This is a genomic window from Aeromonas sp. R2-3, assembly GCF_040908375.1.
GTDB classification, from domain to species: Bacteria; Pseudomonadota; Gammaproteobacteria; order Enterobacterales; family Aeromonadaceae; genus Aeromonas; species Aeromonas veronii.
This window is the reverse complement of record NZ_JBFODP010000016.1, coordinates 1-55763: the sequence shown is the minus strand read 5'-3', so window position 1 is coordinate 55763 and position 55763 is coordinate 1. Positions and strand designations below refer to the sequence as shown.

At 58.7% G+C, this 55763-nt stretch carries 53 protein-coding genes and 3 tRNA genes; 35 read left to right on the top strand and 21 right to left on the bottom strand.

All coding sequences use genetic code 11. The features are described 5' to 3' along the window. The first annotated feature begins 91 nt into the window (after positions 1 to 91). Positions 92 to 1129 (top strand): SGNH/GDSL hydrolase family protein, encoded by a 1038-nt coding sequence (locus AB5Z02_RS05180; RefSeq protein ID WP_368215455.1) that lies wholly within the window; start codon positions 92 to 94, stop codon positions 1127 to 1129. 264 nt (positions 1130 to 1393) lie between these two features. Continuing rightward, the gene (gene ompA, locus AB5Z02_RS05175; RefSeq protein ID WP_005363030.1) at positions 1394 to 2431 is read left to right on the top strand and encodes a porin OmpA; all 1038 of its coding nucleotides are present in this window, start codon (positions 1394 to 1396) and stop codon (positions 2429 to 2431) included. A gap of 131 nt (positions 2432 to 2562) precedes the next feature. Here the strand turns inward: ompA and AB5Z02_RS05170 are convergent, their stop codons facing one another. Beyond that, positions 2563 to 3585: a GGDEF domain-containing protein gene (locus tag AB5Z02_RS05170; protein ID WP_019445736.1), complete on the bottom strand. Its 1023-nt coding sequence runs from the start codon at positions 3583 to 3585 to the stop codon at positions 2563 to 2565. A 134-nt stretch (positions 3586 to 3719) separates the two neighbouring features. Between AB5Z02_RS05170 and rnr the strand changes: the two genes are divergently transcribed. Genes rnr through AB5Z02_RS05150 form a run of 4 tightly spaced genes read left to right on the top strand, consistent with a single transcriptional unit; the run spans position 3720 to position 7947 of the window. Further along, positions 3720 to 6113 (top strand): ribonuclease R, encoded by a 2394-nt coding sequence (rnr, locus tag AB5Z02_RS05165; protein ID WP_005354835.1) that lies wholly within the window; start codon positions 3720 to 3722, stop codon positions 6111 to 6113. After that, the gene (gene rlmB / locus AB5Z02_RS05160) at positions 6110 to 6859 is read left to right on the top strand and encodes a 23S rRNA (guanosine(2251)-2'-O)-methyltransferase RlmB (protein ID WP_019445734.1); all 750 of its coding nucleotides are present in this window, start codon (positions 6110 to 6112) and stop codon (positions 6857 to 6859) included. Before rnr ends, rlmB begins: the two co-directional genes overlap by 4 nt. A 2-nt stretch (positions 6860 to 6861) precedes the next feature. Continuing rightward, positions 6862 to 7434, top strand: a complete 573-nt coding sequence (locus AB5Z02_RS05155) for a Crp/Fnr family transcriptional regulator (RefSeq protein ID WP_103250883.1) — start codon at positions 6862 to 6864, stop codon at positions 7432 to 7434. A gap of 57 nt (positions 7435 to 7491) precedes the next feature. Continuing rightward, positions 7492 to 7947: a GNAT family N-acetyltransferase gene (locus AB5Z02_RS05150; RefSeq protein ID WP_103250884.1), complete on the top strand. Its 456-nt coding sequence runs from the start codon at positions 7492 to 7494 to the stop codon at positions 7945 to 7947. Between the two features lie 72 nt (positions 7948 to 8019). On the opposite strand, the gene srmB is transcribed toward AB5Z02_RS05150, so the two are convergent. Next, entirely contained in the window at positions 8020 to 9243 is a 1224-nt protein-coding gene (gene srmB, locus AB5Z02_RS05145) for an ATP-dependent RNA helicase SrmB (RefSeq protein ID WP_005343175.1), read from the bottom strand. 119 nt (positions 9244 to 9362) lie between these two features. Here srmB and AB5Z02_RS05140 point away from each other — a divergent pair, with 119 nt between their 5' ends. From AB5Z02_RS05140 to brnQ (AB5Z02_RS05130), 3 genes are all read left to right on the top strand, one after another. Beyond that, positions 9363 to 10073 (top strand): tRNA1(Val) (adenine(37)-N6)-methyltransferase, encoded by a 711-nt coding sequence (locus AB5Z02_RS05140; protein ID WP_213387725.1) that lies wholly within the window; start codon positions 9363 to 9365, stop codon positions 10071 to 10073. A 191-nt stretch (positions 10074 to 10264) separates the two neighbouring features. Then, positions 10265 to 11569 (top strand): branched-chain amino acid transport system II carrier protein, encoded by a 1305-nt coding sequence (brnQ, locus tag AB5Z02_RS05135; protein ID WP_005335813.1) that lies wholly within the window; start codon positions 10265 to 10267, stop codon positions 11567 to 11569. 451 nt (positions 11570 to 12020) lie between these two features. Continuing rightward, positions 12021 to 13298: a branched-chain amino acid transport system II carrier protein gene (gene brnQ / locus AB5Z02_RS05130; protein WP_368215539.1), complete on the top strand. Its 1278-nt coding sequence runs from the start codon at positions 12021 to 12023 to the stop codon at positions 13296 to 13298. Positions 13299 to 13376: 78 nt separating this feature from the next. Here the strand turns inward: brnQ (AB5Z02_RS05130) and AB5Z02_RS05125 are convergent, their stop codons facing one another. From AB5Z02_RS05125 to zur, 3 genes are read right to left on the bottom strand one after another with little or no spacing between them, the layout of a single operon-like run. Next, entirely contained in the window at positions 13377 to 13607 is a 231-nt protein-coding gene (locus tag AB5Z02_RS05125) for a hypothetical protein (RefSeq protein WP_041209212.1), read from the bottom strand. A gap of 5 nt (positions 13608 to 13612) precedes the next feature. Next, complete coding sequence (locus tag AB5Z02_RS05120) at positions 13613 to 14074, bottom strand: chemotaxis protein CheX (RefSeq protein WP_033115052.1); 462 nt, start codon at positions 14072 to 14074, stop codon at positions 13613 to 13615. Next, positions 14064 to 14522 (bottom strand): zinc uptake transcriptional repressor Zur, encoded by a 459-nt coding sequence (zur, locus tag AB5Z02_RS05115; protein ID WP_041209211.1) that lies wholly within the window; start codon positions 14520 to 14522, stop codon positions 14064 to 14066. The genes AB5Z02_RS05120 and zur overlap by 11 nt, the downstream gene beginning before the upstream one ends. 137 nt (positions 14523 to 14659) lie before the next feature. Here zur and dusA point away from each other — a divergent pair, with 137 nt between their 5' ends. Then, positions 14660 to 15646, top strand: coding sequence for a tRNA dihydrouridine(20/20a) synthase DusA (gene dusA / locus AB5Z02_RS05110; protein WP_064335427.1), 987 nt, complete (start codon positions 14660 to 14662; stop codon positions 15644 to 15646). 69 nt (positions 15647 to 15715) lie between these two features. On the opposite strand, the gene AB5Z02_RS05105 is transcribed toward dusA, so the two are convergent. The 3 genes from AB5Z02_RS05105 to AB5Z02_RS05095 all read right to left on the bottom strand — a co-directional run bounded on the left by AB5Z02_RS05105 (position 15716) and on the right by AB5Z02_RS05095 (position 19435). Beyond that, positions 15716 to 17275 carry a methyl-accepting chemotaxis protein gene (locus AB5Z02_RS05105; protein ID WP_368215451.1) on the bottom strand — a complete coding sequence of 520 codons (1560 nt, stop codon included), beginning with the start codon at positions 17273 to 17275 and terminating at the stop codon, positions 15716 to 15718. A gap of 137 nt (positions 17276 to 17412) precedes the next feature. Beyond that, complete coding sequence (locus AB5Z02_RS05100) at positions 17413 to 17712, bottom strand: hypothetical protein (RefSeq protein ID WP_110303577.1); 300 nt, start codon at positions 17710 to 17712, stop codon at positions 17413 to 17415. A 118-nt stretch (positions 17713 to 17830) separates the two neighbouring features. Beyond that, on the bottom strand, positions 17831 to 19435 hold the full coding sequence (locus tag AB5Z02_RS05095) for an ABC transporter substrate-binding protein (RefSeq protein WP_368215449.1): 1605 nt from the start codon (positions 19433 to 19435) through the stop codon (positions 17831 to 17833). Positions 19436 to 19619: 184 nt separating this feature from the next. On the opposite strand from AB5Z02_RS05095, the gene AB5Z02_RS05090 reads away from it, so the two are divergent. Next, entirely contained in the window at positions 19620 to 20327 is a 708-nt protein-coding gene (locus AB5Z02_RS05090; protein WP_368215447.1) for a ParB-like protein, read from the top strand. A 94-nt stretch (positions 20328 to 20421) separates the two neighbouring features. On the opposite strand, the gene AB5Z02_RS05085 is transcribed toward AB5Z02_RS05090, so the two are convergent. Further along, entirely contained in the window at positions 20422 to 21081 is a 660-nt protein-coding gene (locus tag AB5Z02_RS05085) for a CatB-related O-acetyltransferase (protein ID WP_201911808.1), read from the bottom strand. A gap of 285 nt (positions 21082 to 21366) precedes the next feature. On the opposite strand from AB5Z02_RS05085, the gene AB5Z02_RS05080 reads away from it, so the two are divergent. Beyond that, positions 21367 to 21795, top strand: coding sequence for a DUF2753 family protein (locus tag AB5Z02_RS05080; protein ID WP_005335785.1), 429 nt, complete (start codon positions 21367 to 21369; stop codon positions 21793 to 21795). An 18-nt stretch (positions 21796 to 21813) separates the two neighbouring features. On the opposite strand, the gene AB5Z02_RS05075 is transcribed toward AB5Z02_RS05080, so the two are convergent. Beyond that, complete coding sequence (locus AB5Z02_RS05075) at positions 21814 to 22563, bottom strand: enoyl-CoA hydratase-related protein (protein ID WP_368215445.1); 750 nt, start codon at positions 22561 to 22563, stop codon at positions 21814 to 21816. A 90-nt stretch (positions 22564 to 22653) separates the two neighbouring features. On the opposite strand from AB5Z02_RS05075, the gene AB5Z02_RS05070 reads away from it, so the two are divergent. The 3 genes from AB5Z02_RS05070 to AB5Z02_RS05060 all read left to right on the top strand — a co-directional run bounded on the left by AB5Z02_RS05070 (position 22654) and on the right by AB5Z02_RS05060 (position 24640). Beyond that, on the top strand, positions 22654 to 23103 hold the full coding sequence (locus AB5Z02_RS05070; RefSeq protein ID WP_005335782.1) for a copper chaperone PCu(A)C: 450 nt from the start codon (positions 22654 to 22656) through the stop codon (positions 23101 to 23103). 95 nt (positions 23104 to 23198) lie between these two features. Further along, positions 23199 to 23831 (top strand): TIGR04219 family outer membrane beta-barrel protein, encoded by a 633-nt coding sequence (locus AB5Z02_RS05065; protein WP_005354809.1) that lies wholly within the window; start codon positions 23199 to 23201, stop codon positions 23829 to 23831. Positions 23832 to 23959: 128 nt separating this feature from the next. Beyond that, the gene (locus AB5Z02_RS05060; RefSeq protein ID WP_368215443.1) at positions 23960 to 24640 is read left to right on the top strand and encodes an SDR family oxidoreductase; all 681 of its coding nucleotides are present in this window, start codon (positions 23960 to 23962) and stop codon (positions 24638 to 24640) included. Between the two features lie 92 nt (positions 24641 to 24732). Here the strand turns inward: AB5Z02_RS05060 and AB5Z02_RS05055 are convergent, their stop codons facing one another. After that, positions 24733 to 26457, bottom strand: a complete 1725-nt coding sequence (locus AB5Z02_RS05055; RefSeq protein ID WP_323951375.1) for a proline--tRNA ligase — start codon at positions 26455 to 26457, stop codon at positions 24733 to 24735. Between the two features lie 274 nt (positions 26458 to 26731). On the opposite strand from AB5Z02_RS05055, the gene rlmD reads away from it, so the two are divergent. Then, entirely contained in the window at positions 26732 to 28084 is a 1353-nt protein-coding gene (rlmD, locus tag AB5Z02_RS05050; RefSeq protein WP_005335776.1) for a 23S rRNA (uracil(1939)-C(5))-methyltransferase RlmD, read from the top strand. A gap of 78 nt (positions 28085 to 28162) precedes the next feature. Here the strand turns inward: rlmD and AB5Z02_RS05045 are convergent, their stop codons facing one another. The 3 genes from AB5Z02_RS05045 to AB5Z02_RS05035 are packed head-to-tail and all read right to left on the bottom strand — an operon-like array spanning position 28163 to position 31642. Then, complete coding sequence (locus AB5Z02_RS05045; RefSeq protein WP_103250897.1) at positions 28163 to 28732, bottom strand: membrane integrity-associated transporter subunit PqiC; 570 nt, start codon at positions 28730 to 28732, stop codon at positions 28163 to 28165. Further along, positions 28729 to 30378 carry an intermembrane transport protein PqiB gene (pqiB, locus tag AB5Z02_RS05040; protein WP_368215441.1) on the bottom strand — a complete coding sequence of 550 codons (1650 nt, stop codon included), beginning with the start codon at positions 30376 to 30378 and terminating at the stop codon, positions 28729 to 28731. Before pqiB ends, AB5Z02_RS05045 begins: the two co-directional genes overlap by 4 nt. Continuing rightward, the gene (locus tag AB5Z02_RS05035) at positions 30371 to 31642 is read right to left on the bottom strand and encodes a PqiA/YebS family transporter subunit (protein ID WP_368215439.1); all 1272 of its coding nucleotides are present in this window, start codon (positions 31640 to 31642) and stop codon (positions 30371 to 30373) included. The genes pqiB and AB5Z02_RS05035 overlap by 8 nt, the downstream gene beginning before the upstream one ends. A 176-nt stretch (positions 31643 to 31818) precedes the next feature. Between AB5Z02_RS05035 and hfq the strand changes: the two genes are divergently transcribed. Continuing rightward, positions 31819 to 32178 carry an RNA chaperone Hfq gene (gene hfq, locus AB5Z02_RS05030; RefSeq protein WP_005335772.1) on the top strand — a complete coding sequence of 120 codons (360 nt, stop codon included), beginning with the start codon at positions 31819 to 31821 and terminating at the stop codon, positions 32176 to 32178. Between the two features lie 132 nt (positions 32179 to 32310). Here the strand turns inward: hfq and AB5Z02_RS05025 are convergent, their stop codons facing one another. The 6 genes from AB5Z02_RS05025 to AB5Z02_RS05000 form a co-directional block, all read right to left on the bottom strand. After that, positions 32311 to 32901 carry an HAD family phosphatase gene (locus tag AB5Z02_RS05025; protein WP_042081546.1) on the bottom strand — a complete coding sequence of 197 codons (591 nt, stop codon included), beginning with the start codon at positions 32899 to 32901 and terminating at the stop codon, positions 32311 to 32313. A gap of 66 nt (positions 32902 to 32967) precedes the next feature. Continuing rightward, positions 32968 to 34071 (bottom strand): EAL and HDOD domain-containing protein, encoded by a 1104-nt coding sequence (locus tag AB5Z02_RS05020; protein WP_159157654.1) that lies wholly within the window; start codon positions 34069 to 34071, stop codon positions 32968 to 32970. Positions 34072 to 34075: 4 nt separating this feature from the next. Continuing rightward, positions 34076 to 35716, bottom strand: coding sequence for a sensor domain-containing diguanylate cyclase (locus AB5Z02_RS05015; protein WP_139733554.1), 1641 nt, complete (start codon positions 35714 to 35716; stop codon positions 34076 to 34078). 254 nt (positions 35717 to 35970) lie between these two features. Then, positions 35971 to 38007, bottom strand: coding sequence for an exoribonuclease II (locus tag AB5Z02_RS05010; RefSeq protein WP_201938687.1), 2037 nt, complete (start codon positions 38005 to 38007; stop codon positions 35971 to 35973). Between the two features lie 99 nt (positions 38008 to 38106). Then, on the bottom strand, positions 38107 to 39006 hold the full coding sequence (locus AB5Z02_RS05005; RefSeq protein ID WP_005354775.1) for a LysR family transcriptional regulator ArgP: 900 nt from the start codon (positions 39004 to 39006) through the stop codon (positions 38107 to 38109). Between the two features lie 201 nt (positions 39007 to 39207). Next, positions 39208 to 39858, bottom strand: coding sequence for an acyl-homoserine-lactone synthase (locus AB5Z02_RS05000; RefSeq protein ID WP_042081537.1), 651 nt, complete (start codon positions 39856 to 39858; stop codon positions 39208 to 39210). A 62-nt stretch (positions 39859 to 39920) separates the two neighbouring features. On the opposite strand from AB5Z02_RS05000, the gene AB5Z02_RS04995 reads away from it, so the two are divergent. Together AB5Z02_RS04995 and lysE are read left to right on the top strand one after the other, a co-directional pair. After that, on the top strand, positions 39921 to 40703 hold the full coding sequence (locus AB5Z02_RS04995; RefSeq protein ID WP_005335753.1) for a LuxR family transcriptional regulator: 783 nt from the start codon (positions 39921 to 39923) through the stop codon (positions 40701 to 40703). Positions 40704 to 40910: 207 nt separating this feature from the next. Beyond that, the gene (gene lysE, locus AB5Z02_RS04990; RefSeq protein ID WP_368215537.1) at positions 40911 to 41519 is read left to right on the top strand and encodes an L-lysine exporter; all 609 of its coding nucleotides are present in this window, start codon (positions 40911 to 40913) and stop codon (positions 41517 to 41519) included. An 81-nt stretch (positions 41520 to 41600) separates the two neighbouring features. Here lysE and AB5Z02_RS04985 read toward each other — a convergent pair whose 3' ends face one another. After that, positions 41601 to 43610 (bottom strand): methyl-accepting chemotaxis protein, encoded by a 2010-nt coding sequence (locus AB5Z02_RS04985; protein ID WP_201958279.1) that lies wholly within the window; start codon positions 43608 to 43610, stop codon positions 41601 to 41603. Positions 43611 to 43870: 260 nt separating this feature from the next. Between AB5Z02_RS04985 and ruvA the strand changes: the two genes are divergently transcribed. From ruvA to AB5Z02_RS04905, 16 genes are all read left to right on the top strand, one after another. Next, on the top strand, positions 43871 to 44485 hold the full coding sequence (gene ruvA / locus AB5Z02_RS04980; protein WP_005335746.1) for a Holliday junction branch migration protein RuvA: 615 nt from the start codon (positions 43871 to 43873) through the stop codon (positions 44483 to 44485). A gap of 8 nt (positions 44486 to 44493) precedes the next feature. Next, positions 44494 to 45504 carry a Holliday junction branch migration DNA helicase RuvB gene (gene ruvB / locus AB5Z02_RS04975; RefSeq protein ID WP_005335744.1) on the top strand — a complete coding sequence of 337 codons (1011 nt, stop codon included), beginning with the start codon at positions 44494 to 44496 and terminating at the stop codon, positions 45502 to 45504. Positions 45505 to 46438: 934 nt separating this feature from the next. After that, positions 46439 to 47995, top strand: a complete 1557-nt coding sequence (locus AB5Z02_RS04970) for a cytochrome ubiquinol oxidase subunit I (RefSeq protein ID WP_005335743.1) — start codon at positions 46439 to 46441, stop codon at positions 47993 to 47995. An 11-nt stretch (positions 47996 to 48006) separates the two neighbouring features. Next, a complete protein-coding gene (gene cydB / locus AB5Z02_RS04965) occupies positions 48007 to 49143 on the top strand; it encodes a cytochrome d ubiquinol oxidase subunit II (protein ID WP_139408789.1) in 1137 nt (378 codons plus the stop codon). Between the two features lie 14 nt (positions 49144 to 49157). Next, positions 49158 to 49274: a cytochrome bd-I oxidase subunit CydX gene (gene cydX / locus AB5Z02_RS04960; protein WP_005304933.1), complete on the top strand. Its 117-nt coding sequence runs from the start codon at positions 49158 to 49160 to the stop codon at positions 49272 to 49274. Next, on the top strand, positions 49261 to 49572 hold the full coding sequence (locus AB5Z02_RS04955; RefSeq protein ID WP_041202810.1) for a cyd operon YbgE family protein: 312 nt from the start codon (positions 49261 to 49263) through the stop codon (positions 49570 to 49572). Before cydX ends, AB5Z02_RS04955 begins: the two co-directional genes overlap by 14 nt. A gap of 105 nt (positions 49573 to 49677) precedes the next feature. After that, the gene (gene ybgC, locus AB5Z02_RS04950; RefSeq protein ID WP_005335737.1) at positions 49678 to 50085 is read left to right on the top strand and encodes a tol-pal system-associated acyl-CoA thioesterase; all 408 of its coding nucleotides are present in this window, start codon (positions 49678 to 49680) and stop codon (positions 50083 to 50085) included. Further along, entirely contained in the window at positions 50075 to 50764 is a 690-nt protein-coding gene (tolQ, locus tag AB5Z02_RS04945; protein WP_005335735.1) for a protein TolQ, read from the top strand. The genes ybgC and tolQ overlap by 11 nt, the downstream gene beginning before the upstream one ends. After that, complete coding sequence (gene tolR, locus AB5Z02_RS04940; RefSeq protein ID WP_005354757.1) at positions 50764 to 51210, top strand: protein TolR; 447 nt, start codon at positions 50764 to 50766, stop codon at positions 51208 to 51210. Before tolQ ends, tolR begins: the two co-directional genes overlap by 1 nt. A 5-nt stretch (positions 51211 to 51215) precedes the next feature. Then, positions 51216 to 52349, top strand: coding sequence for a cell envelope integrity protein TolA (tolA, locus tag AB5Z02_RS04935; protein WP_013723471.1), 1134 nt, complete (start codon positions 51216 to 51218; stop codon positions 52347 to 52349). Between the two features lie 95 nt (positions 52350 to 52444). Then, the gene (tolB, locus tag AB5Z02_RS04930; RefSeq protein ID WP_005335728.1) at positions 52445 to 53770 is read left to right on the top strand and encodes a Tol-Pal system beta propeller repeat protein TolB; all 1326 of its coding nucleotides are present in this window, start codon (positions 52445 to 52447) and stop codon (positions 53768 to 53770) included. Positions 53771 to 53819: 49 nt separating this feature from the next. After that, on the top strand, positions 53820 to 54344 hold the full coding sequence (pal, locus tag AB5Z02_RS04925; RefSeq protein WP_005304908.1) for a peptidoglycan-associated lipoprotein Pal: 525 nt from the start codon (positions 53820 to 53822) through the stop codon (positions 54342 to 54344). 158 nt (positions 54345 to 54502) lie between these two features. Beyond that, entirely contained in the window at positions 54503 to 55303 is an 801-nt protein-coding gene (gene ybgF, locus AB5Z02_RS04920; protein WP_064341673.1) for a tol-pal system protein YbgF, read from the top strand. 174 nt (positions 55304 to 55477) lie between these two features. Beyond that, positions 55478 to 55553 (top strand) — tRNA-Lys (locus tag AB5Z02_RS04915). 31 nt (positions 55554 to 55584) lie between these two features. Next, positions 55585 to 55660: transfer RNA gene (locus AB5Z02_RS04910), tRNA-Val, on the top strand. 24 nt (positions 55661 to 55684) lie between these two features. Further along, positions 55685 to 55760, top strand: a tRNA-Lys gene (locus tag AB5Z02_RS04905). Positions 55761 to 55763 lie beyond the last annotated feature (3 nt).

Below are 55763 nucleotides of genomic sequence, written 5' to 3'. Positions count from 1 at the left end.
AGAAGTCAGTGGCAGCAGACTCTTCCCATGCCTGTCGCCACTCGAGGAGAAGTCCGCAGGTCTCACCTGCTTAATCGAAGAGCATAACAATATGAAGAAATGGCTTGTTTGTTTATTGGGGTTAATGGCATTGACCGCGCAAGCGGCAGAGGGACGCCAACCTTTTTCCCGGGTCGTGATGTTTGGTGACAGCCTCTCCGATACCGGCAAGATGTACAAGAAGATGCGGGGGTATCTCCCCTCCAGCCCACCCTACTTCAACGGGCGTTTCAGCAACGGCCCGGTGTGGCTGGAGCAGTTGGGTGACGAGCGTTTCCCCGGTCTGGTCGTGGCCAACGAGGCGGAAGGCGGTGCAACGGCGGTGGCCTATAACCATCTGGGCGCCCTGAACGGCTGGCTCGGTTTCTGGTCCTGGGATCCCAAATATCAGGTGATCAACAACCTCGATTACGAGATCGATCAGTTCCTGAAAAAGGACAAGTTCCGCCCCGATGATCTGGTGGTGATCTGGGTCGGTGCCAATGACTATCTGGCTTATGGCTGGAACACCGAGCGGGATGCGGATCGGGTGATCGATACCATCCGGCTGGCATCCAACCGGTTGGTGCTCAACGGCGCGCAGCAGATCCTGCTGTTCAACATTCCTGATCTGGGGCAGACCCCGTCAGCCGGCAGCATGAAGGTGGTGGAGAAGGTGCGCCATGTGGCCAGCTACCACAACCAGAAGTTGCAGAACCTCACTCGCGAGCTGGCTCCCCTTGGCATCGTGAAGCTGTTCGAAGTGGACAAGCAGTTTGACGAGATGATGCGCGATCCTCAGCAGTTCGGGCTGAGTGACACAGAACACGCCTGCTACGGTGGTGGCTATACGTGGAAGCCGTTCTCCGGCAACGCCGCCGAGGTGGCTGCGACCCCGGCTTTGAGTGTCGCCGAAAGAGTGGCTATTGCCGGTAACCCGATCCTGGCGCAGGCGGTGGTGAGCGGGCAGGCAAAAGGGCGAGCTGCGACTCTTAACTGCGATGAGCATATGTTCTGGGATCAGGTGCATCCGACCAGGACGGTGCACAAGGTACTGAGCCAGCGTGTTGCTGACTTTATCGATCAGCACTACGAGTTTGTTCGTCACTGATATCGCTTCGGGCCAGCATGTTGCTGGCCTTTTTTCCTATCTGCCCTCATCTGTGCGTCTTTTGGCGTCACATTCAGTTCAAATAACAAACGTTTGTTGCTGTTTTTGTAACGTGGTTGCGTTAGAGTGTTTTTTGTTAATTGATATCAGTGACTTGAAAATAGGCTAACGTTGATATGCTGCGATCGCTTTTGGGTGGTTGCACCTATAAGACGAGGTGATATCAATCAACCTCCTCCTACATAAAGTTGCAGAGGCTCAAACATGAAAAAATCATTGATTACCTTGCTGGTTACCGGCTTGCTGGCGGCCAATGCCCAGGCTGCCGGTCAGGACAACACCTGGTATGGCGGTGCCAAACTGGGTTGGTCCAACTTCTACGGCATTGATGAAAGCAATGCCCTGACCCTTGGCAATGAGACCAACGATGCCTTGGGTGCAGGCGTGTTTGGCGGTTATCAGATCAACCAGAATCTGGGACTGGAGCTGGGTTACGACTATCTGGGCAATTACAAATACGATGCCACTACGGCGGCAGGCGCTTTCAGTGATGAAGTAAAAGCACAGCTGGCTCAACTGACCCTGAAACTGGGTTTCCCGGTTACCGATAATCTTGATCTGTATGGTCGTGTCGGTGGCGGTTATGGCTGGGCTGATACCAAGAGCGATGTCTACAAAGATGACAGCCGCTTTGTCATGGTCGGTGCACTGGGTGCCGAGTATGCGTTCAATCTCGACTGGGCCGCTCGCCTGGAGTACCAGTACACCACCCCGTATGGCAGCCGCGATGATACCGGTCTGAGAATGGATAACGGCCTGCTCTCACTGGCAGCGGTTTATCGCTTTGGTCAGGTTGCCCCTGTGGCGCCCGCCCCGGCTCCGGAACCTGCTCCTGCACCTGTGATGGTTGAGAAGCAGTTCACCCTGAGCTCCGATGTGCTGTTTGACTTCAACAAGGCGACCCTCAAGCCAGAGGCCAGTCAGGCACTGGATAGCCTCTATAGCCAGATTGAAGAAGCACGACCCAAAGATGGCGTGGCAACCGTAATTGGTCACACCGACCGTATTGGTTCCGATGCCTACAACCAGAAGCTCTCCGAACAGCGTGCCCAGACCGTTGCCAACTATCTGGTTGGTAAAGGGATCCCGGCCGCCAAGATCAATGTGGAAGGGCGTGGTAAATCCTCACCCGTTACCGGCGACAGCTGCGTCAGCAAGTCCAAGCGTGAGCTGATCGTCTGTCTGGCTCCGGATCGTCGTGTTGATGTGAAAGTCGAAGGTGTCAGCGAGGTGCAGGAGTAATCCTTCACACTGAGCAGAGTTCCACTGGGGCTGGAATGAACAGCCCCTGTCGGAGCAAGAGAGACCAAAAAGCCAGTCAGTTGATCTGACTGGCTTTTTACATTGGCATTGCGGTCGGGCAGGGGACTAAATCAGGAAGGGAGCGGCATCACCCGGTTGCGCCCCAGCTCCTTGGCCTTGTAGAGCAGCTTGTCGGTACGTTCGACCAGACAGTCTGCGCTCTCCTGACCGTTGAACTCACCCACGCCAAACGAGGCTGTGATGTGGTCGATGCGGCGGCCCGATTTGCGATCCAGAATCGACATCCGCTCGATGGCGCGGCGCATGCTCTCCGCCATCTGTCTGGCCAGCGCCAGCGAGCGATGGGGGACCAGCATGGCGAACTCCTCCCCACCCAGCCGATAGGCGGTGACCCCCTCCTTGCAGGCATCGCGCAGCCGTTTACTGAAGGCGCGCAGTACCTGATCGCCGAGCAGGTGCCCATATTCGTCGTTGAAGTTCTTGAAGCGATCGATATCGGCGAGGATCAGCGAGAAGGGGTGCTGGCTGCGGATCAACCCCTCCAGCTCCAGATCGAAGGCGCGGCGGTTGAGCAGGTTGGTGAGGGCATCCTCGTTGGCCAGTTTGCGTGTCTCGTTGAGCGCCGCCCGCAGCTCCTTGATCTCTTTCTCCGCATTGCTGAGCTGGTTGCGAAAGTGCATGGTGGACATGCGCACATCCCGCGATTCGCGCACCAGCTCCCGCAGGATCCCCATGGTGTCTTCCAGGCTGAAGCCCTCGTCATCAATGCGGCTGAGCTTGTCAAAACTCTTGTCGAGCATCTCCTGAAACATGCCGGTATCGGAGATGGCGTCCTGCATGGAGTGGCCGAGCTCGTTGGCCATGGCGGCGAGGCTCAGTTTCATTGCCTCCATCTGCTTCTCGTCCTGAGCGGCCAGATACTGGTGATAGAGCCGCTCGCAGGTGGTGAGCGAGCAGGTTCCCTGCATTTTGACTGCCTGATCAATCGCCTGGTTGAGCTCGGGCATGCTGGCCGAGACATAGTTGTACCACAGGTGGTAATTGTCCGGCGTCGTGGGGATCTGGTACTTGATCATCAAGGGAACCGCCTGTTTGAGATAGGCGGCGGATTGGGCAAATGTGTCCTTACTCATGAGTTCTGTGTCTCATCATGCCAGCGAACTGAAGATAGTATGACAGAGAGATTGGCCAAAAGGCAGCCGATGGATGCCATTCGCCCCCCCCTCCGATATAATGGCACCGTTACCACCTACCCTAAGGCCTGCTTATGTCTCAAAAAGATCCTTTCCTCGAACGCGAGGCCGAAAAATACGATAACCCCATCGCCAGTCGCGAGTTGATCCTGGAACTCATCAAGGGCCATGAAAAGCCCATGTCCCGTGAAGAGTTGGCCAAGGTCCTCAAGCTGAAAGATGAAGAGCCGTTGGAAGCCTTGCGTCGTCGTCTGCGCGCCATGGAGCGTGATGGACAACTGGTATTCACTCGCAACCAATGTTATGCCCTGCCGGATCGCCTGAATCTGGTCAAAGGTTATGTAATCGGCCACAAGGATGGCTTCGGTTTTCTGCGTCCGGAAGGTGGTGGTCCGGATCTGTATCTGAACAACCGAGAGATGCAACGCCTGATGCATGGCGATTACGTGCTGGTGCAGCCGACCGAGATTGACCGCAAGGGTCGTCAGGAAGCGCGTCTGGTGCGCCTGCTCAAGTCCCGTGAGGCAGACATTGTCGGCCGTTACTTCGTCGAGAATGGCGTTGGTTTCGTGGTGCCGGATGACAGCCGTATCGGCCAGGACATCATCATCCCGGAAGGGGAAAACAAAGGGGCTCGCCAGAGCCAGGTCGTGGTTGTGCGCATTAACCAGCGCGCCACCTCCCGCATCAATGCCGTCGGCACCGTACTGGAAGTGCTGGGCGAGAACATGGCGCCGGGCATGGAGATCGAAATTGCCCTGCGTACCCACGGTATCCCGCACACCTGGCCGGAAGAGGTGACCAAAGAGGTTGCCGGTCTTGGCGAACAGGTGCCGGAGAAAGCCAAAGAGGGCCGCATCGACCTGCGTGCCCTGCCGCTGGTGACCATCGACGGGGAAGATGCCCGTGACTTCGATGACGCCGTCTTCTGTGAAGCCAAGCGTGGTGGTGGCTGGCGCCTGTGGGTCGCCATTGCGGATGTCTCCGCTTACGTGAAGCCCGGCACGGCGCTGGATGCCGAAGCCTATCAGCGCGGCAACTCCGTCTACTTCCCCGAGTTCGTGGTGCCCATGCTGCCGGAGGTGCTCTCCAACGGCTTGTGTTCCCTGAACCCGCAAGTAGACCGCCTCTGCATGGTGTGCGAGATGACCATCTCCGCCGCTGGTCGCATGTCCGGCTACAAGTTCTACGAAGCGGTAATGAACTCTCACGCCCGTCTGACCTACACCAAGGTGGCGGCGATCCTCGACGGGGATCCCAAGCTGCGTCAGCAGTATGATCCGCTGGTGGGCCACATCGAAGAGCTGAACAACCTCTACAAGGCGCTCAAGCATGCCCGTCACCAGCGCGGCGCGGTGGAGTTCGAGAGCGAGGAGACCCGCTTCATCTTCAACGCCCAGCGCAAGATCGACCGCATCGTGCCACTGGTGCGCAACGATGCCCACAAGATCATCGAAGAGTGCATGATCCAGGCGAACGTCGCCGCGGCCCGTTATATCGAGAAGAACGAAGCCTTTGCCCTGTTCCGGGTCCACGACCGTCCGGGCGAAGAGCGTCTGACCGGTTTCCGCGATTTCCTGGCCGAACTGGGTCTGGAGCTCAAAGGCGGCCTCGAGCCCGAGCCGAAAGACTTTGCCGAGCTGGCTGCCAAGTTTGAAGGGCGCCCGGATGCGGAGCTGCTCTCCACCATGCTGCTGCGCTCCATGCGTCAGGCCATCTATCAGGCTGACAACATCGGTCACTTCGGTCTGGCGTTGAAGTCCTACGCGCACTTCACCTCGCCAATCCGTCGCTACCCAGACCTGATCCTGCACCGGGCGATCAAGTACCAGACTGCCAAGGAGCAGCAGGGCAACCTGCGCCACAAGTGGACCCCGAGCGGTGGTTATCACTACCAGCTGGAAGAAGTGGACCCGATGGGCGAGCACTGCTCCATGACCGAGCGCCGTGCCGACGATGCGACCCGCGATGTGGCCGACTGGCTCAAGTGCGAGTACATGCTGGATCACGTGGGTGACGAGTTTGACGGCGTTATCGCCAGCGTCACCGGCTTTGGCTTCTTCGTGCGTCTGGCCGAGATCCACATCGATGGTCTGGTGCACGTCAGCACCCTCACCAACGACTACTACCAGTTTGATCCCCTGCACATGCAGCTGATCGGCGAGAACTTCCGCCGTCGCTACCGTCTGGGTGACAAGGTGCGGGTCAAGGTGATGGGCGTGAACCTGGACGATCGCAAGATCGACTTCGTGATGGTCGAAGAGCCGCTCAAGGCCACCGGCAAGAACGCCAAAGAGATGGCGCGCAAGCAGGCCGAGATCAAGAAAGAGAAGGCCAAGAGCGCCCAGCGCCACGAAAAACGTAAAGAGGGCAAGGATCACGGCAAATCCGACAAGGGTGGCCGTGCCAAACCGAGCAACAGACGACCGAGCAAAAAGGCTCGCGATAAGGCCAAGAGCACTAAATGAGTACTGAACTGATCTACGGCATTCACGCTGTATCCGCGCTGCTGGAGCGCACCCCGGAGCGTTTCATCGAGGTATGGGCGCTGAAGGGGCGGGATGATGACCGGCTGCAACCCCTGCTGACCGAGCTGGAATCCCTCGGCCTCAAGGTGCAGAGCGTGAACCGCAAGACCCTTGATGACAAAGCGGAAGGCAACAATCACCAGGGCATCATGGCCCGGGTGAAAGAGGCGCCGAAGCTCGCCGAGCACGATCTGGCCAGCTTGCTGGACGAGTTAGCGGCACAACAGAGCCAGCCCTTCCTGCTGGTGCTGGATGGCGTGACCGACCCGCACAACCTCGGCGCCTGCCTGCGCAGCGCCGATGCTGCCGGGGCTCATGCGGTGATCGTGCCGCGGGACAAGGCCACGGGTCTCACCCCGATCGTGCGCAAGGTTGCCTGTGGCGCGGCCGAAGTGGTGCCGCTCATTCAGGTCACCAACCTGGCCCGTACCCTGCGCGAATTGCAGGAGCGCGGCGTCTGGATTGTCGGCACCGCTGGCGAGGCCGATCACGACCTCTATCAGGCCAAACTGACCGGCCCGATGGCGCTGGTGATGGGGGCTGAAGGCAAGGGGATGCGCCGTCTGACCCGCGAGCACTGCGATGAGCTGGTGAGCATCCCGATGGCGGGGGCGGTATCCAGCCTCAACGTCTCGGTGGCAACCGGTGTCTGCCTGTTTGAAGCTGTGCGTCAGCGCCGCGCTTGATCATGCTGACTGACAGACCCCCCTTCGATTGGGCGCAGGTCGCAGATAAAGAGGAGGCCGCGCGCCTCCTCTCTTTTGCCCGCCCGCTGACCCTCAGCCCGAAAAGCTGCCTCTGGCACGCCGGTGACAGCCCGGATCTGCTGGTCAGGGTGGAGCAGGGGCTGCTGCGGGCCAAGCTGGTGCTGGAGGATGGCCGCGAGTACATCAAGGAGTTCTACTGGGAGGGGGACGAGTTTCTCGACTTCCACCACCTGCTTAGTGGCGAGCCAGCCCGCTACAGCGTGGAGGCGCTGGAGCCCTGCCATCTGCAACTGTTCAGTCTGGTCGACTTGCGCCAGCTGCCCGGCTGGCTGCGCTGGTACCAGCACCTGTTGGAGGTGCAGCTGCGCATCAAGGAGGAGAAGGAGCAGTTGCTGCTGACCGGCAGCCCGCAGGCGCGCTATCAGCACTTTCTCGACAGTTTTCCTGCTCTCGATGCCAGAGTGCCAGACCACCAGATTGCCGCCTATCTCGGTATCACTCCCATTAGTCTGAGCCGCATTCGCAAACGGCTGAAAGAACTTAACAAAGGTTAATGCAGGGCGCTGGCGCCACGATTTATGCTGGCAGGCCGAACTAATAAGGAGTTGCCGATGAACTGGATCCTGAAACCCTGGTCTGAACTGACCACTGACGAGTTGTATGAGTTGCTGGCGCTGCGGGCCGAGGTGTTCGTGGTGGAGCAGACCTGCCCCTTTCAGGATCTGGACGGGCTCGATCGCCGCGAGGGGGTCTGGCACCTGCTCGGCTATCAGGGCGACCAGCTTGCTGCTTACGCGCGGATTATGGCGCCCGGCATCGGCGACGAGAGCGGTTCCGCCATCGGCCGGGTGGTGACCTCACCCAAGGCGCGCGGCGGCGGTCTCGGTCACCAGCTGATCAGCGAGGCGGTCAAGGCGTGCGAGGCGCGCTGGCCGACCCACAGCATTTGGCTGGGGGCGCAGGCCCATCTGCAGGGCTTCTATGGCCAACACGGTTTTGTGGCGGAAGGGGAAGGCTATCTCGAAGATGATATCCCCCATATGGGAATGCGCAGAGTGGTGGCATAACCACTCGTCAGAGTGATTCAGAATGCAGAAGGGCCATCCCGCGGGATGGCCCTTCTCTTTATCGCCAGACGATCACTTCTTCTTTTTCTTCTTGGCGGACTTCTTCTTGTCGACCGGCTTTTTCTTCTTCACCGGTACCCGCGCTTCTTTGTGTTTCGGGCGCAGCTCGTCGATCACCCGGCGCTTGAGGCGCTCCTCGGTGTAGCGTTCGATTTTGGCGACCATCGCCATGTCGTGGGCTTCTACCAGACTAATGGCACAGCCACGGTTGCCGGCGCGGCCGGTACGGCCAATCCGGTGGACGTAGACATCGGCGCCGTAGGGCATGTCGTAGTTGATGACATGGCTGACGTTCGGCAGGTCGATGCCGCGTGCGGCGACGTCGGTGGCGATGAGGAAGGGCACTTCCCCTTCGTGGAACTTGCGGATCGACTCGATACGCTTGCTCTGCTCCATCTCGCCACGGATCCAGGCGCAGGAGATACCTGCAGCCTGCAGCTGGCCGGAGAGCTCCGCCAGACGCTCGCGAGTCTTGACGAAGATGATGGCTTTCTGGGTTTCCGGATCTTTCAGGATATGGGTCAGCAGCGCCAGCTTGTGGGCGGCGTCATCAGCCAGATGGATCCACTGGGTGATGGGGCGACGTTCGCTGCGGGGCGGCTCGGCGTGCAGCTCCACCGGATCCTTGAGGATCTCGTTGGCGAACTTCTCAAGGCCGGCCCCTTCCAGGGTGGCGGAGAAGAGCATGGTGTGCTTGCGGTAGCGCGCTTCGGCCACGATGCGGTTCACATCCTTGATAAAGCCCATGTCCAGCATGCGGTCCGCTTCATCCAGCACCAGCACTTCGATGTCGTGGCTCTCGAACTCCTCTTTCTCGATGTATTCGAGCAGACGGCCCGGGGTGGCCACCACTATGTCGGTGGTCTTGGTCAGGGCAGGCAGCTGCTCTTCATGGCTGACGCCGCCGATGATGGTTTCGATGCTGAGGTTGGTATGGGCCGCCAGCGCCTTGGCGTGGGCGGTCACCTGCAGCGCCAGCTCGCGGGTCGGGGTCAGGATCAGCATGCGGCACGGGCCCGGCTTGCGGCGCGGGAAGTCCAGCAGGTGCTGGAGTGCCGGCAGCAGGAAGGAGGCAGTCTTGCCGGTACCGGTCGGAGCGGATGCCAGAATATCGCGGCCGTCCAGGGCTGGCTCCAGCACCATCTGCTGGATGGTGGTGGGGCGGGTGAATCCCATCTCGGCCAAGGCCCGGTTGAGGGCTGGGTGCAGGTCGAAATCATCAAAGGACTGGCTCATGGCAATACTCGGTCATTAAGGAAACGGCAGATTATAGGCGATTATCTCGTCGGCTCCTATTGGTGAGTGTGTCTTAGCCGCTATAATCGCCCACCATTTTTGCAGATGACGGGGGCCAGATGGGACGTAGTCGCGGATTTACCTTCAAACAGTTCCATATCAATCACGATCGCTGCGCCATGAAGGTGGGCACCGATGGCATTTTGCTCGGTGCCTGGGCGCCGGTCGAACAGGCGCGTCGAGTGCTCGATATCGGCACCGGCAGCGGCCTGATCGCCCTGATGCTGGCCCAACGCAGCAGATCTGACTGCCGTCTTGATGCGGTCGAACTGGATATTAATGCGGCCAGTCAGGCGCGGGAGAATGCGGCTGCCTCTCCCTGGGCCGATCGGGTGACCGTCATAGAGAGTGCCATTCAGGATTATCAGGCCGACCCTTACGATCTTGTCGTCTCCAACCCTCCCTATTTCGTGGCAGGCCAGTCATTTAGCGATCCGGCGCGGGCGTTGGCCCGCCATACCGGCGCCCTCGACAGCCACGCATTACTGGCGGCCTGCGATCGTTTGCTGAGCCCGAATGGGCAGGTAGCGCTGGTGCTGCCGACGGCGATGGCCGATGAAATTTTATGCATTTCGGCGAATTATGATCTGCATGGCATTTGTTATACAGCTGTTATCACCAGAGAGGGTAAAGAGGCAAATCGTGTTTTATTGCTACTTGGCAGAGGATTAAACAGGTGTGAGAGGGGTGAAATTGTGATCCATTCTGCTGATGGGGCCTATTCCGACAGATATATCCAACTGACCAACCCCTTCTATTTGAAGATGTAAATTTCGTCTTGAACTATTTTTTCACGCCATTATGCTGGTTCCAGATCGAGCGCCCGCTCCAGACCAGCTAAAACCACTGGTTGCGATGAAAAAACATGCGGGGCTCTTTTTTTATACCCCCTGAACACACCCGGTCAGCGACCGATAAAAACTATAACAAGCAATAATTTACAAGACAGACGAGGTTGAACTTGACGAAATCACTCACATTGTCCGATGTACTCGGATTAGGGTTTATGACCTTCGCCTTCTACTTGGGCGCCGGTAACATCATTTTCCCGCCGTTGGCCGGTTACATGGCTGGTGAGCACCTCTCCCTGGCGATGTTTGGCTTCTTGGTCACTGCCGTGGGCCTGCCTCTGGTGACCATTCTGGCCGTGGCGAAAGCCGGTAACGGTTGGGCTGGCATGACCAAGCTGCTGCCTGCCGGTGTCGCGACTGCGCTGGCCGTTGCCATCTATATCATCATCGGCCCGGCCTTTGCCGCGCCCCGTACCGGTCTGGTTGCCTACGAGATGGGCCTCAAGCCGTTTATCGGTGACATGGGGCAAGCGGGTCTGGCTGCCTATACCGTGATCTTCTTTGGTGTGGCCATTCTGGTCTCCATGAACCAGGGCAAGCTGATGGACGCCATCGGCAAATACCTGACTCCGGTACTGATGCTGCTGCTGCTGACTCTGGCGATCGGGGTATTTGTTGCGCCGCAAGGCTCCATGCCTGATGCGTCCGGTGACTATCAGAACAGCCCCTTCGTCAAAGGGATCCTGGAAGGCTACAACACCATGGACACCCTGGCGTCCCTGATGTTTGGCGCCCTGATCGTCGATCTGCTGCGCCAGAAAGGCATCAACGATTACAAGAGCCAGTTCAAGTATCTGGCCATTGCCGGCCTTATCTCTGCCGTTGGTCTGAGCGTGGTGTACGTCTCCCTGTTCCAGCTGGGTAACACTGCAGCCGGTGTGGCGACCGATGTCAGCAATGGTGGCGCTATCGTCAACGCCTACGTACTGAGCCTGTTTGGTCAGCCGGGTCAGTTCATTCTGGCGGCCATCATCACTCTGGCTTGCTTCACCACTGCCGTGGGCCTGATCTCTGCCTGTTCCGATTTCTTCCACAATCTGACCGGCATGGCTTACAAGAAGCTGGTGGTGTTGCTGGGCGTTATCTGTGCTGTGGTGGCCAACGTGGGTCTGAGCCAGTTGATCAGCCTCTCCATTCCGGTGCTGGTTGCCATCTATCCCGTTGCCGTGGCGCTGGTACTGGTCACCTTCCTGAAGGGTTACTTCGGCCGTCCCCGTCTGGTGTTCCGTGGCGTCTTGATGGTTGCCTTCCTGTTCGGTTGCCTGGATGGTCTGGGTGCTGCCGGTATGAAGATGGATGCGTTTGCCTTCCTGCCGCTGTTCGACAAGGGCCTCGCCTGGCTGATGCCGACCCTGCTGGCCTGCGTAGTTGGCGTGATGGTGCGTCCAACCGAGATGGCTGCCGAAGCTGCCTGATCACACCCGATCTGATATTGCCAAGAGCCTGCCCCGTGCAGGCTCTTTTGTTTTCTGTGAGCCTCGCTTCTCGCCTCGCTTTACACTGCCGTAGTTGTCACCGTTCCCAGATAGCATCTGAGCAGCCGTATCTTGCCGCTATAACCCGTTCCCCTCTTCTCACCTCCCATACGCCACGTGCGACATCTGTTTATGGAGCGCCGAGTTGTTCGGCGATTAATTCCACAGCGGTAAATTGTTTCAAGATATTAATTGGTGATTGAGATCGAACTCCTCTTCTTTATGCTAAAGGTGGTGCGCCTCATCCGGTCTGCGGGCCGTGTGGGGGCGAGAGGTATTGTTACCGGTTATCTGCCAGGCAGTGGGTGCAATCAATAACAAGCTGAGAAGGCAGATGAGGTTGGGTTTGACGAAATCATTGAAGTTGTCCGACGTATTCGGATTGGGGTTTATGACGTTCGCCTTCTATCTGGGGGCAGGCAATATCATTTTTCCGCCGCTGGCCGGCTTTATGGCCGGTGAGCATCTGGTTGCCGCCATGTGCGGTTTTCTGCTGACGGCGGTGGGGCTGCCGCTGATCACCCTGATTGCGGTGGCCAAGGGTAGCTCCGGGCGTGGTGCCGGCGGCTGGACCGAGCTGACCCGCTATCTGCCGGCAGGCGTTGCCACTGCGCTGGCCATCGCCATCTACATCATCATGGGGCCCGCGTTTGCCATTCCCCGCACCGGTCTGGTTGCCTACGAGATGGGGCTCAAGCCCTGGCTGGGCGATGCCGGTCATGGGGGGCTGCTGCTCTATACCCTGAGCTTCTTTGCGCTGGTGATCCTGGTAGCGCTCGATCGCGGCAAGCTGCTCGATGCGGTCGGCAAGTACCTGACGCCGGCCCTGATGGTGATGCTGCTCATTCTGGCAGTCGGGGTCTTTGTGGCGCCGCAGGGCACCATGCCCGATGCCAGCGGTGAGTACATAGACGCGGCTCTGACCAAGGGGATGCTGGAGGGGTACAACACCATGGATACCCTGGCCTCCCTGATGTTCGGTGCCCTGATCATAGGTTTGCTGCGCCAGAAGGGGGTTGAGGATTATCGCAGCCAGTTCAAATATCTGACCATCGCGGGGTTGATCTCGGCGGTCGGATTGTCGGCTGTCTATATCTCGCTCTTTCATCTGGGCAACAGCGCTGAAGGGGTCGCGAGCGATATCAGCAATGGTGGCACCATCGTCAATGCCTATGTGTTGAGCCTGTTTGGTCAGCCGGGTCAGTTCATTCTGGCGGCCATTATTACGTTGGCCTGCTTTACCAGCGCGGTTGGCTTGCTCTGTGCCGGTGCCGACTACTTCCACGGTCTGACTGGCTGGGCATATCGCAACTGGGTCATGCTGCTGGGGGCACTCTGTGCGCTGGTGGCCAATGTGGGGCTGAGCGAGTTGATCGGCCTCTCCATTCCGGTGCTGGTGGCCATCTATCCGGTCGCCATCGCGCTGGTGCTGGTCACCTTCCTCAAGGGCTACTTTGGTCGCCCGCGTCTGGCGTTCCGCTGCGTGCTGGCGGTGGCCTTCCTGTTTGGTTGCCTCGATGGACTGGGGGCTGCCGGCATGAAGATGGAGGCGTTTGCCTTCCTGCCGCTGTTTGACAAGGGGCTCGCCTGGCTGATGCCAACCCTGCTGGCTTGTGTGCTTGGCATGCTGGTGCGGCCGGTCGGCGATCTGGCTGCGGAGGCAGCGTAAACAGGTGACTCACTCGTTCGTATAACAAAAGAGGCCAGCAGATGCTGGCCTCTTGGTATGGGTCTTCAAGCAGGCGAACTAGATGCGCGGGCCTTCCGGTTTGGGCTTGCCATCCAGACCATACCAGTGGGTTTGTACGCGCCCGGCATGCCATTCGAAGGTGCCCCACGGCGCTTTGGCCTGCCAGCGGGGGAAGTTGATGACTACCCGATTGTCTTCGTATTTGTAGAGGGAGGTGCTGATCTGGATATCAGAGAGGATCAGCAACAACGCCCAGCAGATAAAGAACCATTTCAAGGCAGTCCACATCGTGACTACTCGAAGCAGATTTCGATGGTGGCACGACCAAAATCAGATTCGAAAGGCATCATGATCTTGGTGCCATCGGCACGGTGAGTGATGGTGTGGTTGGGGCCGGAGACGATAACCGGAGTGGCCATGTCAAACTCGTAGCCCTTCTCGCCCAGCATCCGCTTGGCACCACCGGTCACCATGTTGGTGATTTCACCGACCATGTCGGTCACCTCTTCATTGATGGTGGCAGGAGCTTCCCCCAGCATGCGGCGCATGATCTCCAGCGCCAGCCCCTTTTCGAAGCTGATGGAGAGGGAACCACGGGTCTGCGGGCCGACCATGCCGATCAGGCCTGAGACATCGCCGCGAGCCAGCTCGTCCATCTTGCGTTTTGGTTTGCCCGGTTTGAGTTCCAGCTGTGCCATGGTGGAGAGCACATTGAGCAGAGAGAGCAGGAACGGATTTACAAAATCAGCCTTCATGATGACTTCCTACAGTGGGCGTACAGCGAGCACATTGGCCATGTGCCTCTATCGTCTTATTGGTAATAGTAAAACCATGCAGATGGGCCTGCTCGGAAAACGCGCTATCGATCGCCGTGTCGTGCAGCTCGACCACCTCGCCGCAGTCATCGCAGATGAGCAGCTGCATCGGGTGAGCATGATCGAAGTGGCAGCAGAAGATAAATGCGTTCAGCGATTCCACCTTGTGGGCAAAGCCCTGTTCGAGCAGAAAATCGAGTGCACGGTATACGGTTGGCGGTTTGGCGTTGGCTTCCGTTTGCTGCAGTTGAGCCAACAAATCATAGGCGCTGATGGCATTGCCATGTGCCGCCAGCAGGCGAAATACCTGACGTCGGGTCGGGGTGAAGCGGATCCCTCGCTGTACACAGAGTCGCTCGGCTCGTTGTAAAAGTTGGTCTTGATTCATGATCGCGCAATTGCCCTTTCTATTAGCTGGATACTATCACAGGGCCTCGCATGGCGCGGCGACAAAATTCATTTTCTGGGGCTGCTTCACGTTGTGATAAAATCCGCCCCTTTCTTTAGCCAACCCGGATGATTTTTATGCAGGCGCAGCGTTTTTCCATCGCCCCCATGCTGGACTGGACCGATCGGCATTGCCGTTATTTTCATCGACTGATGAGCCGCCAGACCTTGCTCTATACCGAAATGGTGACCACCGGCGCCATCATCCACGGCAAGGGTGATTATCTGGGTTACAGCGAGCAGGAGCACCCCATCTCCCTGCAGCTGGGTGGCAGCAATCCGGCCGATCTGGCGCGCTGTGCCAAGCTGGCCGAGGAGCGCGGCTATGACGAGGTGAACATCAACGTCGGTTGCCCCTCCGATCGGGTGCAGAATGGCCGCTTTGGTGCCTGCCTGATGGGTGAACCGGCACTGGTGGCGGACTGTGTCAAGGCGATGCGCGATGTGGTCGATATTCCGGTAACGGTGAAGACCCGCATCGGCATCGACGATCAGGACTCCTACGAATTTTTGCAGGCCTTTATCGAACAGGTGCGCGATGCCGGTTGCGACACCTTCATCGTCCATGCCCGCAAGGCCTGGCTGAGCGGCCTGAGTCCCAAGGAGAACCGCGAGATCCCGCCCCTCGATTATCCTCGGGTCTATCGGGTCAAGCAGGATTACCCGGATCTCACCATCGCCCTCAACGGCGGTGTCACCTCCATGGAGCAGACCCTTGAGCACCTGCAACACGTGGACGGCGTCATGATGGGGCGCGAAGCCTATCAGAACCCCTACATTCTGGCGCAGGTAGACAACCTGGTATTCGGCCAGAATAACGCCGTGCCGAGCCGCCACGAGGTGGTGCGGATGATGCTGCCCTATATCGAGCAGGAGCTGGCCAAGGGCAACTACCTCTCGCACATGACCCGCCACATGCTGGGGCTGTTCCAGAACATGCAGGGGGCGCGCGCCTGGCGTCGCCACCTGAGCGAAAACGCCTGCAAACCGGGGGCGGATATTCAGGTGGTGCTGGATGCCATGGCCAAGGTGCCGGAGTTTGCCGCCAGCGAGACGGCCGAATAAGCCAGTTGTGCCAAGGCAAGAGCAGCCAAAAAGCGCGTCAGTTGACGCGCTTTTTTTATTACTGTCGCTTCAATATCTGAACTGGTTGATCAGCCGCGAGAGGTCCTGCAGCCGCTCTACCAGCAGGGTGATGCCATCGAGGGCCTGCCTGCTGTTGTCGGCGGTGTGGCTGGCCAGTTGGTGGATCTGGTGTACCCCTTCATCGAGGGTCGCCGTGACGTCGGCCTGCTGGCTTACCGCCTGGGCGATCTCGTCGCTGGTGCGGGTTACCTGCCCCAGCATCCTGTTGATCTGGGTGAGCACGTCGGCGGTGGTGCCCGCGTGCTGCTGGCAGCGTACCGAGGTCTGTGCCCCTTGTGTCATTCCGTCCGACAGCTGTCGTGTGGTCTGTTGCAGCGCCTGGATCATCTCGTGGATCTCGCTGGTCGAGGCACGGGTCTTCTGGGCCAGCGCCCTCACTTCATCCGCCACCACGGCAAAACCGCGCCCCTGTTCGCCCGCCCGGGCGGCCTCGATGGCCGCATTGAGGGCGAGCAGGTTGGTCTGGTCGGCGATTTGACTGATCACCTCCAGAATACCGCTGATCTTCTGGCTGTCGCTGGTGAGCTGGGCCAGCACGGCGTGGTTGGCATCCAGCTCCTGATGGAGTTGGTTGACGGCAGATCGGGTGGTCGCCAATGCTTGCAGCCCCTCGTCGGAGACCTGCTGTACCTCTATGACCAGATTGCTAGCCTCATGGGCACTGTGGGCCACATCCCGAATGGAGTGGCTCAGCTCGGTGATGGCGGTCGCCAGCTGCTCGCTATGGGCGCGCTGCTGCTGCAGATGAGTATCAATGGTCTGGATATTGCCCCTGTCATCCTCGGCTGCCTGCAGGATCTGCTGGTTGGTGTCGGTGCTGCGCCCGACCACGGCCTTGAGCTCGGCCTGCTTCATCCGCAGGGCCAGTTCGACGGCCGCCAGGGTGTCGCGTCGTCGGGTGTAGAGCACCTGACAGAGGCGGGTTCCCTTGTCTTGATCGGCAAGGGTAAGCAGATGAGCCAGCCGCTGCTGCAATCGCCAGCCGTGGATTGCCTGTGCCAACAGCAACAAGGCGGTGGGCAGCAGCCATAACAGGTTGCCGGTGACAAAAGTAGCAAGGGTAGTGAGCAACGCAGAAACGGAGAGCCAGAGGGTCAGCTGACCCGGTTCAAAGTGAAAACGGCTCAGCCAGGGAAGCGCCTTGCCGCTGCGCAACAGGCCATAGAGCTGCTCGGCCCAGGCCACATCGCTGGCGGCGGGTTTGGTGCGCACCGACTGGAACTCGACGATCTCCTTCTGGGCGTTGAGGATCGGGGTGACGTAAGCGTTTACCCAATAGAACTGACCGCTTTTGGCGCGGTTCTTGACCAGCCCCATCCAACTTTTGCCCTGTCGCAGCCGCTGCCACATGTCGGCGAAGGCCACCTTGGGCATGTCGGGGTGTCGCACCAGATTGTGGGGTACCCCTTCCATTTCGGCAGCACCGTACCCGGCCACATCACAGAAGTGCTGGTTGGCATAGGTAATATGACTGGCGGGATCAGTGGTCGAGATGAGTGCGATGTTGTCGGGGAAGTGTATCTCCCCCTCCTGATGGAGTTTGGTCATGTGTCGTTCCTGAAAAAGCCAAATAACTGATAAATATATTTTTTATTGTCGTTCTCAGTTAATCATTCTAAGGCTCTTCAGTGACCCGAACTTGGCTTGGGTCAATTAATCAACACAATGAATTGATGAAGTGAGGGTCAGCTGGCCGGTGTGAAATCGTGAACTTCACCCTTTCTTGGGGCGAGGCGAGGATCATCATCTTTGTACTCATGTACAAGCTGCATGGTTTTGCAGAAGCTGGTCTGCTTGTCGTACTCCTGACGAGCCAACTCGATAGCCCGTTCGGCCCGGCGCCGCTCCATCTTGTCAGACTTGCGATCGCTGAACTGTTGCTGCTGGTGCAGCATCCAGCCGACAAACTCTTGCTGGCATTGGGATTCGCTGTTGGCCTGTGCAGGCAGGGTCCACAACAACGAGAGCAGTATCAAATAACGCATGTCTGACTGGGTATTGAAGATTAATTGAACAGAAGGGGCGGCATTTTAGGCTGGAAATCGTGGTGTGAACAGTATCAATAGCGAGGCCCAGCGGGGCCTCGCATCGTTGTGGCCGGTCTCAGTGTTTGACGAGGTAGAGTTGGCGGCTGTAGGCCACATCTTCCGGGTTGTTGATGGGGTAGCCCTTGAGCCATGGCTTGATGAGGCGGGCATTGGTGTACTGGTAAATGGGGGCGATGGGGGCCTGATCCAGCAGGATCGTCTCAGCCTCGCCAAACAGCTTGCTGCGGCTGGCGGCATCCTGAGTGCTGGCCGCCTCTGCCAGCAGCTGGTCATAACGGGCATTGGCAAAACCTGCCATATTGCCACTGTGACGGGAGCCCCACAGGCCGAGGAACGCTGAAGGGTCGTTGTAATCGGCGACCCAGGATGAGCGGATCACCTCGAACTGACCGCTCTGGCGGCTGTCGAGATAGGTTTTCCACTCCTGATTGGTCAGCTCGACCTCAGCGCCCAGCTTTTGCTTCCACATGCTGGCGATGGCCAACGCCATTTTCTTGTGAATTTCCGCGGTGTTGTAGAGCAGGGTCAGCTTGAGCGGCTTGTCCGGGCCGTAACCGGCCTCCTTGAGCAGGGCCTTGGCCTTGCTGTCCAGTTCCGGCTGGCTGCTGGTGGAGAGCAAGTTGGCGGCCGGGGTAAAGCTGGCGACCACATCCGGAGTGAAGTGATAAGCCGGTTTCTCGCCAGTGCCGAGCACTTTGTCGGCGATCAGGGCGCGGTCGATGGTGTAGGAGAGCGCCTTGCGTACCCGCACATCGTTCAGTGGTGCCTGACGGGTATTGAAGGCGTAGTAGTAGGTGCCGAGCTGATCCGGGGTGTAGACCTCATTCGGGATCTGCTGCTTCAGCTTGTCGTACTGCTCCTTGGGGAAGGATTCGGTGATATGCAGATCGCCCGCCAGATAGCGGTTGGTCGCCGCGCTCTCCTGATTGATAGGCATGAAGATCACCTTGGTCAATACGGTATGGGCCCGATCCCAGTAATAAGGGTTGGGGGTCAGCTCCAGCTTCTCGTTGACCACCCGGTTGTTCAGCACAAAGGCACCGTTGCCCACCAGTTTGCCGGGTTGGGTCCACAGGTTGCCGTACTGCTCGATGCTGGCTTGATGGAGCGGCGACAGGCTGGGGTGGCTCAGCAGGTTCAGGAAGTAGGGCACCGGCTGGGAGAGGGTCACCTGCAGGGTGCGGTCATCGAGGGCCTTGACCCCCAGCTCGCTGGCAGGCAATTTGCCAGCGACTATTTCGTCCACCTTGTCGAAACGGGCCAGTTGGGCAAACCAGGCGAAGGTGGCCGCCTCTTTCGGGTCGACCAGCTTGCGCCAGCCGTAGACGAAGTCGCCGGCCTTGACCGGTTCGCCGTTGGACCAGCGCGCATCCGGGCGCAGATGGAAGGTAAAGAACTGGTTGCCCTTGTTCTCCCAGCTGGCCGCCACCCCGGCAACCGGTTTGCCATCCGGCCCCTGGGTCAACAGCCCCTCGAACAGATCCCGCAGTACCTGCAACTCCGGCAGGCCGACCAGCTTGAGCGGGCTCAGGCTCGCAGGTTCATCCTTGAGGTGGCGAACGACAATCTGCTCGGCGGCGAGTTGTGTTCCGGCGGGAATATCGGCAGCCTGGACAGCAGCACAGCCCAGCAGGGCCAGCAAGGGGGTCCATCCTTTCATGGGTCGGATCCTTCAAATAGTGTGAAGCGGGGAGAAAACTCGGCGAGAAAATATCGCCGACAGATGGGAAATCATGATATCCCGTTTGCTGGTCTGACCGCCAGCATTCGACTCTCACTCCCAATCGGGGTAGAAGAGCGTTCCCGGCGTCTGTGCAGTTCAATGTGGTGAGGAGTGTCAAACGATGAAAGCATGGTTAGTGCTGGCCTGTGTGTTGAGCCAGGGTGCCTGGGCGTTGGCCCCGTGCCAGAGTGACACGGCGGTGGGCAACTGGTGCGAGATCGGCATCGATGCCTTGCACCCGACTCAGGGGGGCGTCGGCCAGATCCAGGTCGATGAGACCCAGGCCACATTGGCGGGCATGAGCGCAAAGCAGCTCGACAAGTTGATGAAAAAGAAAGAGATCCCCGTGGTGATTGCGCCGGATGGCAGCTACTGGCTGGTGGACAGGCACCATCTCACCAAGGCGCTGTGGCAGCAGGGCGTCAAGGATGCGCGGGTCAAGGTGATTGGCCGCCTGCAGGACAAAGCCAACTTCTGGAGCCAGATGCAGAACAACCACTGGGCCTGGCTCAAGGATGAGAAGGGACAGCCGCTGACCCCGGAGCAGTTGCCGACCAGTATCGACAAGCTGCCTGATTATCCCTATCGCACCCTCGCCGGACTGCTGCAGAATGCGGGCTACTTTCGCAAGGACAAACAGGTCTATTTCGTCGAGTTTGCCTGGGCCAGCTGGCTCGGCAAGCAGATGCAGTGGATGCCGGTGGACAGCGCCAATCTGGCGGCCCGCCTGCAACAGGCCAAACGGCTCGCCTGCGGCAGCGATGCCAGTGGCTTGCCCGGTTATCCCGGCAAGCAGTGCAGCCTCAACCAGTCCAAAAGCGCGCAATGAGTGGATGTGCGATGCCGGCACCCTGAGCATGCCGGAGATAAAAGAGGGCGACCCCGGGGTCGCCCTTATGCTGTCAGCTACTGGTTAGCGGTGGTCACTCATGGCGCTCCGCCCAGCGGGCAGCCGCCTGCTCAAGCAGGGCGACGTCACCTTGCTGGATCAGCGGTAGCAGATCGTTGACCTGTTGATCCGGCCAATCCCACCAGGCGAGGGCCTGTAGCCGGGCAATCTCCTCCTCGCCAAAGCGCATCCGCACCACCCTGGCCGGGGTGCCCGCCACCATGGCATAGGGCGGCACATCCTGATTGACCAGCGAACGGGCGGCGATGATGGCGCCGTCGCCGATGGTGACGCCGGGCATGATCATCGCCTCCATGCCGATCCAGACATCGTTGCCGATGCGGGTATCGCCTGCGGGGCGGTAGCTGCGCTGGAGCGCCGCCAGATCGGCGAACGGATAGGTGCTGATGAAGGCCGTGTTGTGGGTGTGGTTGCCGCCCATGATGATCTTTACCCCGGCTGCAATCTGCACATAGTCGCCGATATGGAGCCGGTCGATATGCCAGAGCGGCTCCCAGCCGGTTTCCGGGCTGCAGCTGAAGGGATCGCCATGGAGGTAGCGCACTGCCACCTCTTCGAAGGGGCCATCCCAGGCACCCGAGTAGTAGCTGTGCTGCCCCTTTAGGCAGATATTGGGGTTGGTCACCGTCAGGTGCTGGTATTCGACCTGCGACCAGTGTTGGCAGGGGTTCATGTTGGTACTCCTTTGCTGAATGGATCGGATGGGTTGCGTTCGCTTGAGCGCAGCTAATAGATCCAGACCAGCATGCGGGGCACGCAGAGCAGGGAGCAGCCCAGCATCTGCGGGAGGCGAGGTCGCATTGTGGTGTGCTCCAAAGAAGGGGGGAAGGGCACGATCATAAGGTCGGGCGCCGGGTTTGCCAAGGTTGCGCAGAGATCCTGCACTAACCCTCTGGTTGATATTTATTCTCAATTAGCCATGATAACACTCCCACCATGACGGACTCGGGAGAGCGAGATGACACCGCAAAGTTGGCAACGATACATGCTGGAGGCGGAGCGTGCCTGGCAGGCCGGTTCGCTAGGGGCGGCGATCTGCTTTTATCAGCAGGCGCTGGGGGATGTTTACGAGATGACCCAGGTGGAGTTGACCGAGCTGGCCACCATGCGAGTCGCCACCTGTCACCGGTTGGCCGACTTCTGGCGGGCGATGGATGAGCCGACTTATGAGCTGCGCTACCTGAAACTCGCCTCCGAGCTGGTCACTGCGCTGGTGCCGCAGTGCCCCAATCGGGAGTGCGAGGCGCTGATCAGCGAGCTGGGTTGCTGTCGTGGTGCCCTGCTCGCCTTTCTCAAGCGCCACCCCAATCCGGAAATTGCCCGACTGATCCAGTTGCAGGACAAGGTGCAGGGTTGCGAGCTGATCGGCCGTTTTCGTCTCAACTGACAGGCGTTGAGCGGCAGCTCAGCCCCGCCGTTTGAGTTTCCGGGCGATGCGCTGTTGCGCCTCTTCCCCTTGGAGTGCCTGGGCGAAGGCGCGCGCCTCCAGATCGATGACAAAGTGCACCGCCTGTTTGAGCTCCTGTTTCAGCAGCGCCTTGCTCTTTTGCAGCGCTCTGGGCGGTTTGGCCGCCAGCTTCAGCCCCTGCTCGCGGGCAAGGGAGAGCACTCCATCGGCCGCCACCACCTTGTTGGCGAGCCCGAGTCGCAGCGCCTCCTCGGCATCAATCGCCTCGGCCAGCAGCAACAGCTCCGCCGCCTTGAGGTGTCCCACCAGACGCGGCAGCAGCAGGCTGGAGGCGAACTCCGGCACCAGTCCCAACTCGACGAAAGGAAGCTGCAAGCGGGCGTTATCCCCTAGATAGACCAGATCGCAGTGCAGCAGAATGGTGGTGCCTATCCCTACTGCAGGACCTGCAACAGCGGCGATCACGGGTTTGGGGAAGTCGGCAAGGGTGTGGAGGAACTGCAGGATGGGGTCGTCGGGCTCCAGCGAGTTCTTGCCCATAAAGTCGGCCAGATCATTGCCCGCGGTAAAGCAATCTTGCTGCCCCTGCAACAACAGGACATGCACCTCCTCATCGGCTGCCGCCTCTCGCAGCGCTGCCACCAGTTGCTTATAGAGCTCGGTATTGAGAGCGTTGCGTTTGTCGGGGCGGTTGAGGGTCAGGGTGAGCAAGCCATCCTGCTGCTCGGCAATGAGAATGGGGGCCATGTCTAAATCCTTGTTATTGAAAGGTGCAAAAAAGGTTGCTGCTGGGGTAACCTTGGCGCCGTTTAACAACATCATAAAAGGATTTCAACCATGTTTAAACGTGCGTTTTATTCTCTGCTGGTTCTGGGTATGACGGCGCCTGCACTGGCCAAGGTCGAGGCTGTCGACGGCTATGTGCGCCTGTTGCCGCCGGGCTCTCCCAACACTGCCGCCTTTATGGTGCTGAAGAATGACGCCGATCAGCCGGTCAAGCTGGTGGCGGCGGCTTCTGCTGCGGCCGGGCGTGCCGAGCTGCACACTCATCTGCACGAAAATGGCGTGATGAAGATGCGTCAGGTCGAGAATATCGAGATCCCGGCCAAGGGCGAAGCTGTGCTGAAACCGGGCAGCCTGCACATCATGCTGTTCGAGGTGGGCACGCTCTCCGAGCAGACCCCTTTCCCGCTCACCCTCACCATGGATGATGGTCAGAAGCTGGATCTGTCACTGCCGGTGAAGCCGATTGAGCCGATGGCCGAGATGAAGCATATGAAGCACTGACATTTGTCGTCGTTTGTTCAGGATTGACGCTGGGTATTTTGGCTGCACCGAGTAAAATAGTGCTCTTTTCCATGTATGCAAGAGGAAGTGACGTAATGAAAAAGACGCTGATTGCCGGTTTTGTGCTGGCTCTGTGCAGCCAGAGTGCCATGGCCGCTGACGACTGGCGTTTTGCCGCCGGTGCCGACGTATGGGCCGCCAAGGGCAGTGGTCAGGCTTATGGCACCAGTGCTGATGGCAGCTATGACGACAGCTACAACTGGAACGGCTATCTGCAACTGGAACACGGCATCATCTTCCTGCCGAACGCCAAGTTTGAAGTCTCCGATTTCAGCACCTCCGGCGGCAACTTCAAGAACGATCTGACTGCCTACGATCTGAGCCTTTATTACCGTCTGTTCAACAACGATCTGTTCAAGATCGATCTGGGTATGACCGGTCGTCACTACGATGGCGAGCAGGTCTACTTCGGTCGCAAGGGTTATGACGAAGATACCCTGATGGCCTATGCCGGCAGTGAAGTGAAGATCCCGGGCACCGGCATCGCCTTCTTCGGCGATCTGCGCACTCACGATGCGGACAACTATGACTACCGTCTGGGCGGTTCCTACAAGTTCTCCTCCATGCCGATCAAGCTGCGTGCCGGCTGGCGTGAAGCCAAGGTCGACTTCGCCAATATCGACCAGTCTGTCGATGGTTGGTTCATGGGTGGCGAATTCACTTTCTAATCTGACGTTGTCTGACAACGGGGGTGATATTCTTCGCCAACATCTATCAGAGCATTCTGTCGATGGATGGTTCATGGGCGGCGAATTCACTTTCTAATCTGACCGTCAACTGACGACGAGGAGCGATAATGGGCCACATCATAGTGACAGGTGCTGGTTCTGGTCTCGGCCGAGCCCTGACCATCGGACTGGTTGAGCGGGGCCATCAGGTCTCCATGATGGGGCGCCGTTATCAGCGACTGCAGGAGCAGGAACAACTGCTCGGCAGCGCGGTGATCGGCATCGCGGCCGATCTGGCGCACCATGAAGAGGTTGACGTCGCCTTCGCCGCTGCGGTGGAGTGGGGCGGGCAGCCCGACATGGTGATCCACTGCGCCGGGGTCGGCGAGTTTGGCCCGGTCGGTGTCTACACCGCCGAGCAGATCCGCCGGGTGGTGGAGAGCAATCTCATCTCCACCATTCTGGTGGCCCAGCAGACGGTGCGGCTTATCGGGGAGAACGGCGGAGTGCTGGCCAATGTGCTCTCCTCCGCCGCTCAGGTGGGCAAGGCTAACGAGAGCCTCTACTGCGCCTCCAAATGGGGGATGCGCGGCTTTCTCGAATCCTTGCGCGCCGAGCTGAAAGGCTCGCCACTGCGGCTGGTCAACCTCTACCCGAGCGGGATCCGCAGCGAATTCTGGGACAACTCGGATCACGTGGACCCGAGTGGCTTCATGACTCCGGAAGATGCGGCGGCCTATATGCTCGACGCACTGGAAGCCAGAAGCAGCTGCCACGTGACCGACCTCTTTATCGGTCGCAATTCCTGAGGCGAAGCCCGCCATCCGGTTGCCGTCGTCAGCACACAGAAACAAAAAGCGCGCCAAACGGCGCGCTTTTCTATTCAGGTAAGGGGGCGGAATTAACGGCCCAGCTTGGCCTTGAGCATGGCGATGATGTCGCTGATGGCCACTTCCTGCTTCTCGCCGGTGCGGCGGCACTTGTACTCCACCACGCCGTTGTCCAGACCGCGATCGCCGATGACGATGGCGTGCGGGATGCCCAGCAGCTCCATGTCGGCGAACATCACGCCCGGGCGCTCTTTACGGTCGTCGAACAGCACGTCCACACCTGCGGCTTTCAGCTCGGCGTAGAACTGCTGTGCCTGCTCGGCCACGCGCTCGGACTTGTGCATGTTCATCGGCACGATGGCCACTTCGAACGGGGCGATGGCGTCCGGCCAGATGATGCCGTACTGGTCGTTGTTCTGCTCGATGGCGGCAGCCACCAGACGGGAAACCCCGATACCGTAGCAACCCATCTCCATGGTGACGGATTTGCCAGCTTCGTTCAGCACGCTCGCCTTCATCGCTTCGGAGTACTTGGTACCCAGCTGGAAGATGTGGCCCACTTCGATACCGCGCTTGAGCAGCAGCTTGCCCTGGCCGCACGGGCTCGGGTCGCCTTCCACCACGTTGCGCAGGTCGGCAACTTCGTAAGAAGCGATGTCGCGATCCCAGTTGGCACCTGTCAGGTGGAAGCTGGTCTCGTTGGCGCCACAGACGAAGTCCGCCAGATGGGCAGCGCTGCGATCGACGATGATGCGACCGGCAAAGCCGACCGGGCCGATGGAACCTGCATCGCAACCGGCGGCAGCTTTGATTTGCTCGTCGTTGGCGAAGGTCAGCGGGTTGGCCACGCCAGCCAGTTTCTCGGCCTTGATCTCGTTCAGCTCGTGGTCGCCACGCAGTACCAGCGCGATAACAGCCTGCTTGCCGTGCTCATCTTCCTCTGCCAGTACCAGCAGGGTCTTGGCGATGGCGGTCGGTGCCACGTTCAGGAAAGCGGCCACTTCGTCGATGGTGTGTACGTTCGGGGTGGCAACCTTGGTCAGGGCTGCGGTGGCGGCAGCGCGCTCACCAGCCGGTGCCAGCGCTTCGGCCATCTCGATGTTGGCGGCGTAATCGGAGCTGTCGGAGAAGGCGATCAAGTCTTCACCGCTCTCGGCCAGCACCTGGAATTCGTGGGAACCGGTACCACCGATGGAGCCGGTATCGGCCTGTACCGGACGGAAGTTCAGACCCATGCGGGTGAACGCCTTGCAGTAGGCGGCGTGCATCTTCTCGTAGGTATCGACCAGAGACTCTTTGTCGATGTGGAAGGAGTAGGCATCCTTCATCAGGAATTCGCGGCCACGCATCACGCCGAAACGGGGGCGTACTTCGTCGCGGAACTTGGTCTGGATCTGGTAGAGGTTGAGCGGCAGCTGCTTGTAGCTGTTCACTTCGTAACGCACCAGCGCAGTGATAACCTCTTCGTGGGTCGGGCCCAGCACGAAGGGACGGTTGTGGCGGTCGGTCAGACGGCACAGCTCGGGACCGTAGTCATCCCAGCGGCCGGACTCCTGCCACAGCTCGGCGGGTTGTACCACCGGCATGGAGACTTCGACGGCACCAGCATTGTTCATCTCTTCGCGAACAATGTTCTCGATTTTCTTCAGTACCCGCAGACCGGTTGGCAACCAGGCATACATGCCGGAGGCCAGTTTACGGATCATCCCGGCGCGCAGCATCAGCTGGTGGCTGACAACTTCAGCGTCGGAGGGGGTTTCCTTGAGAGTGGAAAGCAGATATTGGCTGGTACGCATCGCGGTAGACCTTAGCTAGAACGGGCGCGGGGCCCAGGATAATTTCAAGGGCGGAATTTTAACAGGCTGGGCGTTATGGCCCAAGGGCTAAATTTGCCGCAACCCGAAAGGTGGCAACGCCCGGCAGATAGCCTGGGGCAATGACCATTACAACAAGCAGGCTTTTTATGCCTGCAATTTGGCCGGATCTCCGCTAAACTCTGCCACCTTTTCTCGATGGGCATGGCTTTTCCGCGTCCATCACCCCCCATTTTTAGTACTTTTGGAGCCGCTCATGCCGTTAGTGGGACATCAACACCAGATCGAGATCCTGGAACTGACCGACAAAGGAGATGGCAAAGGACGCCTGTTCGATCGCCCCCTGTTTGTCGAAGGTCTGCTGCCCGGTGAGCAGGCGCTGGTGGAGCTGACCGAGGTCAAGCCGAACTATCTGCACGGCAAGGTTGCCGAGCTGCTCCAGCCCTCTGCAGATCGGGTTGCCGATTTCTGCCCCAACACCGAGTGTGGTGGCTGTCAGGTACGTCCGCTGGCCTATCCGGCCCAGCTCAAGCTCAAGCAGGCACTGGTGCAGAGCGCACTGGAGCAGGCCGGGCTGGGTGACACCCCGGTCAAGGATATCCTTGGCATGGAAAGCCCGTTCGCCTATCGCAACAAGGCGCAATATGCGGTGCGTGGCTGCGACGCCGGTGCCGAGATCGGTTTTTATCGCAAGCACTCCCACGATCTCATCACCGCCGATGACTGTGCGGTGCAGGATCCGCTGCACGTCGAGCTCAACGCCCGGGTGCGCAACTGGATGCGCGCGCACGACATCGCCGCCTATGACGAAGTAAACCACAGCGGCTGCGTGCGTAACCTGATGACCCGCAAGGGCTTCAAGAGCGGCGAGCTGATGGTGGTGCTGGTCACTTTGGGTGAGGAGCTGCCGTTCGAAGCCGAGCTGTTGGCAGCTCTGAGCGATCTGCCGGTTACTACTCTGGTGCAGAACATCAATGATGAGCGCACCAACCGCATTCTGGGTGCCACCAACCGGGTGCTGCTCGGCGAAGGGGTGATCCGCGACAAGATCCACGAACTCGAGTTCGAGATCTCGCCGCTCTCCTTCTTCCAGAACAACCCGACCCAGACCGATGTGCTCTACTCCAGCGCCCTCGAGTATGCCGAGCTGACCGGTAACGAGACGGTGTTCGACATCTATTGCGGTATCGGCACCATCTCCCTGTTCCTGGCTGGTAAGGCCGCCAAGGTGGTGGGGATCGAGTCGGTGGAGAGTGCCATCAGCGATGCCCGTCGCAACGCCGCCCTCAACGGCATCGAGCACACCGAATTCCACGTCGGCAAGGCCGAGCAGCTGATGCCCGAGCTGCACGCCCAAGGTGTGACCGCTGACGTGGTAGTGATGGACCCGCCGCGCAAAGGCTGTGACAAGGCGGTGCTGCAGACCCTGGTCGCCATGGCGCCCCGTCGTCTGGTCTATGTCTCCTGCAACCCGCAGACCCTGGCCCGCGATCTTGCTTGGCTGGTCAAGCAAGGCTTCGTGCTGGACGAGGTGCAGCCGGTCGATATGTTCCCGCACTCCATGCATGTGGAAGCGGTAGCTCGCCTGAGCCTGCCCGCCAAGGCATAAGTCGCCCCCGACTCTTGCCCATAAAAAAACGACGCCAGCTGGCGTCGTTTTTTATCTCTGCAATCGGCGGATGGGCGATTAGCTGGCGCTCTGGCGCACCTCGGCGGCGATCTGGTCGAGCAGCTGTTGCCAGCCCTGACCCAGTTCGTTCACCAGTGCGTTGTAGCCATCGGCCGGCAGTACCCGCTCCTGACGGAAGGGGGCATCGCGCAACACGGTGCCATCTTCCGCCAGCAGGCGCCAGCGGCCGCTCAGCACGGCGCTGCCGTCATGACGGCCCTGAAAGCGCTCCACCAGAATGGTCAGCACCGGCCCCTTGCGGGCGCCATCCTGCCGTACCACCCAGCCCGGCAAGCGGGTGGAGAGGCCATTGAGGGTGAGTTGGTTGAGCTGATCGTCCAGCGCACCGGCCCAGCGATGGTACTCGGTGAAGTGCAGCTCTTGCCCTTCCAGCTGATAGACCAGACTGATCCGGTCGAGCTGGCTGGCCAGCGTCACCGGGCGCAGCACCAGCTGGTGCTGCGGTTGGGCCGGTGCCGTCACGGGTTGCTGGCTGTCGGCATCGAGCGAATAGTAGTGCAGGCTCGGCTGGCTGCTGCAACCCGCCAGCAGGCCCAGCAGGGCCAGCGTCAGGATCTCTTTTTTCATTGTTTGCCTCGCTTGGGCTCAGGGTCCGATGGATGCGCACGATCGAAGATCAGTGAGCTGGGCTGCTCGTTGAGGGAGTGCACCAGCGGCTGCAGTTCGCGCATCAACTGATTGAGGGTCTGCACCGACTGACGCAGGTCCTGATTGGTCTGCGACTGGGCATCATAGGCCTGCAAGGTCTCCTGCAACTGCTTGAGGCTCTCGTTGAGCGAGGCGGGCAGCTGCTGGGTGGAATCCTTGGCGGTGAGCTTGTTCAGGTTGGCGCTGACTGCACTGATGTTCTTCAGGGTGCCATCCAGGGTGGTGAGTGACCCGTTGACCTTGGTCAGGGTGGTTGCCATGTCCATGTCGACAAACTTGTCGAGGATGAGGTTCACCTTGCGCTCGATCTGATCCAGCCCGCCCTGCACGGTGGGGAAGACCTGATAACCGGCCAGCTTGGCCTGCTCGAAACGTGCCGCGTCCGGATAGAAGTTGAGGTCGATGATCTTGCCGCCGGTCAGCAGGCTCGAGGTCTTGAGGCTGGCACGCAACCCCTCCTTGAACTGCTTGCCGAACAGGGCGCGCCATTGATCCTTCTCCGCCTTGGCATAGCGGTGGGAGAGGCGCTGTACCTCGATGCGGGCCAGCACCGGGATCTGGCGGCTCTTGAAGATCTGCACGCCCTTGTCCTCGATGAGGTAGGGGGCTGAGATGACGGTACCGACCCGAATGCCGCGATACTGCACCGCCGCGCCCGGGTGCAGGCCACCCACGTTGTCATCGAACAGGAAGACGTAGTCGATGAACTGATCCAGACTACCGGCCAGCACGCTCGCCTCATCCTGGAACAGGGTGAACCCTTCCATCTGTTTGACCGGTTCGCCAGGCGCCCAGCCGGGTGGCAGACCCATGGTAATGCCGCCATCGATCAGGCTCTCCAGCGAATCCATCTTCACCTTCATCCCCTCGCTGCTCATGGAGACCTCGAAGCCCGGGGTCATCCAGAAGCGGGAGTTGCTGCTCACCAGAATGTCATAGGGGGCGTGGATGAAGATTTGATACTGCATCTCGCTCTTTTCCGGCAGGAACTTCGCCTCTTCCACCTGACCTATGGTGAAGCCCTGATAGTTGATGGGGGAGCCTTCTCCCAGCGCGCGGGTGTCGCGACTGCTGAGGGTGAGACGCAGCCCCTTGGCATCGAGGGAGGCGAGCGGCGGTTTGTCGAGCATGGCGTATTCGTCCCGCGCCCGACCTTTCTTGCCGGGGGCGAGTTCGATATAGGCGCCGGAGAGCAGGGTGCTCAGGCCCGACACCCCTTCACGGCCCACTCTGGGTTTGACCACCCAAAACTGGCTGTCACCGCGCAGCATGCCGGAGGCGGCATTGGTCAGCCGCCCTTTCAGCACGGCATGGCTATAGTCATCGCTCAGCTCGACGGCCTCGATACGGCCGACGTCCACTTCGCGGGAGCGGATCACCGTCTTGCCAGCGACTATGCCCTCGGCAGTGGCGACTGTCAGGGTGAAACTGGGGCCCTGAGAGTACCAGTGCTGGAACAGCATCCAGAGACCGATGAACAGCGCCAGCAGGGGCACCATCCAGATTGCGGCGGCAGAACTCAGAAAGTCAGAGCCCGGTTTCCACCTTTTTTTACGCTCACTCACGTTCGCGTTCTCCTTGTTGTAAATCCCAGATCAGGCGGGAGTCGAAACTCATGGCGGCGACCATGGTGATCAGCACCACACCTGCAAATGCGACGGCCGCAGGGCCGGGGTAGATGGTCATCAGATTGTCGAGCCGGATCAGGCCCGCCAGAATGGCCACCACGAAGACGTCGATCATCGACCAGCGTCCGACAAATTCGGTCATGCGATAGAGTTTGAGCTTGCCGAGGGGGGAGGTGACATTGCCGCGCTGCACCATATAGCAAAGCCAGAATAGCGCCAGTATTTTCACCAGTGGCACCACCACGCTGGCGAAAAAGATCACCGCCGCTATGGGGTAGGAGCCCATGGCCCAGAGCAGCACCACACCGCCGAGGATGGTGGAGGGGCTGTCATCACCGAGAAACACCGTATCCATGATGGGATAGACGTTGGCCGGAATGTAGAGAATGGCGGAGGTAAACAGCAGCGCCCAGGTACGGTTCAGGCCGCCCGGCTTGCGGGCATGCAGCTTGCCGCCGCAGCGGGAGCAGCTGTGGCTGCCCACCTCGCTCAGGGCGCCACAGATATGGCAACCCACCAGACCGGATTCCAGCGCGCCCGCTTCCGGGTCGATATCCCGCGCCTCGGTCGGGCCGAACAGCCGCTGCCACAGCCACATCTGGTCAAGCGAGGAGATCATCTTGATGAGCAGCACCGTGTAGCCGACGAAAGCCCAGAATGACAGCCCCATCTTGATGTCGGCCATCCCCATCAGCTTGACCAGCGAGATGAGCACCCCCACCAGAAAGACATCCACCATCAGCCAGGGTTTGATCCGGCAGAGCAGACGGCCGAGGGAGCGCAGGGCATTGCTGTGCAGATCTTTATCGACCCGCCACAGCACCAGCATGATGGAGCCCATATAGACCAGCGGCAGGCCGATCAGGGTCAGGCTCAGTACCGCGCCGAGAAACAGATAGCCCTCATCCACCAGGGTGGTGATGCTCTGCAGAAAAGTCATCTCCTGGCCCACCCCTTTGGCCGAGAAGGACATAAAGGTAAAGGCATTGGCGAGCACGAACATGATGAGTGCCGCGAACCCGTAGGAGATCGGCCGCAACTCCTGCTGTGGCAGGTGGCGACTCAAGGTGTGTCCGCAACGGGGGCAGCAGCTGGCCTGTCCCACCTCGAGCGGTGTGGCCGGTATCAGCAGGTCACACTCTTCGCAGGCAGTGGCATCATGGACATAGATGGTGTGGTGTTGGTGTGAAACCGGATGCAAGATAAAACCCCAGATAAGGCCCGTGGTAGAGCCAGAGCTGGCGATTATCGCAGTTGTGCTGGTCAGCGACCAGCCCCCGGAGGGCGCTATTGCTGGCGGGAGTGAGAATGACTTTGACAAGCCAGTGCCCATTTAGCACAATCAAACGCCACTTTTTTTCCGCGGGACAATAATTTATGACAACTGAATCCCCCAGCTACTCCACGATTGAGCAAGCCTTCTCCCTCGGGAACGGGCAAGATTCTGCCCTCAACTGGTTGCGCAAGAACCGCAGTCAGGTCGCTATTTTTCTGGTGAGCGGCATCAAGCTGGAAGGCACCATCAGCGGGTTCGACCAGTACAGCGTGCTGCTGACCGATGCTCATGGTAACCAGCAGCTGGTCTACAAGGCCAAGATCTCCACCATCGCCATGCACACCGGCCGTCCGCAGGTGAACATCCAGCGTGCTCGCAAGCCGCGTGTCTCCATGGCGCCGCGCCCCCACGGTGCGCCGGGTCGTTATGACGACAATCAGGGTGGCGGCAACAACGAGTAATCGTCTGCCTCACACTCCTCGTTGACGCGCCCTGCGTCAGCGGCTGACGGAACCTGCTCTCATTTTCATTCATGTCCCGTATGAGAGCCGGTTCCGGTTATCGCCCCTTGCAGGGCGATATTTTTTTCCGCACTACGCCGTTATGCCGACTGGTTGACCCTCTTTGACCATGCAGGTCTGCATACCCGCCGCTTCTCCTGCCTGTACCCCGATACCGGTATCTTCAAACACCAGACAGCCTGATGGATCGACCCCCAGCTTGCTGGCGACCAGCAGGAAGGTGTCCGGATTGGGTTTGTGCAGCTCCACATCGTCTGCGGTGACCACCACGGAGAAGTAGCGATCCAGCCCGGTGTTGCGCAGCACCGCCTCGGCGTTGACGCGGGGCGAGCCGGTGCCGATCCCCATCGGGATGACGCCATGATAGCGCTCGACCAGCGCCTGCATGGCCGGAAAGACGGTCGCCTTGTGCAGGTTGGCCACATAGTGGGTGGTCTTGCAGCGGGTGACTTCGAGCGGATCGAGAGGGATCTGCTGCTCCTGTGCGACCAGCAGGGCTATCTTGCGGCTCGGCATGCCCCCCAGCTCATAGAACCAGTCGGCATCGAAGTGAAAGCCAAACTCGCGGGCAGTATGTTCCCAGGCGGCCAGGTGCAGCGGCATGGAGTCGACCAGGGTGCCATCAAGGTCAAAGACCAGGCCTTGGAATCCGGAAAGGGTCATGGTGCGGGGTCTGTCTCTGAAAAAGGGGAGCCCATTCTAGCCAGTGGTTCTCTGCCTCGCCATCACCTAGCTGGTGAGAAACGCTTGCCCCCACATTTGTGACTGAAAATAGACGGGGGTGAGTTGGGCCGGATCGAGTTGATATTTGGGGGCAAGCTGTTCCAGCAGGGCCCAGTTGCCCTGTTCATAGGTGCTGACCAGCTGAAACAGATGAAAGAGTGGCCCTTCGTGCAGTTCGATGGCGCGCTGCACGCTCTTGGGCAGGTGGGCCATCAGCGGCTCCGACAGCAGGGATCCATCAAGCACCAGCCCTACCAGAAAGGCCCAGCTGGCCTCCGCTTTACCGAGGGCGGTGAGGGCAATCAACTCGCAGAAGCGGCCGCGGGCGATGGCCATGCGGGTACAGGCCTCCGGCATGTGCTGGCTCACCCGGGCCAGGCCGTTGATCAGCACGAACTTGCGGATCTCCTGCTCCCCCAGATAGGAGAGGGCGCGGGGCACCGAGGTGATGGGGGCGGCATGATCGAAGCCGGGGGCGTTGACGTAGGTGAGCAGCAGGCCGGGCAGCCAGGCATCCTGCTCCAGCAGGCGGGCTACCTGTGCGAAGGAGAACTCTTCGTGGCAGATGAGCTGTAGGATCTGCTGTACCAGCGCCATATCGGGCTGGTTCGCCCGCTGATTGACCAGCTCCGGACGGGCGAGAAAGCCGCCGGCAAAGAAGTCGACCCCGGCCTCCCGCAGCGGGAGAAAATCCGCCCAGGTTTCGATGTTCAGCGCCATCCGCTTGTGCTCGGTGGGCTGACAGATCCCCTCTTCCCCCATCCAGTACACCAGCAGGCGGCTGGCGCCGAGCCAGCGCGGATCCCGGTTAGCGCCGTGCACCGCCAGTCTGCGCCGACTGTCGCGCCACTGCTCCAGCACCGGGAACGAGTTGGGCTGGCGTTCACTGGAGGCTTCAACCAGCGGGATCGCGTCCTGATCCAGCAGCATGGGACGCTGTTCATCGAGCTGTTCGTGGGTGAAGGGCACCAGATATTGACGCCCCTGCGCCAGCAGGCGGCAATGTTGCGCCAGTGAAGGCCATTCGGTCGGTGAGCTGAGCTGATAGTCGATGCCGTAGGCCACCAGAGCCAGGCGACGATTGAAGATAGGGTAGCGACGCAACAGCATGGGATCACCGATAGGCCAGAGTGCGGGCCCTCCCTTGTGACTTGGCGTGGTAGAGCGCCTGGTCAGCCTGTTCAGTCAGGGTCTGCCATGCTCCGTCCAGGGAGGGAACCAGATAGCTAAAGCCTATGCTAACCGTAATGAAATCAGCAACCCGCGAGGCGGGATGGGGCATTTTCAAGCGGGCAAGACCATCGTGGATCCGTCCGGCCAGCTGTTCGGCCTCACCGGGTTGGGGGGCGCAGAGCAGAATGACGAACTCCTCGCCACCGTAACGGGCTACCAGATTGGTGCAGCGCCGCTCTGCATCCCGCAGCACATGGGCCACCTGTTGCAGGCAGAGATCCCCCTTGGCATGGCCGAAGTGGTCGTTGTAGGCCTTGAACTCGTCGACGTCGATCATCAATACCGCCAGCAGGTTCTGGGTGCGTCGTGCCCACTCCCACTCCCGCTGCATGGTGATGTCCCACTGGCGCCGGTTGGCGATGCCGGTGAGGGGATCTTCCAGCGACAGGAGGGAGAGGCGGTGATTGGCCTCCTCCAGCGCACGGTTGGTCTCGGCCAGCTGCATGGTGCGCTCGGCAACTCGGGCCTCCAGCTGGCGGTTGAGGGTTTCCAGCTGCTCCTGGGTGCGCTGGCGGATCAGCAGTTGTGACAGGATGGCGGCGTACTGTTTGAAGATCTCGCTCTGATAGGCCTTGAGCGGCCGGTGCCAGAGCAGGTTGTCAGCGGCAATCCAGCCGATGGGAGTGGTGCCATCCCATAGCGATACCATGGCGTTCCAGCCACGGCCCACCTGCTGCTTCTCGTAGTAGAGGGGGGTATCTTCCATCACCAGTACGTAGTCCTTGCGCCTGAGCGCCTCTTGCACCGTGGGGTGATCCGGAATGGGGCTGATGAAGTTGTGTTCATCCATCAGCTCGCCCTCTTCGCTGGTGCCCCAGGTGCCGCGCATGGTCTTGCCATCGGGTTCGATCAGGAAGATGGCGACCCGATCGAACTGCAGCTCCTTGCGGGCCAGCAGCACGGCATCCCGCAGCAGATCGTTCTCGCTGCGACTGCGGGAGAGGGTAACGCTGACCATGTGCAGCGCCTGCAACATGGTGAGGAAGGATCCTTGCAGTGCCTGACTCTGTACCAGATCGGTCTGGGTATGGAGCCGCTGGTCCCGCTCCTGATTGACCTGGCTGGAGAGCAGATGATTGCTGAGCTCGGCCGTCAGATAGTGGATAAGGAGCTGGATGCCCTGACGCTGGTGGGAGGAGAGGCGATCGATGCGGCGGCGGGTCTCCAGATAGATGACCCCTTCCAGTTTCATGTGACGCTTGAGAGGGAAACAGGCGCGTAACTGCGGCTGGGCGGGCTCCACATTTTCGCCGGGATCAGGCGGTGGTGGGAGTTGCTCGATCACCAGTTGTCCCTTCTCCATCGCCTTGTCGATCAGGTGGTGGGGCAGGGTCAGTTGGCCGAGATGGGCGAGATCAAGCGTGGTCAGCCCGTGATCGAGCTGAAAACTGTAGAGCTGCGGTTCGGGGGCTTTCAGCCAGAGGTAGAGGCGTTCGGCATCGGTCTTTTCACGGATGGTGGCGAGGCTCACTTCGCATAACTGAGCAAAGTTGGTGAAGTGTTCCGGGTCCCATTCCTGCATACCAATATCCCTTGGATTGTACCCAAGCGAGTATAGACATATTTCTCCTTGATTAATATGTCAGAAAGGAGAGGCAGCGCACATAACGGTTGCTTTCAGCCCTGCTGGTGGAGGCATTCACTGCGTTCTCTGCCAATCGTGGATAGAACTGTGTGCCATAACGGTATATATGGCAGCTTGTAGGGCGGGATGCCGGGCAAAAAAGAGCCCGCACGATGGCGGGCTCTCGGGCAGATTAGATGATTCTGCGCGGCTTATTCTGCCTTGGGGGCAGCCTCAGCGGGCGTTTCACTGCTATCGGCTGGCGCACTCTCGGTCGCCGGGGCTTCCGGTGCCGGACCCGGCACCAACTCCACCGCCGGCTTGGCGATAAGGGAACGGGTCTCTTCCACCGCTTCGGTCAGTTTGACCTCGATGATCTGGCCGAGCTCATAAACCACTTCGGTCTTGTCCAGATAGACGCGACCGTTGTCCCAGTTGCACTCCAGTCGATCCTTGTTGTCGAGAATATGGCGGGCAGGCAGGAAGACCACAGCGCCGTTCTCCTGCAGACGCAGCTTGAGACCGGCACGCATCACGTCGATGATCTCGGCGTTGAATACCTGATCGGTGCCAGCCGCGGCTTTCAGGTAGCGAACATAGAGCCAGTCGCCGATGTCACGCTCCACCATGCGGTGCAGGCGGCGGCAGGCGGTCAGATGCTCTGTGAGCTCCTGACTCGGGCGCTCACCTGGGGTCTTGCCGGCGATAACGGCTTTCAGCAGACGATGGTTGACCATATCGCCGTATTTACGGATCGGGGAGGTCCAGGTGGCGTAGGCATCCAGACCCAGACCGTAGTGGGCGCCCGGTTCGGAGGACATCAGTGCATAGCTCTGGAAGCGGCGGATCTTGCCATCCAGCCAGCGGGTGTCGAGGTTGTCGATCCAGCGGCGCAGGGCACAGAAGCCGGAGAGGCTGGCGATCTCGTCGCGCTCGAACGGGGCTTCGGCACTCTTCAGCAGGTCGATGGCGCCGTCGAGGGACTCTTCGTCAAAGCCGGTGTGAACGTTGAAGATGCCGTAACCGACGCTCTTGCCCAGCACGCGACCGGCGCAGATATTGGCGGCGATCATCGACTCTTCCACCATGCGGTTGGCGATGCGGCGTGGCTCGACGTGGATGGCCAGCACTTCGCCATTCTCGCCCAGCTCGAAGTCGTAGTCGGGACGATCCGGGAATACCAGCGCATGCTCGGTGCGCCACGCGATGCGTGCTTCGGTCATCGCCTTCATCAGCGGCAACTGGGCCAGTACGCCTGCGTCGATAGACAGCTCTTTGCCATGCTCGGCCCAGTCGGAGACGTCGTCATAGTTGAGACGGGCGTGGGAGCAGATGCGGGCGGCGAAGAACTCGGTCTCCTCCAGTAGCAGACCATCTTCGGCGATCAGCAGACGGGCGCACAGGGTATTGCGCTCCTCGCCCTCTTTCAGGGAGCAAAGCTCGTCGGAGAGGGTGCGCGGGATCATCGGCACGTTGCGGCCTGGCATGTAGACGGTAAAGGCGCGCTGGGCGGCCTCTTTGTCCAGCTCGCTCCCTTCGGCCACATAGGCGGTCGGGTCAGCGATGGCGACCAGCAGCTCCCAGCCGTTGTCCAGCTTGGTGATGGCCAGCGCATCGTCCATATCCTTGGTCTTGGCACCGTCGATGGTGAAGAAGGGGACTGCGGTCAGATCGCGACGGGGCAGCTCTTCCTCTTCGATCACCTTCCACTCCGGCAAATCAGCCGGCTCGACCTGGGCCAGATTGTGGCGCGCCAGCACCACCCACCAGGGCACATTGTGATCTTCCTGGGCGGCGATCTTCTGGATAATCTCGGCAGAGAAGTTGCCGTCGACCAGCGCATGGCGCTTGAGGGTCGCCACCACCCAGTCACCTTCCTTGAACTCTTTCTCATCCAGACCCTTCTTGACGCGGGCCTTGATGGCATCCTTGATCAGCGGGTGGTCGGCCACCACGTTGAGGCGGTCGCGGAACATCTTGACCCGGGCCACGAAGCGGGTGACGGACTGCTCCAGCAGGGTATCCGGCTCGGCCACTTCCTTCTCTTTTTCGGTGCGGATCAGGGCGGTCACCCGGTCACCGTGCATCACCTTCTTCATGTAGGGAGGCGGCACGAAATAGCTGGTCTTCTCATCGACTTCCAGAAAGCCGAAGCCCCGGTCCGAGGCGCGGATCACACCCTCTTTCTTCGGGATGTTTTCGCGGATTTGTTGCTTGAGCTGGGCCAGCAGCGGATTGTCTTGGAACATAAGTGAGGAACCTGAAGTGAAAACCTGGGTGGAGACCTGATGAAGGATCGCCCAGCACTATACGTTTTTAGCCCTGCAAAGCCAAGGTGAATGGCCTGCTCAGCGTGGTTTCAACTGCGAGCTGGCATGGTCGATAAGGCGTTGGGATAGCTGCTTGTGAACCCCTTTTTCCAGTACCCAGCGGTGCCAGTAGAGGCGTTCCGTCAGGACGTGGTCGGGACTGAGGTTGAGTAGTGACCCGCCAGCCAGCTGGCCTCTTATTTGCAATTCGGGAATGAGGCAGTAGGCCAACCCCTGCTCGGCCATGGCGACGAAGGCCTCTGACGAGTGGACCGTATGGCAGGGATAACCGCCCGGTTCCAGCCCGAAGTGTTCTCTCATAAAACTCACATGCATGTCATCGCGCTGATCGAACGCCACCGCCGGTGCCTTGGCCAGCGCCTCACGGGTCAGGCCCGCGGGAAAGTGGCGCGCCACGAAGGTGGGGCTGGCGGTAAGCAGATAGTTCATCTCACCTAGCTCGTCGACGCAGCAACCCGCCAGCGGCTGGGGATGCAGGCTGACCGCACCGAACGCCTGACCCTCGCGTACCTTGTCGAGGGTACGGCTCTCGTCATCGACCAGCAGGTTGAGTTCGATGGGGTGCAGCTTCAACAAGGGGGCAATGGCGGGCAGGAACCAAGTGGCCAGGCTGTCAGCGTTCACTGCGATACTGATCCGGATTGGCCCCTGCGGTTGGTCGGGGGTCAGCTCCCCCGCCAGTTCGAGCTCGAGCTGATGTACCTGCCGATAGTGGGCAAGCAGCTTCTGGCCGAGTGACGTGGCCTGCAGCGGTTGGCTGCGAATGAGCAGCGGCTCGGCAAACTGTTGCTCCAGCTGCTTGATCCGCTGGGAGATGGCCGACTGGGTGATATGGAGCGACTTGGCCGCCCGATCGAAGTTCTGCTCCTGCAGTACCGCATCCAGCGCCCGCAGCAGTTTGTAGTCCAGCTCTTTCATCTTCTCCCCCTTCCGTTGCCCAAGGGCTGACTCTACGTCACTCGGCAGGGGACAACAATGGGCGGTGGAAGGGGCGTTGCGCTGTGATTTTTGACAGTAGTGGTCAGGCCATTGAGGGAGGATACTCTCTGGTGCCGCATGGGGTAGCCCTGCGCAGATCGTAGCGACATCTTTATCCCGGGTCTGTTTTCCCGGGATTTTTTATGAGTGAACTGCCAGCACCGGTGACGGTTGCTGCAGTGGATAATGGCTGGTTTGATAATGGCCCAGCAGAGGTTGGGAGACCGCCTGCGCGAAGCGCTCATCCAGATGGAAGCGGATGCCAACGCCCCTTACCGCCCCCAGATCGACCGCCTGCCGATGACCGAGCCGCTCGATGGGCAGGCCAAGTCGGCGGAAGATGCGCTCCACTGGCAGGCTGACGACGGCGACCAGCTCCCGGATCCCGTGGGCATGGGCGAAGGCATAGACCTCGCGGAAGATGACGCAAGTGAGTTCGCTGACGCCATTGCTCATGCGCGGTGCGCGCTGGGCATCGATAGCCAGACGGGTGAGTTCCCAGACATCGGGGGTGCGTGGCGCGCTTTCACCGGCAAGGGCGGTGGGGAAGATGGTGGGTAGCATATAGGCATCGGCACAGTTGAGCAGACGAATACAGCCACACAGCCCTTGTTCGTCCTCGATCAGAACCCAATGGGTGTCTGGCGTGTCGAAGCTGTCACGCTCCAGGCCCCGATGAGACTCGACATCCCAGCCTAGCCGGTCGGAAAAGACGCGATTTCGAAAGCGATAGAGTTCATTCTCCACCTCGTTTCGTGGATGTTCTCTCAATTTTCCTTTAAAAACCAACATTATGGACCCTCTATCTTGCTATTCGCCGTTATAATCACATGTCTGGCCAAGGGGGCTTTCATATGAACAGAGACCAACTGCTTGAGTACCTCGAACATTTCACTTCGGTGACGGACGGCAATCGTCTGGCCGAACTGATCGGTCGCTTTACGCTCGGGATGGGCTATGACTACTATCGCTTCGCCCTGATCCTGCCGATGTCGATGCAAAGGCCCAAGGTGGTGCTGTTCAACCAGTGCCCCGATTCCTGGGTGCAGGCCTATACCGAAAACAACATGCTGGCGTGCGATCCGGTGATCCGGCTGGCACGCAAGCAGACGCTGCCCATTTACTGGAACCGCCTTGATGAGCGGGCCAGTTTTCTGCAGGAGGGAACCATGGACGTGATGGGGTTGGCAGCCGAGTTCGGGTTGCGTAACGGCATCTCCTTCCCTCTGCACGGTGCTGCCGGGGAGAACGGTATTCTCTCCTTCATCACCTCCGAGCGGGCCTCGAGCGACCTGCTGCTGGAGTCCTCGCCGATCCTCTCCTGGATGTCCAATTACATCTTCGAGGCGGCCATTCGGGTGGTGCGTTTCAGCATGATGGACAGTGCGGGTAAAGACCCCTTGACCGAGCGCGAGACCGAGTGCCTGTTCTGGGCCAGCGAAGGGAAGACCTCTAGCGAGATCGCCTGCATCCTCGGGATCACGGAGCGCACGGTCAATTACCATCTCAATCAGGTCACCCGCAAAACCGGCTCAATGAACCGCTATCAGGCCATTGCCAAAGGGGTTAGTACGGGGCTGTTGCTGCCCAATCTGGAGCAAGTTGTGGTGACCAACTTCCCCAGATTGCTGCAGTAGGCTGAGCCCACAGGCGCAACAGATTCTCCTGCCGCACTCTGAGGGTCACAATTGTCAGATCCGGTAATTGACAAGGGCTGGAACAGCGGCTGGGTATGCCGGTTTTTATTAGCAAAATGAATCAATCAGTAAATCAATGAATTTCTAAGAGGGAACTACCATCGCTATAGTGCCGCTCATTCATCATTTCGAACGGTACTCTCCATGATGCTCGCAACGACACTGCAAGGCTTCACCATCGGTCTGGCCATGATTATCCCCATCGGCGCCCAGAATGCCTTTGTGCTGAGCCGGGGCATCCATCGCAATCACCATCTGTTGACGGCCACGCTCTGCAGCCTCTGCGATCTCACCCTGATTGCTATCGGCGTATTTGGCGGAGCCAATGTGCTGGCCGCCAGCCCTCTCGGCATGGCGCTGCTCACCTGGGGGGGCGTGCTGTTTCTCGGCTGGTTTGGTGGCCGTTCCCTGCTCAGTGCCTGGCGTGGTAAAGGGGAGGGGCTTGCCGAGTCTGCTCAGCAGATGGGTGCCAAAAGCGTGCTGGCGATGACGCTGGGTGTTACGCTGCTCAATCCTCACGTCTATCTCGATACTTTGATGCTGCTCGGCTCCCTTGGCAGTCAGGTGAGCGAGTCCCTTCGTCCGGCCTTTGCTGCGGGGGCCATGCTGGCCTCGCTGGTGTGGTTCTACTCGCTGGCGCTGGGTGCTGCGGCACTGGCGCCCTGGTTGGCCCGAGGCCGGGTGCAGCAGGGGATCGATCTGCTGGTTGGCATCATCATGCTGAGCCTGGCTGTTCAACTGGCCATAGGACGTTGAGGAAGTTAAGGCGGCAGGAATGAACGACCGGTAATAAAAAGATGCCACTCACATGAGTGGCATCTTTGCTATTGAAAGGGGTCAGACCCTGAACTGGGAGAGCAGGCGCTGTTGCAGCAGGCTGGCTTGATGGAGCGAGGAGGCGAGCTGCAGGCACTCCTGCGCCTCCTGTTCGCCGGTTCTGGCTTGCAGACTAATGCCGGAGACCTTGTCAGAGGAGTGGCTCAGAGTGTGTGACAGTTGCCCGGTAGCCACGGCTACCTGCTGCACCATGTCGGCCAGCTGGTCGATGGCGCCTTCCACCTTGAACAGGATCTGCTTGGTGTTCTCGGAGTCCTGCATGCCGGACTCTACCGTCTTGAGGTTGCGCTGCATCATCAGATAGGCAGTTTCGGTCTGCTGCTGGATGCTGCTGATCACCTGGCTAATTTCGGCGCTTGATGTCGCGGTGCGATTGGCCAGGGTGCGCACCTCGTCCGCAACCACCGCAAAGCCACGTCCCATCTCCCCTGCGCGGGCCGCTTCGATGGCCGCATTGAGGGCCAGCAGGTTGGTCTGCTCCGAGATACCGCTGATGGTGGAGATGATCTGGCCAATCTGACCCGCCTGCTCCTTGAGGGAGTTGATGGCGATGGCACACTCGCTCACCTCCTGTACCACCCGCTGCATGCCCGCGCTGGCGGAGGCGACATACTGGCTGCTCTCGGTGGTCAGCTGGCGCACCTCGTTGGCATTGTGGGCCGCCATGCTGCAGTTGTCCGAGATACCGGTGGCGACTTGCACCATCTGTTCACTGTCGTGGTGCAGGGCCAGCGCATGTTCGGCGGTCTGGCGGCTGCTCTGGCTGATTGCCTCCACCCGGTTGACCGAGGTGTGAACGTGTTCGCTGATGTGTTGGTTGTTGTCCATGGTGGAGCTGATCATCTTCTGCAATTTCTCGATGAAACGATCCACGCTGTTGGCCAGCGAGCCTATCTCGTCATCCCGTTGCAGGTTGATGCGGGCGTTGAGGTCTCCCTCGCCGGCGGCGATATCCTGCATTCGTTTGTCTACTTGCAGCAGTGGGGTTACCAGTTTGCGGGTCAGCCAGAAGCCGCAGAGGGTGACCATGATCAGGCTCAGCAACAGGCCACCCAGCAGCAGGGTTCGGATCTGGCTGATGATGCCGTTGAGCTGGGCCACCTGATCCTCAACAGTGGCATCGCCGCTCTCCTCGATGGCAACCAGCTGTTGTCGCAGCTCATCGGCACTGACCTCATAGGCGGACTGCTGGGCCTGATAGCTGCCGAGCGCATCGACCCACTGTCCCATCAGTTGCTGATGCCGGGCCAACAGGGCGCGATACTCTGCCGACAGTGTCTTGCCGGCAAATTCGCCGGTTCCCTCGATATCGAACAGCCCGGTGCCGAGCATGCTGTTGATTGCTTCGTGGTAGAACTCGGTCGCTTCTTTCAGCTCGGCCTTGATCGCCTCTGTGACTCCTTGTCTGCGCATCTTCTCCAGCGCATAGAGCTGGCGCAAAAAGCCTATGTTGGATTCCATCCCCCCGTCGGCCGCTTCCCAGCGAGTGGAGAGGCCGCTGTTCCAGCTGATGGTCTGGTCGGGGGATTGGGTCAGCGCCTCGACCGCCCCATCGCCAATCACCTCCAGCTGGGTCGAGAGGCGAGCCATCAGATCGGCGTTGTGATGCAGGGCCTGATCCACCTCGGTATAGGCGTGATAGAGCGCCAGCAGCTTCTCTTGTTGCTGTTGATAGCCCTGCTTGTGCTGTTCCATGGTGGCAAGGGCTGCACCATCAATGAGCTGCCCTTGGCGGACCCGGGCCAGCGCGTCATCGGTCGCCGCCTTGGCAGCATCGAGTTCGGCGCGATTGAGCGGGGTGCCGTTTTGCATCTTCTGAATCTGTAGCTGTTGGTTGCCCAGCTCTATGGAACCCTCCATGGCACCGTCGGCGGTTTGCCAGGCGGCGCCCAGTACGTATGAGAGCAGATTGGCTAGCCGCTGGCTGCCATACCAGCCAACGACCCCCATGCCCAGCGTACAGCCGAGCAATATGGCAAGACCCAGATTGGAGGTGGTAACAATTTTCATGTGATGGCCTTCCTTGGTATCGACATTGGCACCAGTTTCGGTTCCGAACGGGTTTAGTGTAGTGGTTTATCCCCCGCTCGGGGGCCGGTGCGGCGCTGAAACATCCCGTGCACTGGCTGCACCCGATCAAGCATGGTGGAAAATGGGATAAAAAGCCTCTCTGACCACGCGGGTGTTGCTGCCCTATGCTGGATACTTATCCAGTTATTCTTTATGCTATGAGCCAATTTACGAATAGTTGTATTGGTGAGGAGAGAGCCGTGATTGGTCGCTTGAGAGGCATTGTCATTGAAAAGCAGCCCCCCGAGGTCCTGCTGGAAGTGGGCGGGGTTGGCTATGAGGTGCAGATGCCGATGAGCTGCTTCTATGATTTGCCGGAGATCGGCAAGGAAGCGACCATCCACACTCACTTCGTGGTGCGGGAAGATGCCCAGCTGCTCTATGGTTTCAACCACAAACAGGAGCGGGCGCTGTTCCGCGAGCTGATCAAGACCAACGGAGTCGGCCCCAAGCTGGCGCTGGCTATTCTCTCCGGCATGACAGCTACCCAATTCGTGCTGAGTGTCGAACGTGAAGAGATAAGCTCTTTGGTCAAACTGCCGGGAGTCGGCAAGAAGACCGCCGAGCGTCTGGTGGTGGAGATGAAGGATCGCCTCAAGGGGTGGGTAAGTCACGACCTCTTCTCCCCGGCCATGGTCACCTTGCCAGCCAGTGAGCCCGAATTGCGGGCACCGGATGTGACCGAGGAGGCGGCCAGTGCGCTGGTGGCCCTCGGTTACAAGCCGCAGCAGGCGAGTCAGATTGTCAGCAAGATCGCCAAAGAGGGGATGTCGGTGGAAGATATCATCCGTGAATCCCTGCGTAGCCTGGTATGAGGTAGTTGATGATTGAAGCAGACCGCCTCATTTCGGCCAGTGCTGCCCGTGAGGATGACATTATTGACCGGGCTATCCGCCCCAAGAAGCTGGCTGACTACACCGGTCAGGATACCGTCTGCGAACAGATGGAGATCTTTATCGAAGCGGCCCGTCAGCGGGGAGAAGCGCTCGATCACCTGCTGATCTTCGGCCCGCCGGGCTTGGGCAAGACCACCCTCGCCAACATCGTCGCCAACGAGATGGGGGTCAATATCAAGACCACCTCCGGCCCGGTGCTGGAGAAAGCGGGGGATCTGGCGGCGTTGCTCACCAACCTCGAGCCAAACGATGTGCTGTTCATCGACGAGATCCATCGCCTCAGCCCTGTGGTGGAGGAGGTGCTCTATCCGGCGATGGAGGATTACCAGCTCGACATTATGATCGGGGAGGGGCCAGCGGCTCGTTCCATCAAGCTGGATCTGCCTCCCTTCACCCTGATTGGCGCCACCACCCGGGCAGGTTCACTGACCAGCCCGCTGCGGGATCGCTTCGGTATCGTCCAGCGGCTGGAGTTCTACAACGTCAAGGATCTGACCGATATCGTCTCCCGCAGCGCCCGTTGTCTGGGGCTAGACATGACGGAAGATGGCGCCATTGAGGTCGCCCGTCGCTCTCGCGGCACGCCGCGGATTGCTAACCGTTTGTTAAGGCGGGTGCGCGACTTTGCCCAGGTGAAATCCGATGGCCGGATTGACGGCCCCATTGCTGCTCGCGCCATGGACATGCTGGATGTCGATAATGAAGGCTTCGACTTCATGGACCGCAAGTTATTGTTGGCTGTGATAGACAAGTTTATGGGGGGCCCGGTGGGTCTCGATAATCTGGCCGCCGCGATCGGGGAAGAGAAAGATACTATCGAAGATGTGTTGGAGCCTTATCTGATCCAGCAAGGGTATCTGCAACGTACACCCAGAGGACGGATTGCGACCACACGAGCCTACGCTCATTTCGGTCTTCAGCGACCAGATGAGAAGTAAAAACAGTCGTTTGAACATGAAACCGCCGTCAAAGGCGGTTTTTTGTTATCCGGGCAAAAAAAAACCCACGGCGGATGCGGTGGGCAAAGACAATTCAGGATGGATGTTCACAGACAGTGAGTGCGTCTGGACACAGACCGGAAAATAAACAGGTGAGCCGTCGCGAGCTCTCAGAGTCGGTTCAGTTGATAGAGCTGAACAAAGGAAAGCTTGTAGTAACGGATGGTTTTAGCAACAAACTTTTTCATCTTCGATTCCAATAGACAGGTTCAAATTGATCGTCGAATACGTACCGTGAACCCGGATTAACCGGCCTGTATCCAAGGGTATGCCCTCACTGCGAGGCGCATTGTAGGAGTTCGAATCGACCCCGGCAAACAAGAAAAATTGCACTCTTCGAATTAGTTTATCTAATGTCTTTATTGATGAAATTGGTTCGCATGAGTATGCATTCTTTGCAATTTTAAATTGAGTTTTCGAATCAGATTGCCTGACTCGGATAACATGGAAAAAGGCGCGTCATTCACGCTTTTCAAATTAAACCGAGTGGCGGGATGTTAAATTCTTAAATTGATTTAAATCAATGTTTTACGCTTTATCGTGTTTTGTGATCTGGCTCGCGTCAATAATCGTAAAATAGATTAAAAATGCCTTTCAAAGCCATGTATGGCGGGTCCTTTTACATTGATTTCAATCAAATAAAGGTGATATAAAAACCCGGTCATCATGGGCGAGAATAAATTTAGGCTGATTGTTTTGGAATTGTTAAACATTAGCTTTATTTGTGTTCTCGTATTGCCTTGTTGTTAATGCCAGTGGTTACTGAACGCGTTTTGTTGTGACACGTCCCAATGAGACTCATTCGATAACCTCCAACGGAAGCTTTGTGCTTAAAACTTAAAATAGCCGTGCCAATAATCGGTGAGGAAACATCATGATTGCTGAGCATGTGGTAGACCTATCGCGGTTCCAGTTCGCTGCGACGGCCCTTTATCACTTTTTGTTTGTACCCCTGACGCTGGGAATGGCCTTTCTCCTGGCGATCATGGAATCCGTCTATGTGATGACCAACAACACCATCTACCGGGACATGACCAAATTCTGGGGTAAGTTGTTTGGTATCAACTTTGCCTTGGGGGTCACCACAGGTCTGGCCATGGAGTTCCAGTTCGGGACGAACTGGGCTTACTACTCCCATTATGTCGGCGATATCTTCGGGGCCCCGCTGGCTATCGAAGGGCTGATGGCCTTCTTCCTGGAGTCCACCTTCGTCGGTATGTTCTTCTTTGGTTGGGATCGTCTGAGCAAGCATCAGCATCTGGCTGCCACCTGGTTGATGGCGCTGGGTACCAACCTCTCCGCCCTCTGGATCCTGGTCGCCAACGGCTGGATGCAGAACCCGGTCGGTGCCGAGTTCAACTTCGAATCCATGCGGATGGAGATGATGAGCTTCGCTGACGTGGTGCTCAACCCGGTTGCTCAGGTCAAGTTCGTCCATACTGTGGCGGCTGGTTATACCTGTGGCGCCATGTTTGTGCTGGGTATCTCCTCCTACTACTTGCTGAAGAATCGTGATGTGGCGTTTGCCCGTCGCTCCTTCGCCATTGCCGCTGCGTTCGGTATGGCTTCCATCGTGTCCGTGCTGATCCTCGGTGACGAATCCGGTTACGAGACCGGTGAAGTGCAGAAGGTGAAACTGGCCGCTATCGAAGCTGAGTGGGAGACTGAACCGGCTCCGGCTGCCTTTACCCTGTTCGGTATTCCGAATCAGGAAGAGATGCGCACCGACTACGCCATCAAGATCCCCTATGCACTGGGCATTATCGCGACCCGTTCTCTGGACGGTCAGGTCACCGGTCTGAAGGATCTGAAGAGCGAGCACGAACTGCGCGTCCGCAACGGTATGACCGCTTACGACCTGCTGACCAAGTTGCAATCCGGTGACAAGTCTGACGAGACCCGCGCTCGTTTCGACGAAGTGAAGCAGGATCTGGGCTACGGTCTGCTGCTCAAGCGCTACACTAGCAACGTGACCGATGCTACCGACGAGCAGATCAAGGCCGCCGTGGATGACTCCATCCCGCAGGTTCTGCCGTTGTTCTTCGCCTTCCGCATCATGGTTGCCGTCGGCATGCTGATGCTGGTGCTGATTGGTATGGCCTTCTATGACAGTGCCCGTCACCAGATCGGCAAGCGCAAGTGGCTGCTCAAGGGTCTGCTGTGGGGTATCCCGCTGCCGTGGATTGCGATCGAAGCTGGCTGGTTTGTCGCTGAGTATGGTCGCCAACCCTGGACCATTGCAGAGGTGTTGCCGACTTCCCTCTCTGCATCCAACCTGCCTGCAGCCGAGATCTGGTTCTCTCTGATCGGTATCTGCCTGTTCTATACCGTACTTCTGGTTATCGAGATGTACCTGATGTTCAAGTATGCCCGTCTTGGCCCCAGCAGCCTGAAGACTGGCAAATATCACTTTGAACAGATCAAGGCATAAGGAGAGCGACCATGTTTGATTACGAAACTCTGCGTGTCATCTGGTGGGCTCTGGTCGGCGTACTGCTGATCGGTTTTGCCATCACTGACGGCTTCGACATGGGGGTAGGCGCACTGCTCCCGTTCGTCGGCAAGAAAGATGTCGAGCGCCGCGTGATGCTCAACACCATGGGGCCGCACTGGGAAGGTAACCAGGTGTGGCTGGTCACTGCCGGTGGCGCCTTGTTCGCCGCCTGGCCGATGGTGTATGCCGCGACCTTCTCCGGCTTCTACATCGCGATGATCCTGACCTTGATGGCGCTGTTCCTGCGTCCGGTCGGTTTCAAGTACCGCTCCCTGCGTGCTGATGCAAAATGGCGCAGCAACTGGGACTGGGCCTTGTTCGCCGGTAGCGCCGTACCGCCCATCGTCTTTGGCGTGGCCTTTGGCAACCTGCTGCAAGGCGTTCCGTTCGAGTTTAACCAGTTCATGATGTTGACCTATCACGGCAACTTCTTTGGTCTGCTTAACCCGTTCGGCATTCTGGCTGGTCTGGTGAGTCTGTTCATGCTGCTCACCCAGGGCGCAACCTGGTTGATGATGAAGACCGACGGTGAAGTGCTGGCACGTTCCCGCACTGCCGCCATGATCTGCTCACTACTGACCCTGGTGCTGTTTGCTGCCGCGGGTTGGTGGGTAAGCGGTATGGAAGGGTATGTCATCGTCAAGGCTGCCGCGACTGACGCAGTATCCAACCCGATGAATAAGGAAGTTGTCCTGCAGGCTGGCGCCTGGATGAACAACTACACCCTCTATCCGTGGATGGTGGCTGCCCCTGTACTGGGCCTGGCCATGAGCCTGCTGACTGCGCTGTTTGCCCGCATGAACATCGGCTGGCTGGCGTTTACCAGCTCCTCGCTGGCGATTGCCGGGGTCATCCTCACTGCCGGTTTCTCCATGTTCCCGTTCGTGATGCCCTCAAGCCTTGAGCCGTCACTGAGCCTGACCATGTGGGATGCTACCGCCTCTTTCAACACCTTGCAGGTGATGACTGTGGCTGCAGCAGTCTTCGTACCGATTGTGCTGGGTTACACCATCTGGACTTACATCAAGATGTTTGGCCGGGTAACCAACAAGCACATCGAAGATAACCAACAATCTCTCTATTAAGAGGTGCGCTGACAATGTGGTATTTCACCTGGATCCTGGGGCTGTTGTTGGCCTGTGCATTTGGCATCATCAATGCGCTGTGGCTGGAACACACCGAGAACATGGATCGTCAGATCGATGAAAACAAGTGATCGACTCGCCAGGCTCGCCGCTCCACTGGAGCGGCAGCCGTGGCAGGGGTTGATGTTACTCGCGGCGGCCTTGTTGGCCGTCGCTATTTTACAGGCCCCCAATCTGATTGCGGCCAACACCAGCGAGCATGGTCTCTGGCTTGCTCCCTGGCTGATGTGGGCCGTCTGTTGTGGCGTACTTAACGGGCTTGGCTTTCATCTGAAAAGCCTGCCCGGACGTGTGCTGTTCAACCCCTGGCTCGCTTGGCCCAGTTTGTTGTATGGCCTCTGGCTGACACATTCATATTTCCTTTCATAAAAAACGGGGGGAGGCAGGATTTCCCTGTCTCCCCCTGCTTCTTTCCTATTCAGCCCTGCGCTATGATAGCCCCCCATCTGACTGTCGAATGGATCACAGATTGTTATGGGGGAAGTCTTTGAGTTTCCGGTGCGTGTCTACTACGAAGACACCGACGCCGGGGGCATCGTCTACAACGCCAATTATCTCAAGTTTATGGAACGTGCTCGCACCGAGTTTCTTCGTGCCAAAGGGGTCGAACAGGACGTCTGGCTGCAGGAGGGATATGCCTTCGTGGTGAGCCGAACTGAGATCGATTTCCGCTCGGCGGCCCGTTTTAATGAACTATTGAATGTATTAACGCAAGTGATTGAAGTGAAACGCGCATCCCTGCGCTTTTCGCAGCAGATCCTGGCGGCTGATGGACGACTGATCACCCAGGCCATGGTACAGATAGCCTGTGTCAGTCATCCGCAAATGAAACCTGTAGCTATACCTGAAAAAATCAAGGGAGTGCTGTTAAGTGCACGCTGAAATTTCGTTTATTGGCCTGTTTTGGCAAGCCAGCCTGTTGGTAAAACTGGTCATGATGACCCTGATGAGCATGTCTATTGTCTCGTGGGCGCTGATTATCCAGCGTTCAAAGGCGATCAAGGCGGCCAATCTCGCATCGGAACAGTTTGAAGATCGCTTCTGGTCAGGGGTCGATCTCAATCGCCTCTATCAGGAGTCCTCTTCCCGCCGCGATGATATCGAAGGCATGGAAGATATCTTCTACTCCGGCTTCAAGGAGTATGCCCGCTTGCTCAAGGCCGGTGCCCGTGGTCAGGATGCGGTGATGGATGGTACCTACCGCGCCATGCGCGTCTCCCTCTCCCGCGCGGTGGATGATCTGGAATCCAACTTGCCGGTGCTGGCGACCATCGGCTCCATCAGCCCCTATATAGGTCTGTTCGGTACCGTATGGGGGATCATGAACGCCTTTATCGCCCTGGGTCAGGTGCAGCAGGCCACCCTGCAAATGGTGGCACCGGGTATCGCGGAAGCGCTGATCGCTACCGCCATGGGTCTGTTTGCCGCTATCCCGGCGGTTATCTTCTACAACCGCTTCTCCAACAAGGTCGAGCGGCTGGAGAACGCCTACGCCAACTTCATGGACGAGTTCACTACCATTCTGAACCGTCAAATTGCACAGCAGCAGGGTGATCAGTAATGCAAACCTATCAGCGGATCCGGCGCAAGAAGGTGGCCGAGATCAACGTGGTTCCCTATATCGACGTCATGCTGGTGCTGCTTATCATCTTTATGGCGGTCACGCCGGTGATCACGCAAGGGGTCAAGGTGGATCTGCCACAGGCTGAGTCCGAGCAGTTGCCGGAAGATGCCAAGCCACCCTTCATCGTCAGCGTCAATACCGAAGGCGAATATGTCATCAAGGCTGGCGAAGCCGATGACGAGCCGGTGCCAAGCGGCACGCCAGAGGCGATGCAGCAATACATCACCGAAAAAGCCATGGGCTATCTGGCGATCAACCAGAATGCCCCTGTGGTAGTCGCGGGTGACAAGGCCGTGCGCTACGAAGAGGTGATCCTGTTGATGGTGGCCCTCAAGAAAGCGGGTGTGCCTCAGGTTGGCCTGATGACAGATCCGGTGAACTAACGGAGATGGATGTGAAGCGTGGTATTTCCGGTTATCTCATCGCGTCGTTTCTGCTGCACCTGATCATCGGCATCATCCTGTTTGTCGGGCTCGATTTCAGCAAACCGAAACGACCCGAATCGAAGGGGCAGATCGTCAATGCCGTCATGCTCGATGAGAACTTCCTCAACGAACAGGCCAAGCAGATCCAGCAGCAGAAATCTCAGCCCAAGCCTCAAAAGGTAGAGAAAGAGAAGGATAAGGAAGACACGGATCTCGCCAAGCGCGAGCTGGCTCAGAAGCAGGAGCAGCTTCGCATCGCCGAGACCAAGCGCAAGCAGGCCGAAGAGGCGACTCGCAAGGCCGAGGCCGAGAAGCAGAAGAAGGTGGCCGAGCAGAAGCAGGCGGAAGAGAAGGCGCAGAAAGCCGAGGAAGCCCGCAAGCTGGAAGAGCAGAAGGCCAAGAAGGCCGAAGCCGAGCGTAAAGCGGCGGAAGCCGAGAGCAAGGCGTTGGCGTTGAAGAAGAAAAAGGAACAAGAGAAGAAAGAGGCCGAAGAGAAGGCCAAGGCGGCAGAAGCCAAGGCCAAGAAAGCGGAAGCTGACAAGAAGGCCAAAGCCGAAGCCGAGAAGAAAGCCAAGGCAGAAGCAGAGAAAAAAGCCAAAGCCGAGGCCGAGAAGAAGGCCAAGGAAGAGGCTGAGAAAAAGGCAAAAGCTGACGCAGAGAAGAAAGCCAAGGCAGAGGCCGAAAAGCAGGCCAAGATCGCGGCTGAGCGGAAGCGTAAAGCGGCCGAGCAGGCCAAGCTGCAAAAAGAGATGGAAGAGATGATGCAGCAGCAGCTGTCGGCTGAGGCCAATGCCCGCAGTCAGGCGGCATCGGCAGCAGCCCAGGGCGAAGTCGACAAATATGCGGCGCTCATCAAGGCCACTGTTGAGCGGTATATGATTTTGGATCCCACCATGCGGGGCAAAACATGTACTATCGGCGTACGTCTTGCGAGCAGTGGCTTTGTCATATCGGTAGATAACGGCCAGGGTGACCCGGCGGTCTGTCGTTCCGGTAAGGCGGCTGTTCTGAAAGCCAATCAACTGCCAGTGCCCAAGGATCCTGCGGCATTCGAGATGTTGAAGGAATTTAACCTGAAGTTAGAACCGAGTATCTAAGCGTGATAAAACGAGGTTGCTTGCCTCCGGTTGGCAACCTCTCGCCGAGAAAGGAATTTAACCTCTCATCTATATTGGAACCGAGTATTTAAGCCATGATCAGAAAAGTATTTTTTGCTTTGGTTGGCTGTTTGTTGCTGGGCCAGAGTGCCCAGGCGGCCCTGGACATCGTCATCACCGGCGGTATTGATAGCGCACGCCCCATCGCCGTCGCCCCCTTCAAGTGGGAAGGTAACGGGCAGTTGCCGCAGGACATCGCGGAAGTGGTCTCCAACGACCTGATGCGCAGCGGCAAGTTCAAGCCGCTGGCCCGTGGCCAGATGCCGCAAACCCCGAGCAGCAGCAGCGAGATCAACTTCGCTCCCTGGGCCTCCCAAGGGGTTGAAGCCGTGGTGGTGGGTTCCATTTCGGCAGTCGGTGACGGCACCTACAAGGTGAACTTCGAGCTGGTCGATGTGCTGAAAGGCCAGCTGGCCAAGGCACAAGGTGGCGAGAGCAACGGTTACATCCTGGATAGCCGTATGGCGACCATCCCGGGTGCCCAGATGCGCCAGTTTGCCCACCGTATTTCCGACATCGTCTATGAGCGTTTGACTGGCGAGCGCGGTGCCTTCCTGACCCGTCTGGCTTACGTCTCCGTACAGCAGGGTACCCAGTTCCCGTACCAGCTGCGTATTTCTGACTACGACGGTTACAACGAGAAGACCCTGCTGCGCTCCCGCGAGCCCTTGATGTCTCCGGCCTGGTCGCCGGATGGCAGCAAGCTGGCCTACGTGAGCTTCGAGAACCAGAAGTCCGAAATCTATGTGCAGGATATCTACACCCAGCAGCGCAGCCTGATCACCAGTTTCCGAGGTATCAACGGGGCGCCTGAGTGGTCTCCAGATGGTCGTCGTCTGGCTATCGTTCTCTCCAAAGATGGTTCACCAAACCTCTATGTGGTTGATGTCGCTAGCAAGCAGCTGACCCGCGTCACAACCAGCCGTGTGATCGACACTGAACCCTCCTGGATGCCGGATGGGCAAAATTTGTTGTTCACCTCTGAACGTGGTGGCAAACCCCAGATTTATAGCGTAAATTTGGCGACTGGTATGACTCGCCGGATGACTTGGGAAGGTGAATCCAACCAGGGGGCATCCATCACTCCTGATGGCAAAATCATGGTGATGGTGACCCGTGTTCAGGGACAGTATCGTATTGCCCGTCAGGACATGGAAAACAATGCCCTGTTGGTCCTTACCCAGAGTGCTCTGGATGAGTCGCCAAGTGTGGCTCCCAATGGCAGCATGATCATTTATGCCACCATCTATCAGGGTCGTAAGAGTCTCGCGTTGGTGTCGACTGATGGTCGCTTCAAGGCTGTGCTTCCGACCAGTAGCGGTGAAATTCGTGCACCAGCTTGGTCGCCCTTCTTGAATTGATAAAAATCCAATTGTTTTTTGTTTTGTTATAAAGGTTTAAGGAAATAGCATGCAACTCAATAAACTGCTCAAGGGTTTGGCCATCGCACTGCCACTGTTCACCCTGGCCGCTTGTAGTTCTTCTTCTGATTCCGACGCCGCTGGCGCCGAATCAGGTATGACCGACGGCATGGGCGGTGTACAAACCGGCGGCGCCAACGGCATGTTGTCCCCGGAAGAGCAGATGCGTCAGAAGTTCGAAGCACTGCAGCGTGACAACGTGATCTACTTCCCGTTCGACGGTTACGATATCCAGGGTCAGTACGCTGATCTGCTGGATGCCCACGCTAGCTACCTGCGCGAGCGCCCGAGCGTTAAAGTCCTGATCGAAGGTCACGCCGATGAGCGCGGTACTCCGGAGTACAACATCGCCCTGGGCGAGCGTCGTGCCAAGGCTGTTGCCAAGTATCTGCAAACCCTGGGTGTGCAGGCCGAGCAGCTCTCCATCGTCAGCTATGGCGAAGAGAAGCCGCTGGACATGTCCCACACTGAGGATGCCTTTGCCAAAAACCGCCGCGCGGTTCTGGTTTACTAAGGTTTAAACCGAACGAAGTTCGTTTATATGCAAGCGGCCATTTCGATGGCCGTTTTATTTGCACTAAACGCCAAGGTTTGATCCGAATGAAATCTGTATATGCGAGCGACGATGGCGCTGGCCGTTTTATCTGTACTAAACGCTAAGGTTTGATCCGAATGAAATCTGTGTACAAGCAAGCTGTCGTTGCGCTGGCCGTAATGGTTGCTCTGAATGCGCAAGCTGCGGCACCTGTCAGCGATCTGGGCGGTGACTCGGGTGGTGGCGTTGTCCTTAGTGGCAACAACGGCGCCATCGTACCCACCGGTAGCCTGGAAGATCGGGTTGCCCTGCTGGAGCGCACCCTCAATGCCCGTCTGCGACTGCAAGCTGAATTGCAGCAACAGGTCGATTCCCTGCAAGGGGAGGTTTCCGAGCTGCGTGGTCAGCTGGAGCAGCAGACCTACCAGATGGAACAGTCGCAAGAGCGCCAGCGTCAGCTCTATCAGGAGCTCGACAAGGTTGCCAGCAGCCAGCAAGCTGCTCCAGCCGCCCCGGCCCCTGCTGCTGCCACACCGGCTGCTGCCGCCAATTACTCAACCAATCAGGATGAGAACCAGGCCTACGACGCAGCGGTCAACATGGTGCTCAAAGAGAAGAACTACGACAAAGCCATTCCGGCTTTCCAGGGCTTCATCAAGCAGTACCCCAATTCGGGCTATGTTCCCAATGCACACTACTGGCTCGGCCAGTTGCTGTTCAACAAGGGTGACAGAGCCGGTGCCTCGGCCCAGTTTTCGACCGTGGCCAACAAATACAGCAAATCCCCCAAGCGAGCCGATGCGCTGCTGAAGCTGGGTATGCTGGCGCAGCTGGATGGCAAGAAGGCGGAAGCCAAATCCTTCTATGAGCAGGTGATCAAGGGCTATCCCAACACCTCGCCAGCCCAGTTGGCCAAACAGAGTTTGGCCAAGCTGTAACATTGCTGTATGTCACTGTTTTCGTAACGCTACTGTAAAAACAGCCTGCATTTGTACGCACAGTGAGCAAACGGATTTAAATTACGAATTTTCTGTTGCACCGGAAATTTAAATCCGTAATATAGGCCGCCGTCAGAGCCGAAGCAGTAATGCAGTCGGAACTGGTCGTGGTGAGGGTCGTTAGCTCAGTCGGTAGAGCAGTTGACTTTTAATCAATTGGTCGCTGGTTCGAATCCAGCACGACCCACCATTTTCTCCACTCGGTGGAGACAGAATTCCCAGGTCGTTTAGCTCAGCTGGGAGAGCACCTCCCTTACAAGGAGGGGGTCACTGGTTCGATCCCAGTAACGACCACCAGTTTGTAGAAAAAATGATTTAGATGGGTCGTTAGCTCAGTCGGTAGAGCAGTTGACTTTTAATCAATTGGTCGCTGGTTCGAATCCAGCACGACCCACCATCA

Coding starts and splice junctions, on each gene's coding strand:
- AB5Z02_RS05140 (WP_213387725.1), top strand. CDS start 9,363: ATGGGACGTAGTCGCGGATTTACCTTCAAACAGTTCCATATCAATCAC.
- dusA (WP_064335427.1), top strand. CDS start 14,660: ATGCAGGCGCAGCGTTTTTCCATCGCCCCCATGCTGGACTGGACCGAT.
- AB5Z02_RS05170 (WP_019445736.1), bottom strand. CDS start 3,585: ATGAGTAAGGACACATTTGCCCAATCCGCCGCCTATCTCAAACAGGCG.
- AB5Z02_RS05120 (WP_033115052.1), bottom strand. CDS start 14,074: ATGAAGGCTGATTTTGTAAATCCGTTCCTGCTCTCTCTGCTCAATGTG.
- AB5Z02_RS05180 (WP_368215455.1), top strand. CDS start 92: ATGAAGAAATGGCTTGTTTGTTTATTGGGGTTAATGGCATTGACCGCG.
- AB5Z02_RS05025 (WP_042081546.1), bottom strand. CDS start 32,901: ATGACCCTTTCCGGATTCCAAGGCCTGGTCTTTGACCTTGATGGCACC.
- AB5Z02_RS05055 (WP_323951375.1), bottom strand. CDS start 26,457: ATGCGTACCAGCCAATATCTGCTTTCCACTCTCAAGGAAACCCCCTCC.
- AB5Z02_RS05095 (WP_368215449.1), bottom strand. CDS start 19,435: ATGAAAGGATGGACCCCCTTGCTGGCCCTGCTGGGCTGTGCTGCTGTC.
- ybgF (WP_064341673.1), top strand. CDS start 54,503: ATGAAATCTGTGTACAAGCAAGCTGTCGTTGCGCTGGCCGTAATGGTT.
- tolB (WP_005335728.1), top strand. CDS start 52,445: ATGATCAGAAAAGTATTTTTTGCTTTGGTTGGCTGTTTGTTGCTGGGC.
- pal (WP_005304908.1), top strand. CDS start 53,820: ATGCAACTCAATAAACTGCTCAAGGGTTTGGCCATCGCACTGCCACTG.
- AB5Z02_RS05005 (WP_005354775.1), bottom strand. CDS start 39,006: ATGAAAGAGCTGGACTACAAACTGCTGCGGGCGCTGGATGCGGTACTG.
- AB5Z02_RS05150 (WP_103250884.1), top strand. CDS start 7,492: ATGAACTGGATCCTGAAACCCTGGTCTGAACTGACCACTGACGAGTTG.
- AB5Z02_RS05105 (WP_368215451.1), bottom strand. CDS start 17,275: ATGACCAAACTCCATCAGGAGGGGGAGATACACTTCCCCGACAACATC.
- hfq (WP_005335772.1), top strand. CDS start 31,819: ATGACAACTGAATCCCCCAGCTACTCCACGATTGAGCAAGCCTTCTCC.
- AB5Z02_RS05090 (WP_368215447.1), top strand. CDS start 19,620: ATGAAAGCATGGTTAGTGCTGGCCTGTGTGTTGAGCCAGGGTGCCTGG.
- AB5Z02_RS05125 (WP_041209212.1), bottom strand. CDS start 13,607: ATGTGGACTGCCTTGAAATGGTTCTTTATCTGCTGGGCGTTGTTGCTG.
- cydB (WP_139408789.1), top strand. CDS start 48,007: ATGTTTGATTACGAAACTCTGCGTGTCATCTGGTGGGCTCTGGTCGGC.
- rnr (WP_005354835.1), top strand. CDS start 3,720: ATGTCTCAAAAAGATCCTTTCCTCGAACGCGAGGCCGAAAAATACGAT.
- AB5Z02_RS04955 (WP_041202810.1), top strand. CDS start 49,261: ATGAAAACAAGTGATCGACTCGCCAGGCTCGCCGCTCCACTGGAGCGG.
- AB5Z02_RS05100 (WP_110303577.1), bottom strand. CDS start 17,712: ATGCGTTATTTGATACTGCTCTCGTTGTTGTGGACCCTGCCTGCACAG.
- AB5Z02_RS05020 (WP_159157654.1), bottom strand. CDS start 34,071: ATGCTGTTGCGTCGCTACCCTATCTTCAATCGTCGCCTGGCTCTGGTG.
- AB5Z02_RS05155 (WP_103250883.1), top strand. CDS start 6,862: ATGCTGACTGACAGACCCCCCTTCGATTGGGCGCAGGTCGCAGATAAA.
- ybgC (WP_005335737.1), top strand. CDS start 49,678: ATGGGGGAAGTCTTTGAGTTTCCGGTGCGTGTCTACTACGAAGACACC.
- lysE (WP_368215537.1), top strand. CDS start 40,911: ATGCTCGCAACGACACTGCAAGGCTTCACCATCGGTCTGGCCATGATT.
- AB5Z02_RS04985 (WP_201958279.1), bottom strand. CDS start 43,610: ATGAAAATTGTTACCACCTCCAATCTGGGTCTTGCCATATTGCTCGGC.
- ompA (WP_005363030.1), top strand. CDS start 1,394: ATGAAAAAATCATTGATTACCTTGCTGGTTACCGGCTTGCTGGCGGCC.
- AB5Z02_RS05080 (WP_005335785.1), top strand. CDS start 21,367: ATGACACCGCAAAGTTGGCAACGATACATGCTGGAGGCGGAGCGTGCC.
- rlmB (WP_019445734.1), top strand. CDS start 6,110: ATGAGTACTGAACTGATCTACGGCATTCACGCTGTATCCGCGCTGCTG.
- AB5Z02_RS05045 (WP_103250897.1), bottom strand. CDS start 28,732: ATGAAAAAAGAGATCCTGACGCTGGCCCTGCTGGGCCTGCTGGCGGGT.
- tolR (WP_005354757.1), top strand. CDS start 50,764: ATGCAAACCTATCAGCGGATCCGGCGCAAGAAGGTGGCCGAGATCAAC.
- cydX (WP_005304933.1), top strand. CDS start 49,158: ATGTGGTATTTCACCTGGATCCTGGGGCTGTTGTTGGCCTGTGCATTT.
- srmB (WP_005343175.1), bottom strand. CDS start 9,243: ATGAGCCAGTCCTTTGATGATTTCGACCTGCACCCAGCCCTCAACCGG.
- AB5Z02_RS05070 (WP_005335782.1), top strand. CDS start 22,654: ATGTTTAAACGTGCGTTTTATTCTCTGCTGGTTCTGGGTATGACGGCG.
- zur (WP_041209211.1), bottom strand. CDS start 14,522: ATGAATCAAGACCAACTTTTACAACGAGCCGAGCGACTCTGTGTACAG.
- AB5Z02_RS05000 (WP_042081537.1), bottom strand. CDS start 39,858: ATGTTGGTTTTTAAAGGAAAATTGAGAGAACATCCACGAAACGAGGTG.
- AB5Z02_RS05085 (WP_201911808.1), bottom strand. CDS start 21,081: ATGAACCCCTGCCAACACTGGTCGCAGGTCGAATACCAGCACCTGACG.
- tolA (WP_013723471.1), top strand. CDS start 51,216: ATGGATGTGAAGCGTGGTATTTCCGGTTATCTCATCGCGTCGTTTCTG.
- AB5Z02_RS05060 (WP_368215443.1), top strand. CDS start 23,960: ATGGGCCACATCATAGTGACAGGTGCTGGTTCTGGTCTCGGCCGAGCC.
- AB5Z02_RS05010 (WP_201938687.1), bottom strand. CDS start 38,007: ATGTTCCAAGACAATCCGCTGCTGGCCCAGCTCAAGCAACAAATCCGC.
- ruvB (WP_005335744.1), top strand. CDS start 44,494: ATGATTGAAGCAGACCGCCTCATTTCGGCCAGTGCTGCCCGTGAGGAT.
- AB5Z02_RS04970 (WP_005335743.1), top strand. CDS start 46,439: ATGATTGCTGAGCATGTGGTAGACCTATCGCGGTTCCAGTTCGCTGCG.
- AB5Z02_RS05015 (WP_139733554.1), bottom strand. CDS start 35,716: ATGCAGGAATGGGACCCGGAACACTTCACCAACTTTGCTCAGTTATGC.
- rlmD (WP_005335776.1), top strand. CDS start 26,732: ATGCCGTTAGTGGGACATCAACACCAGATCGAGATCCTGGAACTGACC.
- brnQ (WP_368215539.1), top strand. CDS start 12,021: ATGACGTTCGCCTTCTATCTGGGGGCAGGCAATATCATTTTTCCGCCG.
- AB5Z02_RS05065 (WP_005354809.1), top strand. CDS start 23,199: ATGAAAAAGACGCTGATTGCCGGTTTTGTGCTGGCTCTGTGCAGCCAG.
- AB5Z02_RS04995 (WP_005335753.1), top strand. CDS start 39,921: ATGAACAGAGACCAACTGCTTGAGTACCTCGAACATTTCACTTCGGTG.
- AB5Z02_RS05075 (WP_368215445.1), bottom strand. CDS start 22,563: ATGGCCCCCATTCTCATTGCCGAGCAGCAGGATGGCTTGCTCACCCTG.